56 protein-coding genes (1 of these 56 cut by a window edge) are annotated in these 56,383 nt (G+C 63.1%); 17 read left to right on the top strand and 39 right to left on the bottom strand.

The window, feature by feature from the left end; translation table 11 throughout:
- Nucleotides 1-225: the beginning of a tRNA dihydrouridine synthase DusB gene (gene dusB, locus RFM68_RS09655; protein WP_320232510.1), read on the bottom strand. It extends 804 nt beyond the left edge of the window; only the first 225 of its 1,029 coding nucleotides appear in the window; its start codon is at nt 223-225; the stop codon falls past the left edge of the window.
- A 140-nt stretch (nt 226-365) separates the two neighbouring features.
- On the opposite strand from dusB, the gene RFM68_RS09650 reads away from it, so the two are divergent.
- Together RFM68_RS09650 and RFM68_RS09645 are read left to right on the top strand one after the other, a co-directional pair.
- Nucleotides 366-1,598: a bifunctional 2-C-methyl-D-erythritol 4-phosphate cytidylyltransferase/2-C-methyl-D-erythritol 2,4-cyclodiphosphate synthase gene (locus tag RFM68_RS09650; RefSeq protein WP_320232509.1), complete on the top strand. Its 1,233-nt coding sequence runs from the start codon at nt 366-368 to the stop codon at nt 1,596-1,598.
- Nucleotides 1,595-2,083: a CinA family protein gene (locus tag RFM68_RS09645; protein WP_320232508.1), complete on the top strand. Its 489-nt coding sequence runs from the start codon at nt 1,595-1,597 to the stop codon at nt 2,081-2,083. Before RFM68_RS09650 ends, RFM68_RS09645 begins: the two co-directional genes overlap by 4 nt.
- A gap of 6 nt (nt 2,084-2,089) precedes the next feature.
- On the opposite strand, the gene RFM68_RS09640 is transcribed toward RFM68_RS09645, so the two are convergent.
- The 20 genes from RFM68_RS09640 to RFM68_RS09545 form a co-directional block, all read right to left on the bottom strand.
- Nucleotides 2,090-2,413: a hypothetical protein gene (locus RFM68_RS09640; RefSeq protein ID WP_320232507.1), complete on the bottom strand. Its 324-nt coding sequence runs from the start codon at nt 2,411-2,413 to the stop codon at nt 2,090-2,092.
- Nucleotides 2,414-2,541: 128 nt separating this feature from the next.
- Entirely contained in the window at nt 2,542-3,198 is a 657-nt protein-coding gene (locus tag RFM68_RS09635) for a GYF domain-containing protein (protein WP_320232506.1), read from the bottom strand.
- Between the two features lie 145 nt (nt 3,199-3,343).
- On the bottom strand, nt 3,344-3,796 hold the full coding sequence (locus RFM68_RS09630) for a type II toxin-antitoxin system RatA family toxin (RefSeq protein ID WP_320232505.1): 453 nt from the start codon (nt 3,794-3,796) through the stop codon (nt 3,344-3,346).
- Nucleotides 3,797-3,802: 6 nt separating this feature from the next.
- Nucleotides 3,803-4,768 carry a lipoyl synthase gene (gene lipA, locus RFM68_RS09625; RefSeq protein WP_320232504.1) on the bottom strand — a complete coding sequence of 322 codons (966 nt, stop codon included), beginning with the start codon at nt 4,766-4,768 and terminating at the stop codon, nt 3,803-3,805.
- A 125-nt stretch (nt 4,769-4,893) separates the two neighbouring features.
- The gene (locus RFM68_RS09620) at nt 4,894-5,151 is read right to left on the bottom strand and encodes a GlsB/YeaQ/YmgE family stress response membrane protein (RefSeq protein WP_027170010.1); all 258 of its coding nucleotides are present in this window, start codon (nt 5,149-5,151) and stop codon (nt 4,894-4,896) included.
- Between the two features lie 102 nt (nt 5,152-5,253).
- A complete protein-coding gene (gene lpdA, locus RFM68_RS09615) occupies nt 5,254-6,720 on the bottom strand; it encodes a dihydrolipoyl dehydrogenase (RefSeq protein WP_320232503.1) in 1,467 nt (488 codons plus the stop codon).
- Between the two features lie 27 nt (nt 6,721-6,747).
- The gene (locus tag RFM68_RS09610; RefSeq protein WP_320232502.1) at nt 6,748-7,389 is read right to left on the bottom strand and encodes an SGNH/GDSL hydrolase family protein; all 642 of its coding nucleotides are present in this window, start codon (nt 7,387-7,389) and stop codon (nt 6,748-6,750) included.
- Entirely contained in the window at nt 7,386-7,811 is a 426-nt protein-coding gene (locus RFM68_RS09605) for a hypothetical protein (RefSeq protein WP_320232501.1), read from the bottom strand. Before RFM68_RS09605 ends, RFM68_RS09610 begins: the two co-directional genes overlap by 4 nt.
- A gap of 14 nt (nt 7,812-7,825) precedes the next feature.
- Nucleotides 7,826-9,148 (bottom strand): pyruvate dehydrogenase complex dihydrolipoamide acetyltransferase, encoded by a 1,323-nt coding sequence (locus RFM68_RS09600; protein ID WP_320232500.1) that lies wholly within the window; start codon nt 9,146-9,148, stop codon nt 7,826-7,828.
- Nucleotides 9,149-9,157: 9 nt separating this feature from the next.
- Nucleotides 9,158-9,457, bottom strand: coding sequence for a DUF5076 domain-containing protein (locus RFM68_RS09595; RefSeq protein WP_320232800.1), 300 nt, complete (start codon nt 9,455-9,457; stop codon nt 9,158-9,160).
- Entirely contained in the window at nt 9,454-10,839 is a 1,386-nt protein-coding gene (locus RFM68_RS09590) for a pyruvate dehydrogenase complex E1 component subunit beta (RefSeq protein ID WP_320232499.1), read from the bottom strand. The genes RFM68_RS09595 and RFM68_RS09590 overlap by 4 nt, the downstream gene beginning before the upstream one ends.
- 15 nt (nt 10,840-10,854) lie before the next feature.
- The gene (pdhA, locus tag RFM68_RS09585) at nt 10,855-11,892 is read right to left on the bottom strand and encodes a pyruvate dehydrogenase (acetyl-transferring) E1 component subunit alpha (protein WP_320232498.1); all 1,038 of its coding nucleotides are present in this window, start codon (nt 11,890-11,892) and stop codon (nt 10,855-10,857) included.
- 175 nt (nt 11,893-12,067) lie between these two features.
- Nucleotides 12,068-12,391: an FtsB family cell division protein gene (locus RFM68_RS09580; RefSeq protein WP_320232497.1), complete on the bottom strand. Its 324-nt coding sequence runs from the start codon at nt 12,389-12,391 to the stop codon at nt 12,068-12,070.
- 156 nt (nt 12,392-12,547) lie between these two features.
- Complete coding sequence (gene eno, locus RFM68_RS09575) at nt 12,548-13,822, bottom strand: phosphopyruvate hydratase (protein WP_320232496.1); 1,275 nt, start codon at nt 13,820-13,822, stop codon at nt 12,548-12,550.
- A gap of 387 nt (nt 13,823-14,209) precedes the next feature.
- The gene (locus RFM68_RS09570; protein ID WP_320232495.1) at nt 14,210-14,575 is read right to left on the bottom strand and encodes a PRC-barrel domain-containing protein; all 366 of its coding nucleotides are present in this window, start codon (nt 14,573-14,575) and stop codon (nt 14,210-14,212) included.
- Between the two features lie 72 nt (nt 14,576-14,647).
- Nucleotides 14,648-14,854 carry a dodecin family protein gene (locus tag RFM68_RS09565; protein WP_320232494.1) on the bottom strand — a complete coding sequence of 69 codons (207 nt, stop codon included), beginning with the start codon at nt 14,852-14,854 and terminating at the stop codon, nt 14,648-14,650.
- A gap of 96 nt (nt 14,855-14,950) precedes the next feature.
- The gene (kdsA, locus tag RFM68_RS09560; protein ID WP_320232493.1) at nt 14,951-15,796 is read right to left on the bottom strand and encodes a 3-deoxy-8-phosphooctulonate synthase; all 846 of its coding nucleotides are present in this window, start codon (nt 15,794-15,796) and stop codon (nt 14,951-14,953) included.
- Nucleotides 15,793-16,665, bottom strand: a complete 873-nt coding sequence (locus RFM68_RS09555) for a VOC family protein (RefSeq protein ID WP_320232492.1) — start codon at nt 16,663-16,665, stop codon at nt 15,793-15,795. The genes kdsA and RFM68_RS09555 overlap by 4 nt, the downstream gene beginning before the upstream one ends.
- Nucleotides 16,666-16,752: 87 nt before the next feature.
- Nucleotides 16,753-17,040 carry a Dabb family protein gene (locus RFM68_RS09550; RefSeq protein ID WP_320232491.1) on the bottom strand — a complete coding sequence of 96 codons (288 nt, stop codon included), beginning with the start codon at nt 17,038-17,040 and terminating at the stop codon, nt 16,753-16,755.
- A gap of 102 nt (nt 17,041-17,142) precedes the next feature.
- A complete protein-coding gene (locus tag RFM68_RS09545) occupies nt 17,143-17,271 on the bottom strand; it encodes a hypothetical protein (RefSeq protein WP_320232490.1) in 129 nt (42 codons plus the stop codon).
- A 262-nt stretch (nt 17,272-17,533) separates the two neighbouring features.
- On the opposite strand from RFM68_RS09545, the gene RFM68_RS09540 reads away from it, so the two are divergent.
- A complete protein-coding gene (locus RFM68_RS09540; protein WP_320232489.1) occupies nt 17,534-17,863 on the top strand; it encodes a hypothetical protein in 330 nt (109 codons plus the stop codon).
- Nucleotides 17,864-17,874: 11 nt separating this feature from the next.
- Here RFM68_RS09540 and RFM68_RS09535 read toward each other — a convergent pair whose 3' ends face one another.
- Nucleotides 17,875-19,140, bottom strand: coding sequence for an NAD(P)/FAD-dependent oxidoreductase (locus tag RFM68_RS09535; protein WP_320232488.1), 1,266 nt, complete (start codon nt 19,138-19,140; stop codon nt 17,875-17,877).
- Between the two features lie 172 nt (nt 19,141-19,312).
- On the opposite strand from RFM68_RS09535, the gene RFM68_RS09530 reads away from it, so the two are divergent.
- Nucleotides 19,313-19,963: a 5-formyltetrahydrofolate cyclo-ligase gene (locus tag RFM68_RS09530; protein WP_320232487.1), complete on the top strand. Its 651-nt coding sequence runs from the start codon at nt 19,313-19,315 to the stop codon at nt 19,961-19,963.
- Nucleotides 19,964-20,153: 190 nt separating this feature from the next.
- Nucleotides 20,154-20,552 (top strand): hypothetical protein, encoded by a 399-nt coding sequence (locus tag RFM68_RS09525; RefSeq protein WP_320232486.1) that lies wholly within the window; start codon nt 20,154-20,156, stop codon nt 20,550-20,552.
- Here RFM68_RS09525 and RFM68_RS09520 read toward each other — a convergent pair.
- The gene (locus RFM68_RS09520) at nt 20,549-21,022 is read right to left on the bottom strand and encodes an Lrp/AsnC family transcriptional regulator (RefSeq protein WP_015317948.1); all 474 of its coding nucleotides are present in this window, start codon (nt 21,020-21,022) and stop codon (nt 20,549-20,551) included. The genes RFM68_RS09525 and RFM68_RS09520 overlap by 4 nt on opposite strands.
- 204 nt (nt 21,023-21,226) lie before the next feature.
- Between RFM68_RS09520 and ald the strand changes: the two genes are divergently transcribed.
- Complete coding sequence (ald, locus tag RFM68_RS09515; protein ID WP_320232485.1) at nt 21,227-22,342, top strand: alanine dehydrogenase; 1,116 nt, start codon at nt 21,227-21,229, stop codon at nt 22,340-22,342.
- Nucleotides 22,343-22,753: 411 nt separating this feature from the next.
- Here ald and RFM68_RS09510 read toward each other — a convergent pair whose 3' ends face one another.
- The 5 genes from RFM68_RS09510 to RFM68_RS09490 all read right to left on the bottom strand — a co-directional run bounded on the left by RFM68_RS09510 (nt 22,754) and on the right by RFM68_RS09490 (nt 26,670).
- Nucleotides 22,754-23,221, bottom strand: coding sequence for a DUF1203 domain-containing protein (locus RFM68_RS09510; RefSeq protein WP_320232484.1), 468 nt, complete (start codon nt 23,219-23,221; stop codon nt 22,754-22,756).
- 232 nt (nt 23,222-23,453) lie between these two features.
- Nucleotides 23,454-24,017: a GNAT family N-acetyltransferase gene (locus RFM68_RS09505; RefSeq protein ID WP_320232799.1), complete on the bottom strand. Its 564-nt coding sequence runs from the start codon at nt 24,015-24,017 to the stop codon at nt 23,454-23,456.
- Entirely contained in the window at nt 24,017-24,868 is an 852-nt protein-coding gene (sseA, locus tag RFM68_RS09500; RefSeq protein WP_320232483.1) for a 3-mercaptopyruvate sulfurtransferase, read from the bottom strand. Before sseA ends, RFM68_RS09505 begins: the two co-directional genes overlap by 1 nt.
- A gap of 24 nt (nt 24,869-24,892) precedes the next feature.
- Entirely contained in the window at nt 24,893-25,636 is a 744-nt protein-coding gene (locus RFM68_RS09495; RefSeq protein WP_320232797.1) for an alanyl-tRNA editing protein, read from the bottom strand.
- Nucleotides 25,636-26,670 carry a cysteine synthase A gene (locus tag RFM68_RS09490; RefSeq protein WP_320232482.1) on the bottom strand — a complete coding sequence of 345 codons (1,035 nt, stop codon included), beginning with the start codon at nt 26,668-26,670 and terminating at the stop codon, nt 25,636-25,638. Before RFM68_RS09490 ends, RFM68_RS09495 begins: the two co-directional genes overlap by 1 nt.
- Before the next feature lie 190 nt (nt 26,671-26,860).
- On the opposite strand from RFM68_RS09490, the gene RFM68_RS09485 reads away from it, so the two are divergent.
- Nucleotides 26,861-27,709, top strand: a complete 849-nt coding sequence (locus RFM68_RS09485) for an SDR family NAD(P)-dependent oxidoreductase (protein WP_320232481.1) — start codon at nt 26,861-26,863, stop codon at nt 27,707-27,709.
- Nucleotides 27,710-27,882: 173 nt separating this feature from the next.
- Nucleotides 27,883-28,863 carry an alpha/beta hydrolase gene (locus RFM68_RS09480; protein ID WP_320232480.1) on the top strand — a complete coding sequence of 327 codons (981 nt, stop codon included), beginning with the start codon at nt 27,883-27,885 and terminating at the stop codon, nt 28,861-28,863.
- Between the two features lie 55 nt (nt 28,864-28,918).
- Here the strand turns inward: RFM68_RS09480 and RFM68_RS09475 are convergent, their stop codons facing one another.
- Complete coding sequence (locus tag RFM68_RS09475; protein ID WP_320232479.1) at nt 28,919-30,391, bottom strand: DEAD/DEAH box helicase; 1,473 nt, start codon at nt 30,389-30,391, stop codon at nt 28,919-28,921.
- Between RFM68_RS09475 and RFM68_RS09470 the strand changes: the two genes are divergently transcribed.
- The 4 genes from RFM68_RS09470 to waaF all read left to right on the top strand — a co-directional run bounded on the left by RFM68_RS09470 (nt 30,384) and on the right by waaF (nt 34,503).
- A complete protein-coding gene (locus RFM68_RS09470) occupies nt 30,384-30,623 on the top strand; it encodes a hypothetical protein (protein WP_320232478.1) in 240 nt (79 codons plus the stop codon). The two genes, RFM68_RS09475 and RFM68_RS09470, sit on opposite strands and share 8 nt — an antisense overlap.
- Nucleotides 30,624-30,778: 155 nt before the next feature.
- Nucleotides 30,779-32,311 carry an acyl-CoA carboxylase subunit beta gene (locus RFM68_RS09465; RefSeq protein ID WP_320232477.1) on the top strand — a complete coding sequence of 511 codons (1,533 nt, stop codon included), beginning with the start codon at nt 30,779-30,781 and terminating at the stop codon, nt 32,309-32,311.
- A gap of 56 nt (nt 32,312-32,367) precedes the next feature.
- Complete coding sequence (locus RFM68_RS09460) at nt 32,368-33,309, top strand: glycosyltransferase (RefSeq protein WP_320232476.1); 942 nt, start codon at nt 32,368-32,370, stop codon at nt 33,307-33,309.
- A 174-nt stretch (nt 33,310-33,483) separates the two neighbouring features.
- The gene (waaF, locus tag RFM68_RS09455) at nt 33,484-34,503 is read left to right on the top strand and encodes a lipopolysaccharide heptosyltransferase II (RefSeq protein ID WP_320232475.1); all 1,020 of its coding nucleotides are present in this window, start codon (nt 33,484-33,486) and stop codon (nt 34,501-34,503) included.
- Between the two features lie 169 nt (nt 34,504-34,672).
- Here the strand turns inward: waaF and RFM68_RS09450 are convergent, their stop codons facing one another.
- Complete coding sequence (locus tag RFM68_RS09450) at nt 34,673-36,187, bottom strand: NAD(P)H-hydrate dehydratase (protein WP_320232795.1); 1,515 nt, start codon at nt 36,185-36,187, stop codon at nt 34,673-34,675.
- A 347-nt stretch (nt 36,188-36,534) separates the two neighbouring features.
- On the opposite strand from RFM68_RS09450, the gene RFM68_RS09445 reads away from it, so the two are divergent.
- Both RFM68_RS09445 and glnA read left to right on the top strand, forming a co-directional pair.
- Complete coding sequence (locus tag RFM68_RS09445) at nt 36,535-36,873, top strand: P-II family nitrogen regulator (protein ID WP_018428041.1); 339 nt, start codon at nt 36,535-36,537, stop codon at nt 36,871-36,873.
- 49 nt (nt 36,874-36,922) lie between these two features.
- Nucleotides 36,923-38,332, top strand: a complete 1,410-nt coding sequence (glnA, locus tag RFM68_RS09440) for a type I glutamate--ammonia ligase (RefSeq protein WP_140646263.1) — start codon at nt 36,923-36,925, stop codon at nt 38,330-38,332.
- Between the two features lie 113 nt (nt 38,333-38,445).
- Here the strand turns inward: glnA and RFM68_RS09435 are convergent, their stop codons facing one another.
- The 4 genes from RFM68_RS09435 to RFM68_RS09420 form a co-directional block, all read right to left on the bottom strand.
- Nucleotides 38,446-40,242 (bottom strand): ShlB/FhaC/HecB family hemolysin secretion/activation protein, encoded by a 1,797-nt coding sequence (locus tag RFM68_RS09435; RefSeq protein WP_320232474.1) that lies wholly within the window; start codon nt 40,240-40,242, stop codon nt 38,446-38,448.
- Nucleotides 40,243-40,331: 89 nt separating this feature from the next.
- Nucleotides 40,332-45,566, bottom strand: coding sequence for a beta strand repeat-containing protein (locus RFM68_RS09430; RefSeq protein ID WP_320232473.1), 5,235 nt, complete (start codon nt 45,564-45,566; stop codon nt 40,332-40,334).
- Nucleotides 45,567-45,941: 375 nt separating this feature from the next.
- Nucleotides 45,942-47,738, bottom strand: coding sequence for an aspartate--tRNA ligase (gene aspS / locus RFM68_RS09425; protein WP_320232472.1), 1,797 nt, complete (start codon nt 47,736-47,738; stop codon nt 45,942-45,944).
- Nucleotides 47,739-47,848: 110 nt separating this feature from the next.
- The gene (locus RFM68_RS09420) at nt 47,849-48,607 is read right to left on the bottom strand and encodes a DeoR/GlpR family DNA-binding transcription regulator (RefSeq protein WP_320232471.1); all 759 of its coding nucleotides are present in this window, start codon (nt 48,605-48,607) and stop codon (nt 47,849-47,851) included.
- 117 nt (nt 48,608-48,724) lie between these two features.
- On the opposite strand from RFM68_RS09420, the gene RFM68_RS09415 reads away from it, so the two are divergent.
- Together RFM68_RS09415 and rnd are read left to right on the top strand one after the other, a co-directional pair.
- Nucleotides 48,725-49,996, top strand: coding sequence for an MFS transporter (locus RFM68_RS09415; RefSeq protein WP_320232470.1), 1,272 nt, complete (start codon nt 48,725-48,727; stop codon nt 49,994-49,996).
- Nucleotides 49,997-50,071: 75 nt separating this feature from the next.
- Nucleotides 50,072-51,223: a ribonuclease D gene (gene rnd / locus RFM68_RS09410; RefSeq protein WP_320232469.1), complete on the top strand. Its 1,152-nt coding sequence runs from the start codon at nt 50,072-50,074 to the stop codon at nt 51,221-51,223.
- Nucleotides 51,224-51,236: 13 nt separating this feature from the next.
- Here the strand turns inward: rnd and RFM68_RS09405 are convergent, their stop codons facing one another.
- The 5 genes from RFM68_RS09405 to RFM68_RS09385 form a co-directional block, all read right to left on the bottom strand.
- On the bottom strand, nt 51,237-51,656 hold the full coding sequence (locus RFM68_RS09405) for an MAPEG family protein (RefSeq protein ID WP_320232468.1): 420 nt from the start codon (nt 51,654-51,656) through the stop codon (nt 51,237-51,239).
- Nucleotides 51,657-51,676: 20 nt separating this feature from the next.
- Nucleotides 51,677-52,225, bottom strand: a complete 549-nt coding sequence (locus tag RFM68_RS09400) for a hypothetical protein (protein WP_320232467.1) — start codon at nt 52,223-52,225, stop codon at nt 51,677-51,679.
- A 43-nt stretch (nt 52,226-52,268) separates the two neighbouring features.
- Nucleotides 52,269-53,771, bottom strand: coding sequence for an IMP dehydrogenase (gene guaB, locus RFM68_RS09395; protein ID WP_320232466.1), 1,503 nt, complete (start codon nt 53,769-53,771; stop codon nt 52,269-52,271).
- 141 nt (nt 53,772-53,912) lie between these two features.
- Entirely contained in the window at nt 53,913-54,362 is a 450-nt protein-coding gene (locus RFM68_RS09390) for a PIN domain-containing protein (RefSeq protein WP_320232465.1), read from the bottom strand.
- The gene (locus RFM68_RS09385) at nt 54,359-54,604 is read right to left on the bottom strand and encodes a type II toxin-antitoxin system Phd/YefM family antitoxin (RefSeq protein WP_320232464.1); all 246 of its coding nucleotides are present in this window, start codon (nt 54,602-54,604) and stop codon (nt 54,359-54,361) included. The genes RFM68_RS09390 and RFM68_RS09385 overlap by 4 nt, the downstream gene beginning before the upstream one ends.
- A 207-nt stretch (nt 54,605-54,811) precedes the next feature.
- On the opposite strand from RFM68_RS09385, the gene RFM68_RS09380 reads away from it, so the two are divergent.
- Nucleotides 54,812-56,233, top strand: coding sequence for an MFS transporter (locus RFM68_RS09380; RefSeq protein ID WP_320232463.1), 1,422 nt, complete (start codon nt 54,812-54,814; stop codon nt 56,231-56,233).
- Nucleotides 56,234-56,383 lie beyond the last annotated feature (150 nt).

Below are 56,383 nucleotides of genomic sequence, written 5' to 3'. Positions count from 1 at the left end.
CACAGGCAGGCCGGAATGACGAATGCGCAGGTCGCAGCCTGCCCTGCCCTTGGCCAGTTCGCCGCTCGCCACCATTTCCGACACGACCAGCCCCGCGCCATGCGCGTGGGCGCGTTGCCGGAACGGCTCGTCCGTGATGCCCGACATCGGCGCGAGGAAAACGCGGTTGCGGATTCTCACGCCGCCGACATCGAGTGGCGATGCCAATGTGGTCAGTTCAGCCATGCACAAAAACCAAGCATATTCTATCGTTGCACATTATCTAGCCAGAAGTATGGCATTGTGCAACGCGCAATGACGTCACATTAAGGCGCATTTTGGAAAATGCTGGCCTTCGGCCATCACCCCGACTAGGACCGATCGGAATGAGCGAGGCAAGCGAAAAGCAATCGTCCGGCCCGAAGGGTGGCGGGATCGGGGTGGTGATCGTCGCCGCCGGCCGTGGCGCGCGCGCCGGACAGGCCGACGGTCCGAAGCAATATCAGCGCATCGGCGGCCGCGCCGTCATCGCGCATACGCTGGATATCTTTCTCTCCCATCCGATGATCGGTCCCGTGGTCGTGGCGATCCACGCCGACGATGCCGGGCTCTTCCAACGCGCGGCCGAAGCGCATGGCGATCGTCTTGTCGCCGTTATCGGCGGCCCTTCGCGCCAGGCGTCCGTCCGGCTCGGCCTCCTGGCACTGAGGGACAAGGCACCCGAAAAAGTGCTGGTGCATGACGCCGTGCGCCCGTTCGTCGACGCCGGTCTGATCGACCGAACCATCGAGGCCATCGGCGAGCGCCAGGGCGCGCTGCCGGCGCTTCCCGTTGCCGACACGCTGAAGCGGGAATCGGCCATCGGCATGATCGATGAGACGGTATCGAGGGCCGGCCTTCATGCTGCGCAGACGCCGCAGGGTTTTCCATTCTGGCCGCTGCTCGCCGCGCATGAGAAGGCGCATCATCTGGGCAAGACGGAGTTCACCGACGACGCGGCGATCGCCGAGTGGGCACAGATACCGGTCAAGATCGTTCCCGGATCGCCGGACAACGTCAAACTCACCTGGGCGAGGGATATTACATTGGCCGACCAGCGGCTCTTGAGCTCCCAGCAGCGCTTCCCCGATATCCGGACCGGCAACGGCTATGATGTGCATGCGTTCGAGCCGGGCGACCATGTCACGCTGTGCGGCGTGGCCATTCCCCACGAGCGAAAACTCTCCGGCCATTCCGACGCCGATGTCGGACTGCACGCGCTGACCGACGCGCTGCTCGCCACCTGCGGCGCCGGCGATATCGGCACGCACTTCCCGCCCACGGACCCGCAATGGAAAGGTGCCGCCTCGAAGATCTTCGTCGAGCATGCGGCAAAGCTGGTGCGCGAGCGCGGCGGCCGCATCGCCAATGCCGACATCACGCTGATCTGCGAGGCGCCGCGCGTCGGGCCGCATCGCGCGGCGATGACGGAAGCGCTTTCGGCCATGCTTGGCATTGCGCCCGGGCGCATTTCGATCAAAGCGACGACCAACGAGAAGCTCGGCTTTGTCGGACGCGGCGAAGGCATCGCCGCGATCGCCACGGCCAGCGTCGTCTATCCGGGCGAGGTGCCGGCATGAGCAACGCTGAACTCGCAAACGCACTGCTCCAGGCATGCCAACAGCGCGGCATCATGCTGGCCACGGCCGAAAGCTGCACCGGCGGCCTGATCATCGCCGCGCTGACCGATATCGCCGGCTCTTCCGCCGTGGTCGATCGCGGCTTCATCACCTATTCCAACGAAGCCAAGATGGAGATGCTCGGCGTCTCAGCCGCCACGCTCGACGCGCATGGCGCGGTTTCGCGCGAGACGGTGCTGGAGATGGCGGCAGGCGCGCTGGCGCATTCGCAGGCAAGCCTTTCGCTTGCCGTCACCGGCATTGCCGGTCCTGGCGGCGGCTCGGCGGAAAAGCCCGTCGGCCTCGTCTGGTTCGGAATAGCGCTGGCTGGCCGGCCGATTGTCGCCGAGCATCAGCTGTTCGGCCACAAGGGCCGCGAATTCATCCGGCACGAGACGGTGCGGCACGCGCTGCAACTCGGATTGCGCGCGCTTGGACCTGCATAGCAGACGTTAGATGCGGATGGCACCCGGACTGGTGTTCGGGGACCCAACCGACCAAAGCCAATCAGCTATCGATTCGCGTATTGCTATGAAGTGGTCGCCGACCCATGACCACAGGTAGAGGCTAAGGCAAATGTTGATTGCGGCAACCGCATAAAGCCGTCGCCGCTGTTCCTGATCGGGCTTGCCAGCAAAAACGACCAGCAAGATTGCCAGCGCGGGTGGCACCACAAGAAATGGAATGACGCTCAGCATCCATGCCGATATCGAAACCGGATCGGCTCTCGTCAGGATCGGAGCGAGCCTTTTTAGCCCTGCCTGCTTAGCGTCCAAAATTGCCCACTCCAACGACAGGACAGCGCCACAGCTGGGACACGTACCAACTCCATTGAGAGTTTCACCTGAACAGGATGGGCACAGGCCTGTGGAGGGACGTTATATCTTGATGATCAGCCGCCACATCAACCTCTAGCCGAGATCGGTGCCGCTCCGGCAAGAAGCATATGGTAGCGGAGGTTCATTGCCTTTGCAGTCTTGTAGGCGTCGACCGCCGACCAAATCCAAATGATCCACCCCAGGAGCACGAACCAGAGGGCAATCATCAGGACAAACATAAGGATACCTTTGCCTATCTGCCCATTGTAAAATTGCCCAAGGCCGCAAATGAGGAGAGACAGAACAAGAGCGAGACCCGCGGATTTGTTGGCTGCCGCTCCGTCGAGAAGGACGCCTGCCACGCCATAGCCCGGTTGAGGTCCAAGATTATTTGTCACTTGGACGATTGTGGCGCCTTCGGATGCGCTGACGCGACTGTCTGAGTTGCCCCTCGCAGGCGGCGCTGCAACTTTAGCGACTTCAAAAAATCCCCGGAGAATAGGATCGTCTTTAGCTGCACTCCAAGTTGTCCCGCCAACGGGAACTATCTGTGTGTTACCGGTTATACGCCCCTCTTTCGCGAATCCTAGAAGTTCGTGCCCCGTATATGGACCGTAATTTTTTCCCTCGATATTTAGATGCCAAGACCCGTCCAAAGGATGTGGCGGAGCGTTGGAAGCTGGATTCGAAATGTTCCCCGACGCCTCTGGCAGCGTCGACTTTTCCCCGGACTGTTCCGTCATAAAATCCCCCTAAGCCCGGGATTATCTTTAACAAATGACTATTGAAAAGCAACGAATATTTCGGTGCAGTGCTATATCTTAAAATAATCTAGAGTACGTGCTGAATCGCTGTGACGCGGCAAGGGCGTGGTCGCCAGCGTTCTTTTTAGAGGATTGAACCGTAGATCACGTCTGCCCGCTTCTCGAAGGCTTCCGAGAACATGCGGAAGGCACGGTCGAACATCGTGCCCATGACCGCGCCCAGGATGCGGCTCTTGAACTCATAGTCGATGAAGAAATGCACCTCGCAGCCGCGCTCGGCGGGGTCGAAGCGCCAGATATTGCTGAGATATTTGAACGGGCCGTCGATGTATTTGACGTCGATGGCATGCTCGGCCGGATTGAGCAGCACCTGTGTGGTAAAGGTCTCGCGGATCGCCTTGTAGCCGATGCTCATGTCGGCGACCAGGATGGTGCGGCCGTCGCGCTCCTTGCGCGAGCGTATGGCGAGCGATTCACAGAGCGGCAGGAATTGCGGGTAGGTCTCGATGTCCGCCACCAGCGCGAACATCTCTTCCGGCGTATGCGCGACGCGGCGTGTCGCCTCGAATTTCGGCATTGAAGGTCAGCTGGCCTTCTTGAGCTGCGCTTCGCGTGCCGCGCTCAGCTTGGCGAAATCCTCGCCGGCATGGTGCGAGGAGCGCGTCAGCGGGCTCGACGCCACCAGCAGGAAGCCCTTGGTCCTGCCGATCGTCTCGTAGGACTTGAACTCGTCGGGCGGGATGAAGCGGATCACCGGATGGTGCTTCTTCGACGGCTGCAGGTACTGGCCGATGGTCATGAAGTCGACATTGGCCGAACGCAAATCGTCCATCAGCTGCAGCACCTCGTTCCGCTCCTCGCCAAGGCCGACCATGATGCCGGATTTGGTGAAGATCGACGGGTCGAGCTCCTTGACCCGCTGCAAAAGCCGGATCGAGTGGAAATAGCGGGCGCCGGGACGCACCGTCAGATAATTCGACGGCACGGTTTCGAGATTGTGGTTGAAGACGTCGGGCTTGGCCGCAACCACGATTTCGAGTGCGCCATCCTTGCGCAGGAAGTCGGGCGTCAGGATCTCGATGGTGGTCGAGGGCGTTGCCGCGCGGATAGCGCGGATGACATCGGCGAAATGCTGCGCGCCGCCGTCGGCGAGGTCGTCGCGGTCGACGGAGGTGATGACGACGTGGCTCAGCCCCATCTGCTTGACGGCGTGTGCCACGCGCGCCGGCTCATCCAGATCTAGCGCGGTCGGGATGCCGGTCGCGACATTGCAGAAGGCGCAGGCGCGGGTGCAGATCTCGCCCATGATCATGAAAGTGGCGTGCTTCTTGTCCCAGCATTCGCCGATGTTGGGGCAGCCGGCCTCTTCGCAGACCGTCACCAGCTTGTGCGATTTCACGATCTCGCGCGTTTCGGCATAGCCCTTGGAAACCGGCGCCTTGACGCGTATCCAGTCGGGCTTGCGCAGCACTTCCTGGTCGGGCCTGTGCGCCTTCTCGGGGTGCCGCGGGCGCGGCCGGTTGGCGATCGTGTCTACGACTGTGACCATGTCAAACCCTTCGCGGCCGCGATTTCGGCGGCCGCCTGTCTTTCGTCATCTAGGACTTTTCGAGGCAAAGAAAAAGGCCGGGGCAGCGCATGCCGTCCCGGCCATTTTCGCATAGCGGCATTCGTCTAGCGGCGAACAAGCCGCCCCACGAAGATCAGCAGGCAGGCGCCGATGAAGCCGGTTATCAGATAGGCCACCCAGCCGACGCCGAAAGACTGGATGTTGAGAGCCTGCAGGATCGCGTTCAGCACCACCGCGCCGACGATACCCATGATGATGTTCATGAAGATGCCGGTGTTGCTCTTCATGACCATCTCGGCGAGCCAGCCCGCCAGGCCTCCGACGATGATGGCTGCGATCCAGCCGACGCCATTCAAATGCATGTGCCAATTCCTCCTCGATCAGGTGAAAATGCATCCGGATACGAACTTCCTTGCCGTCAGGTTTCTCCGGCTGCCGCGTGTGAGTCTCGCGCAACCAATCTATCATGCGTTCAAAACGCGGCCATAGGCGTCGAGCACGCTCTCCTTCATCATCTCCGACAGCGTCGGGTGCGGGAACATCGTGTGCATCAGCTCTTCCTCGGTCGTCTCCAGGTTCATCGCCACGACAAAACCCTGGATGAGCTCGGTCACCTCGGCGCCCACCATATGCGCGCCGAGCAACTGCCCGGTCTTCTTGTCGAAGATAGTCTTGACGAAGCCCTGGTCCTCGCCGAGCGCGATGGCCTTGCCATTGGCGCCGAAGGGGAAGCGACCGACGCGGATATCCTTGCCTTCGGCCTTGGCCTTGGCTTCCGTCAGGCCGACGGAGGCGACCTGCGGGCTGCAATAGGTGCAGCCGGGGACCTTCAGCTTGTCGATGGCGTGCACGCCCGGGAAGTTGGCTATTTTCTCGACGCAGACGACGCCTTCATGCTCCGCCTTGTGGGCGAGCATCGGCGGCCCGGCGACGTCGCCGATGGCGTAGACGCCCGCCACATTGGTCTTGCCGTAGCCGTCGACGACCACGCAGCCGCGGTCCGTCTTCACGCCAAGCGCTTCCAGGCCGAGATTCTCGATGTTGCCCTGCACGCCGACGGCCGAGATCATGCGGTCGGCGGTGATCTTCTCGACCTTGCCGTCTTTCATCTCGACATGCGCGGTGACCGAATTGGCGCCTTTTTCGACCTTGGTCACCTTGGCTTCGAGGATGATCTTCATGCCCTGCTTCTCGAACTGCTTCTGCGCGAATTTCGAGACCTCCGCGTCTTCGACGGGCATCACGGCCGGCAGCAGCTCGACCACCGTCACGTCCGCCCCCATGGAGCGGTAGAAGGAGGCGAACTCGATGCCGATGGCGCCCGAGCCCATCACCAGCAGCGACTTTGGCATTTCCTTCGGCACCATCGCCTCGAAATAGGTCCAGATCAGCTTGCCGTCCGGCTCGATGCCGGGCAGCGCGCGCGGCCTAGCGCCGGTCGCCAGGATGATGTGCTTGGCGGTGTAGGTGCCCTCGCCCTTGACGCCTTTCGGTACCGGCGGCTGCGGCTCCATCGCCTTCTTCGCGGTCTTCGAAACGACAACTTCACCCAATTTTTCACCAGAAGGAGCCTTCGAAAGCTTTGCCTCGCCCCAGATGACGTCGACCTTGTTCTTCTTCATCAGAAAGCCGACGCCGGTGTTCAGCCGCAGCGACACTTTTCGCGAACGGTCGACCACGGCGGCCGTGTCGGGGCTGACCTTGCCGCCCTCGAGCTTGAGGCCGTAGTCCTTGAGGTGATCCGAGTAATGCATGATCTCGGCCGAGCGCAGCAGCGCCTTGGTGGGGATGCAGCCCCAGTTGAGGCAAATCCCGCCCAGATGCTCGCGCTCGACGATCGCCGTCTTGAAGCCGAGCTGGGCGGAACGCACCGCCGCGACATAGCCGCCGGGGCCTGAGCCGATGATGATGACGTCGTAGGATTCAGCCACGGGTTTTCTCCCTGATCTTTCTGAGGGTTAGAATGAGAGCATCACACGAACGAGCGGCGCCAGAGCCTGGCCGATCCGCCGCGTGTTCTCGGCATCGAGGTGGACGCCGTCGAGCGGGGTGGTGGTTGCAACGGTGCCTGCGTCGAAGAAGCCGCAGCCAGCCTCGTCGGCAAGCAGGGAATATTGCGGCGCCAGCCGCTTCGAGGCGTCGTCGCCGCCGGCGAACATTTCCTTGAATTCGGCGTTGTCGGTGCGCGTTACCACGGGCGGCGAGACGATAAGGATCTGGGGCGCCGGCCAGTCGAACGGATAGTCATGGCCGCGCACGATATCGATCAGGCGCTGCATGCCCTGCTTGGCGGCGACCGGATTGCCGTGGATCCACGGCTTCATGTCGTTAGCGCCGAGCATGAAGATGATCAGGTCGAGCGGCGCATGGCTGGTCAGGATCGTCGGCAGCAGTCTTGCACCGTTGCGGTCCGCGCCTGCCAGATGGTCGTCGAAGGCGGTGGTGCGGCCATTCAGGCCCTCGGCAATGACTTCGATATCATCGTCGTCCAGCGCTGCCTTGAGCACGCTCGACCAGCGGTCTTCCAGCGCATGCCGGCCAAGGCTCGCCGCGTCATAGCCCCATGTCAGGGAATCGCCGTAGCAGAGAATTGTCTTCACGCCCTTGCCCCACCCCTGCCGAACCCCGCCGACGAGCGCTTGAGCCGCCAGCGCACGAACAGCCATTGCACGATGATGGTCGCCAAACTCGGCAAGCCAACGCCGGCGACTATCGGCATATCTTCCTTCGCTGCTGCCGGGCTTTCTTCCCAGAAGGCGATCACCGCGACCAGCGCCACAAGGAGCACAGTGAACGCGATCAGTGTCCATTTGCCGACTTTGCTAACGGCAGTAAGCGGCTCTGTCATCAACTGCGCTACGAAGAAGAGGATTGTGACGATAACTGTCGTCAGCACCACCAACATAAATACAAGGATATATTCATCGGTCGCGCCGGTGATGACGGCCAGTTGCTGTGCAACCAAGCCGCCGGCGAATCCAGAAAGGACGAAGGCGAAAAGGCTGGTGAAGACTATCCGCACCGCCCTTTTCCTTCCTAGACCAGCATGCCCATCGGGTTTTCGATCATGCGCTTGAAGGCGCCGAGCAGTTCGGCGCCGAGCGCGCCGTCGACCGCGCGGTGATCGGTCGAGAGCGTCACCGACATGACGTTGGCGATCTTGATCTCCCCGTTCTTCACCACCGCGCGCTCTTCGCCCGCGCCGACCGCAAGGATCGTCGCATGCGGCGGGTTGATAACGGCGGCGAAGTCCTTGACGCCGAACATGCCGAGGTTGGACACCGCCGTCGTGCCGCCCTGATATTCTTCCGGCTTCAGCTTGCGGCTGCGGGCGCGGCCCGCCAGGTCCTTCATCTCGTTGGAGATGACAGACAGCGTTTTTTCGTCGGCATGGCGGATGATCGGTGTGATCAGGCCGCCAGGGATCGACACGGCAACGCCGACATCGGCGTGCTTGTGCTTGACCATGGCGCTGTCGGTCCAGGACGCGTTCGCATCCGGAACCGCCATCAGCGCCATTGCCATTGCCTTAATCACCATGTCGTTGACCGAGAGCTTGTAGACCGGCGCCTCGCCCTTCTCCGTCTTCTTCATTGGGGCTGCCGCATTGAGCTGCGTGCGCAGCGCCAGCAGCGCATCGAGCTCGCAGTCGAGCGTCAGATAGAAATGCGGGATGGTGGACTTGGCCTCGACCAGGCGACGCGCGATGGTCTTGCGCATATTGTCGTGCGGCACGAGCTCGTAGGAGCCTTCGGCGAACAGTTTCAACACCTGATCGTCCGACATCGGCTTGGGTGCTGCAGCCGGAGCGCCGGCAGGCGCCTTCGCAGCCGGTGCAGCCTTGGCGCCGCCCGAAGCAATCGCCGCCTCGACGTCGACTTTCACCACGCGGCCATGCGGACCGGAACCGCTCAGCGCCGTTACATCGACGCCGGCATCCTTGGCGATACGACGGGCGAGCGGCGAAGCGAAAACGCGATCGCCGGTTGCGTGGCCGTTGGCGGCGGGAGCGGCCTCGGCCTTCACCGGTGCGGGCGCTGCAGCGGCTGCCGCTTTCGGCGCTTCAGCCTTGGGCGCTGCGTCGCCGCCGCTTTTCGCCGCAGCGCCGGCATCCTCGCCTTCACCGGCCAGGATGGCGATCAACGCGTTGACCTTGACGCCTTCGGTGCCGGCCGGAACGACCAGCTTGGCGACCGTGCCTTCATCGACGGCTTCGACTTCCATCGTCGCCTTGTCGGTCTCGATCTCGGCAATCACGTCGCCCGGCGCAACCTTATCGCCTTCCTTGACGAGCCACTTGGAAAGATTGCCCTCTTCCATCGTGGGCGACAGCGCCGGCATGGTAATGTTAATCGGCATTTTTCCTCCTCAGTTCCGCCCGGTCAGCGAACGGTGCTGGATATTGAACTGCTCCGACATTCTGCCTCGGTAGCCATCTTCCAATGCGCGAAGCGTCTCGATTTCAGAGATGCCATCCTGTTCCAATCTCATCTTGGCAATGTGCATGGCGACATCAGCGAGCACCATGCCCCAATTGTGAGCGTTTGGTCCAAAGAGGTCTTGCATCGTGACAACCGCGTCCGAACCAAGCCAGACGCGGAGTAGTTCATCGAATTCGCTATTCTCGACTACCGCCGCGGGAACTTCGAGTTCGCGCCATCTCGTCAGCCCCGGTACGTCACGGCTTTCACCGCCTCGATCACTTCCGCGACATTGGGCAAAGCCAGCTTCTCGAGGTTCGCCGCATAAGGCATCGGCACGTCCTTGCCAGCAATGGTGATCACCGGCGCATCGAGGAAGTCGAAGGCGCGCTGCGAGACCTGGTTGGCGATATGGTCGCCGACCGAACTCTGCGGAAAGCCTTCCTCGACCACCACAAGCCGGTTGGTCTTCTTGACCGAGGCAATGATGGTGTCGAAGTCGAGCGGGCGGATGGTTCTGAGATCAATGATCTCGGCATCGATGCCCATGCCGCGCAGTTCGGCCTCGGCCTTGACCGCATAGGTCATGCCGATGCCGAAGGAGACGATGGTAACGTCCTTGCCCTGCTTGTGGATGCGCGCCTTGCCGATCGGCAACACGAAATCGTCGAGCTTCGGCACGTCGAAGGAGTGGCCGTAGAGGATTTCGTTCTCGAGGAAGATGACCGGGTTCGGATCGCGGATCGCGGCCTTGAGCAGGCCCTTGGCGTCGCCCGCCGTATAAGGCATCACCACCTTCAGACCGGGGATATGGCTGTACCAGGCGGCGTAGCACTGCGAATGCTGCGCCGCGACGCGGGCGGCGGCACCGTTCGGGCCGCGGAACACGATCGGCGCGCCCATCTGGCCGCCGGACATATAGAGCGTCTTGGCGGCCGAGTTGATGATCTGGTCGATCGCCTGCATGGCGAAGTTGAAGGTCATGAACTCGACGATCGGCTTCAGTCCGGCCATGGCGGCACCGACGCCGACGCCGGCAAAGCCGTGCTCGGTGATCGGCGTGTCGACCACGCGGCGCGGTCCAAATTCCTGCAGCAGGCCTTGCGTGATCTTGTAGGCGCCCTGGTACTCGGCGACTTCCTCGCCCATGACGAAGACGTCGCCGTCGCGGCGCATCTCTTCCGCCATGGCGTCGCGGAGCGCCTCGCGCACGGTGGTCGAGACCATCTCGGTGCCGGCCGGAATATCCGGATCGGCGGCGATTTCCGTTTTCGGCGCGGCGGCGACAGGTGCTGCCTGCGGCTTGGCGGGGGTCGCTTCTTCAGCGGGAGCCGAAGCCTCGGCTTTCGCCGGCGCAGCCGCCTTGTCGACATCGGCGGCACTTTCGCCGTCCTGCAGCAGCACCGCGATCACGGCGTTGACCTTGACGCCTTCGGTGCCGGCGGGAACCACGATCTTGCCGAGCGTGCCTTCGTCGACCGCTTCGACTTCCATCGTCGCTTTGTCGGTCTCGATCTCGGCGATGACGTCACCGGCAACGATCTTGTCGCCTTCGTTCTTCAGCCATTTGGAAAGATTGCCCTCTTCCATGGTCGGGGAAAGCGCGGGCATGAGAATTTCGATCGGCATGTCCTTGCCCTCCCCTTAGTGTACGATATCGGTCCAGAGCTCGGACGGATCCGGCTCGGCGTCGTGCTGGGCGAATTCGGCGGCGTCGGCGACGACGTCGCGAACCTCCTTGTCGATGTTCTTGAGCTCGTCCTCGCTCGCCCACTTCTTGGCCGTCAGGCGCGCCTTGACCTGTTCGATCGGGTCATGCTCGGAGCGCATCTTTTGCACTTCCTCCTTGGAGCGGTACTTGGCCGGGTCGGACATCGAATGGCCGCGATAGCGGTAGGTCTGCATTTCGAGGATCAGCGGGCCGTTGCCCGACCGGCACCATTCGGTGGCGAGATCGGCCGCCGACTTCACGGCGCGAACGTCCATGCCGTCGACCTGGATGCCGGGGATCTTGAAGGAAGCGCCGCGATGCGAGAAATCGGTCTCGGCCGACGAGCGCGACACGGACGTGCCCATGGCGTAGCGGTTGTTCTCGATGATGTAGATCACCGGCAGCTTCCACAGCGAGGCCATGTTGAAGCTTTCATAGACCTGGCCCTGGTTGGCCGCGCCGTCACCGAAATAGGTCAGCGACACGTTCTTGTTCTCGCGGTAGCGGTTGGCAAAGGCGAGGCCGGTGCCCAGCGACACCTGCGCGCCGACGATGCCGTGGCCGCCATAGAAATGCTTCTCCTTGGAGAACATGTGCATGGAGCCGCCCTTGCCCTTCGACAGGCCGCCGCGGCGGCCGGTGAGCTCGGCCATGACGCCGCGCGGCGACAGTTCCATCGCCAACATGTGTCCGTGGTCGCGATAGGCGGTGATCATCTGGTCGCCTTCGACCAGCGCCATCTTCATGCCGGTGACGACGGCCTCCTGGCCGATATAGAGGTGGCAGAAGCCGCCGATGAAGCCCATGCCGTAGAGCTGGCCGGCCTTCTCCTCGAAGCGGCGGATCAAGAGCATATGCCGGTAGGCGGAAAGCTCTTCTTCCTTGGTGAATTCGGCCGGCTTCGGCGCTGAAAGATTCTGCTGTTTGTCGGATCTGGATCTGGCGGGCGCTTTTTTGGCGGCGGTGGCCATGCGTCACTCCCTGTTGGCGTCTCTTTGCGGACATTCAGGGAGATCGATCGTCTCCCCACCGATTTGCGCGAAGCTAACACGCAAGGGTGCATTGCGCCATGCTGAAAAATGCATGGCTGGCATGCATCTAAGCGATTAGAATCGTTGCGAATAACAACGATTAACCGAAATACAGTTATTTCGTCGGGGCGGGCAACATGATGGTGATTTCGTCAGGCTGGGACAGATTGAGCGCCTTTCGGGCCTGCTCGTCAAGCATGTCCTTCTCCAGGGTGCCTTCGTGCATCAGCTGAACGCGGCGCTCGAAGTCGATGCGGCGCGCCTTGACGGCGTCGAGCTGTGCGTGCAATTCGACCTTGCGGGCTTCAAGCCGGTACTTGGAGTAGATACCGAATTCGCCGTGATAGGCATGGAAGCCGAAATAGGCCAGGAACAACACGCAGAGCGACGGGATGATCAGCCTGCCGGTGTTTCTCTGCTTGTGCTGACGTGTCCACATGACCCGAACCCTCGCGGCCGCGAACGCAAGCGGCCATGAATCGTATTTCGCCCGATTGTGCTTAATGGACGGTTACGGGCGGCTTGATCCGGGATAGCCGGAAACGAAAAAGAGCGGGAATGCCCCGCCCTTTTCGAACCGTTCGACTAGGCTGGATCAGCCCTTGACCACCGACTTGCCGGCATAGCGCGCCTGCTTGCCGAGCTCTTCCTCGATGCGGATGAGCTGGTTGTATTTGGCCATGCGGTCCGAACGCGACAGCGAGCCGGTCTTGATCTGTCCGCAATTGGTGGCGACGGCGAGATCGGCGATGGTCGAATCCTCGGTCTCGCCCGAGCGGTGCGACATGACGGCGGTGTAGCCGGCCTTGTGCGCGGTCTCGACCGCGTCCAGCGTCTCGGTCAGCGAGCCGATCTGGTTGACCTTGACCAGGATCGAATTGGCGACGCCCATGCGGATGCCTTCGCGCAGCCGCGCCGTGTTGGTGACGAAAAGGTCGTCGCCGACAAGCTGCGTCTTCTTGCCGATCAGATCGGTCAGGATCTTCCAACCTTCCCAGTCATCCTCTGCAAGCCCGTCCTCGATGGTGACGATCGGATAGTCGGAGGCGAGCTTGGCGAGATACTTGGCCTGCGCCTTCGGGTCGCGCGTCTTCTTCTCGCCCTCATAGACGTAATTGCCGTCCTTAAAGAATTCCGTCGCGGCGCAGTCCAGGCCGAGCGCGACCTCCTCGCCCGGCTTGAAGCCGGCTTTCTCGATCGATTCCATGATGAAATCGAGGGCCGACGGGGCGCTCTTCAGGTTGGGGGCGAAGCCGCCCTCGTCGCCGACATTGGTGTTGTGGCCGGCATCCTTGAGCTTCTTGCGCAGCGTGTGGAAAATCTCCGATCCCCAGCGCACGCCATCGCGCAGCGTCGGCGCGCCGATCGGCAGGATCATGAATTCCTGGAAGTCGATCGGGTTGTCGGCATGCGCACCGCCATTGATGATGTTCATCATCGGCACCGGCAGGATATGCGCCTTGGTGCCGCCGACATAGCGATAGAGCGGCAGGCCGGCGGCTTCCGCCGCGGCCTTGGCCACAGCCAGCGACACGCCGAGGATGGCATTGGCGCCGAGGCGGCTTTTGTTCGGCGTTCCGTCCAGCTCGATCATCGTCTGGTCGATATGGATCTGGTTCTCGGCTTCCATGCCGCCGATCGCCTCGAACAACTCGCCGTTCACGGCCTCGACCGCGCGCTGGACACCCTTGCCGAGATAGCGCGGCCCGCCGTCACGAAGCTCGACCGCCTCATGCGCGCCGGTCGATGCGCCAGACGGCACCGCGGCGCGGCCCATCGAGCCGTCCTCCAGCACCACGTCGACCTCGACGGTCGGATTGCCACGGCTGTCCAGGATTTCACGCCCGACTATGTCGACGATGGCGGTCATTGCGATGTCCCCGATTGATCGATTGAAGCGTCGCGCTCCTCTTAGCCAAAGCGCGGCAAAAGGCAATCGGCGGGGCCGCAATTATTGCCGCGAGCACGATTCACGAAGCGCAAATTTCTGTCATCATAAGTCATGCGCGTTGTGCGGCCTTCTCATCTATGGTCGCGTTCGCGCGGGGCGAAACAGGAGGAGTTTCGCCATGTCCCAGTTGAGCGGTATCGTGAGTTTGTTCCTGATCGCGGCGGCGTTCCTGACGTCATGTGACGATCAGAAACCCCAGCAGAGCTCAACGGAGCTCTCTACTACCAACGCGGCGGAGTAGTTCAAAACGCCCAAGGCCCCCGGCTTGGCCCGGGGGCCTTTCGCTTCAGAGTGCCGATCAGGCGGTCAATGCCAATAAGGCTTCACATGGTAGTACTGGAATGAAGCATCGCGGGCAGCTTCACCATCGGCGCCGGTCAGTTCCTTGATCGAGTATGCCGGTGCCGCCTTGAGCTGGTCCTTGGTGAAGGGCACAACGTAGCCGCCCCTGTCCTCGTCATAGTCGAGGGTCGCCCACGGAACCGCGTGGTACTTCTCGCCCATGCCGAGGAAACCGCCGAAACCGATCACGGCGAACATGATGCCGTTCGACATCTTGTCGAGCATGACGTCCTCGATACTGCCGATGCTGTTGCCCTCGGTGTTGTAGACCGACGTTCCGATGACGCGTGAGGCGGCAATGGCTGCGGTGTGCCCGGATGGGGTGGTCATGGTGGTGCTCCTCTCGGTTGAATGCCTGCATTGACAATGAGAGGAGCGGATGAAGGTTCCCGACTACTTTGCTTAGCCGTCGGTGAGGATGAAGGTGACCTTCATGTTGACCCGATAAGCCGCGATCTTGCCGTTCTCGACGACGATCTTCTGGTCCTGGATCCAGGCGCCTTCGACATTCTTCAAGGTTTTCGCGGCGCGCGCGATGCCCTTCTCGATGGCGTCCTGAAAGCTCTTCTTGGACGATGACGTGATTTCGGTGACGCGGGCGACAGACATGGCTTCCTCCTGCCAAGACGCTCAGTTGCGGAAACGAGCGTATCGCCGGCTCAGTACAACCACAAGCCGGCGCAGAAACTGGACGGCTCCGCGGGATCAGTGCCCCTTGGCGATACGGTCGAAGGCCATCAGCCTTTCCAGCAGCGCCGGCATGTCCTTCAGCGGCACCATGTTGGGACCATCGGAAGACGTCGAGTTGTCCGGATCCTGATGGCTTTCGATGAAGACACCGGCGACGCCGACGGCAACGGCCGCGCGCGCGAGCGTCTCGACAAAGCGCCGTTCGCCGCCCGAGGAGCCGCCCTGCCCGCCCGGCTGCTGCACGGAATGGGTGGCATCGAAAATCACCGGGGCGCCGATCTCGGCCATGATCGGCAGCGCGCGCATGTCGGAAACCAGCGTGTTGTAGCCGAAGGAGGCGCCCCGCTCGGTGGCCAGCACGTTCGGGTTGCCGGAACCGGTGATCTTGGCGACCACGTTCTTCATATCCCAGGGCGCAAGGAACTGGCCTTTCTTGACGTTGATAACCTTGCCGGTCTTGGCGGCAGCCACCAGCATGTCGGTCTGGCGCGACAGGAAAGCGGGGATCTGCAGGACATCGACATGCGGGGCGACGATCGCGCATTGCTCCTCGGTGTGGACGTCGGTCAGCACCGGAAGGCCGAACTCTTTGCGCAAATCGTCGAAGATCGGCATGGCCGCCTCGAGCCCGGCACCGCGCGTCGCCGACAGCGAGGTGCGGTTGGCCTTGTCGTAGCTGGTCTTGTAGACGAGGCCGATGCCCAGCCGTTCCGTCAGTTCCTTCAGCGCGCCGGCCATGTCGAATGCGTGCTGGCGCGATTCAAGCTGGCACGGGCCGGCGATCAGCGACAGCGGCGCATCGTTGGCGAAGACGACCTTGCCGACGGTTACCGATGAATTGGGCGCCAGGGGCTTGTTCATGGGATCTCCCGGAAGATGAAGGCGGCACCCTGCCCGGGCGCCGGCGCAACGACGATATCATTGCCGCTCATGTCGTGATCGATCGCCGCGGCCGCAAGCGCGCGTGCGGCTGAAGCTTTGTCGCGGATCGAGAAAACGATCGCCTGAAACCGCAAATGTCGCGATGGCAGGGCGGTCAGACCAAAGTGCTGCGCGTAGCTTTCCGGCGTAACGATGCTCAGGACTGCATTCGGCAACTGCACCGCGTCGTCATCCGTATCCGAGTTGGCGGCAATCGAGATCAGTCCGGCCTGTGCGGAAGGTGCATTGCTGACCGCGATCACTTCGACGATGCCGGTTACGCCATTGGCATGCGCCTGCAGCGCCGTGCGATCGATCTTCGGCGCATTGATGCGCTCGGTGGCAAAGAGGAAGGCATCCATAGTCTCTTTGCCGGATGCGAAGGCGAGCTTGAACGACGCCGTGTCGCTCTTACCGTTTGGATCGGTGAAGGCGCGAGAGAAGCTCAGCATATTGCCGGCCGAAAGGCCGGCTTCAAGATAGCGGGCGTGGTCGGCGTCGGCATTGCCCGTGCCGAGGGCAACGGCCGAAAAACCGTCGTCACCCAGCCTGTCGCGATAGAGGCGATCGCGTGCGACGAAGACATTGCCGGCCGCGATCGCTTGTTTCGTCGCCTGTTCGTTTCCCACAGCGAGCGGCTCCAGATAGGTGCCGTCGGCGAAAAAGACGCAGGCATTCTCCGTGCCGAATGGGTGGATGCCCGTCGGCGCGACGACAAAGCCGAGCGAGGCCAGACGCACGCGCGCTACATCGAGGCTCCTGGCCGGCAGCACGATATGGTCGAGCGGATGGGCGGATTTTTTGATCATGCCGGCGCGGTGTGCCCCATTCCGGCCGGCGGTTCAAGGTCCGAACTTCAGGGCATTAGGTAAAGCGGAGCGGATTGGCGAACGCTCTCAGGCGGCCACGACATCCGCCGAATAGCGCAGCTCGCGCAGCGGCTTCACCTTGCTGGTCGTGTCGGCATAAATCGGATGCGCCTTGTAAGCGGCAAGGGCTGCTTCGTCCTCGAACTCGGCATAGACGACCACATCGATCGCGTTGGAAAACAGATCGACCTTGGTGTTGAGCGTCACTTCGAAATGGCTTGAGTGCGGAATCTTGCCGAGCGCCAGCAAGCCCGAGCGCACGGCCTCGACATCCTCCTTGCGCCGCACGCTGAAGAAAACGATGTGCCGGATCAATCCAGCCTCCCTGATCGTCGGTTCAGCGGTGTTTCTGTGGGAGCAATGCCCAGGCGTCAACCGGCAACGATGTCGCGCCCGCGATACGAAATCAGCGAGACGTTACCCGGTGACGTAGCGCACGATGCGCGACATCTCCTTCACGGTCACATCAAGGTAATGGCCATGATTGTAGAGGCCGTCCCAGAACAGGAAGAAGGTGACGGCGGCGATGACGATCACATAACGCATGGCTAAAACTACCGCATGTGGATGGCCGGAACCAGAGCGGGAGCGGCGGCGATTGTTCGAGTTCACCGCTTTTTGCCTGGGACCGCTTTCCGTCAGCGTCAGCGGTGGCGGTGGAAGACGACGCCCGGCCGTGGGTCAGTTTGAAATTGTTGCCGGATCGAGTCAAAAGAAGTCGACAAGCCGCTTGTGCGCGGTCCCTATAAAAGGCGTCATAGAGAATAGGCATTAGACATATTTGCGCGCGTCATGCTAATTCATCTAGATGGCTTTTCTGATCTTCTCCTTCGTGGCAGTCGCCATTCCGTATGGTCTTGAACGATTCTATTTTGCCAGAAAGTTTGGGTTCTTTGCCGCTATTTTCTGGCTGTTTGCGTTTCAAGTCAGCGTGTTAGTCGGCGGTGAAATCATGCTCGAAAACCAATTAGGCCATTCAATGCCCAATTGGGTTACATCGCTTGGCTATGCGATTGGGTCATTCGCCTACCTGACGATTGGCATGACGCCAATCGCCGCCATCGTGGCGGCATTAGGATTCGGGGCCGTGATCGCAGCGAACCGGTTCTTGAGAAAGCTAGCGGAAAATTCAAACTGACCCACTACCGATCAGCCTTTGTCTTCGTCGCCCTGCGTGATCAGACGCGCGCTGCGCTGGCCCGTAAAGTATATCCATAGCCAGCTAAGCGAGACCGCAAGGCGGTTGCGAAAGTCGATCAGGAAATAGATGTGCGCCACGCCCCAGAGCCACCAGGCGAGCCAGCCGGTGAGCTTGATCCAGCCGAAATCGATCGCGGCGGCGCGCTTGCCGATTGTCGCCAGATCGCCGGCATGCCGGTATTGGAAAGGACGTGTTGCGTTGTCGCCGGCAAGTCGCGCTTTGATGGTATTCGCGACGTGGCGCCCCTCCTGCTTGGCGGACGGCGCCACACCCGGCACCGGCTTTCCATCTGGGCGCAATACAAGTGCGGTGTCGCCGATGACGAAAATGTCGGGACTGCCCGGCACCGTGAGGTCGGGCTCGACCAGCACCCTGCCCGCCCGATCGGCCGAGGTCCCCAGCCATTCGGCCGCCGGCGAAGCGGCAACGCCGGCCGCCCAGATGATCGTCCTTGCCGGCAGATGCTTGTCGCCGAACACGACGCCTTCGGCATCCAGTTGAGTGACGGGGCGCCCGAGTTCGACGGTGACGCCGAGCCGTTCGAGCGCCTTTTGCGCATAGGCCGACAGCTTCGGGGCGAAGTTGGCCAGGATCCGGTCGCCGGCCTCGATCAGCACGACGCGCGCCTGCCGCGTGTCGATGTTGCGGAATTCGCCGCGCAACGTGTCATGCGCGAGCTCGACAATGGTGCCGGCGAGTTCGACGCCGGTAGGCCCGCCGCCGACGATAACCAGCGTCAGCAGCGCCTGGCGTCTGGCCGGATCGGTTTCGCGCTCCGCCTGCTCGAAGGCGAGCAGGATGCGGCGGCGAATAGTGGTGGCATCCTCAAGCGTCTTCAGCCCCGGCGCGAAAGGCTCCCATTCGTCATGGCCGAAGTATGCGTGGCGCGCCCCGGTGGCGAGCACCAGCGTATCGTAGGGGATCGAACTGCCGTCTTCGAGCAGCACGCGTTTGCCGGCATGGTCGACGCCGGTGACATTGCCAAGAAGGGTCGTCACATCCTTGCGCCTGCGCAGCAAATGACGGATCGGCCAGGCAACCTCAGAGGTTGCAAGCGACGTCGTTGCCACCTGGTAAAGCAGCGGCTGGAAAAGATGGTGGTTGCGCTTGTCGATCATGGTGATGCGCACCGCGGCGCCCGCCAACGCGCGGGTGAGTTCGAGGCCGCCGAACCCGGCGCCGACGACAACGACGTGATGCTCGGTTCCGCTCATTTCATTCCACCTCGCCAAGGGCAATTACCTCCCATGATGTAAGCATTTTTGTGCGCTGCAACAATATTCGCCCGGCAATGGTCATACCCGGGAGTCGTCGCGCGGCGTCGTGAATGCACATGCGACCGCACAGGCGCGAGTATAGCGTGAAACAAAACGACAGGAGCCAAGCATGGCTGACAACCGCGACGACGAAGGACCGGCCCAATACGCCTCACCGCCCTGCTTCATGCATGAGCTGGACCCGGATTACCGGCAGCCGCTTTCCGACTGGACGGATGTCAGGCGATGGCGCAAGGCCGAGCGCGAGCGGCTCATCAACGCCCGCCTTGCCGTTTCAGCCGATGCGCGCAGCGCCATGTCGGCGCGCATTGCGGACGGGCTCGATGCGCTGATCGGAGACATAGCCGGCCGGATGGTCAGCCTCTACTGGCCTTTTCGAGGCGAGCCGGATTTGCGTGGCTGGATGGCTTCGATCAACGAGCGCGGCGGCCGCACCGCGCTGCCTGTCGTCATCGAGAAGCGACAGCCGCTGGTGTTTCGCGCCTACAAACAGGGCGACCGGCTGGAAAAGGGCGTCTGGAACATTCCGATCCCGGCCGAGGGCGATCCGGTACTGCCGGATATCGTCATCTCGCCGATCGTGGGCATCGATCCCGGTAACTACCGGCTGGGCTATGGCGGCGGCTTCTATGATCGCACGCTTGCCGCGATGTCGTTCAGGCCGCTCGTCATCGGCGTCGGCTACGAATTGCAGCGCATCGCCACCATCTATCCGCAGCCGCACGACATTCCGATGGATCGGATCGTCACCGAGGCCTAAAAGCCTGTTTGGAAAATGAGACCGATCGGATTTCTGTTTCGCTGCGAATATGATTCACCTTTGAAATAAGGGCACGACAGCAGCGAGGCCAGTTGGCCGCGGACAGGCGCTCTGGGCGGATCAAACAGTGTTCGGTCGCTCTTAGATCGGCCGCTTCACAACGGGTGATAAGATGATCGGACGAACTATAGTGGCTGCCCTTGCAATTGCCTTTTCCTTTTCGCCTGCGCATGCAAAGCCACAGCATCGTTTACCGAGCGGTTATAAATGGGGCCGCTGCCTGCTTGTTGTTCACGGTCAGACCCGCATATCCGGAAGATGCTCCTATCAAATCGAGAAGGGCGGCGATTTTAATATCCAGGGGCCTCGGCAGGTTTTTGCGGGTATCGACTATCCCGATACGGATAGTGGGGCTGGTGAAATGTCCGAAGATTACTGGGCAGTTGTATATAAGGACGGTGATTTTTGGGAAGGCTATGGGAACTCGGACATTCGCGCAACTCACGGCGAACCAGGAGATTGGGGAGAACTTCGCCGCGAAGGCGCATGCTATGTCGGGAAGGACGTCCGGGTGTGCCTTTGGCGTTAAGCCATCTCCGGCTTGAGGCCCATTGCCGTCCGGTCGACGATTTCGCGCAAGGCGAATGACGAGTTGATCTTCGTCACATGCGGCATCGCCGACAGCCACTCCTTGTGGATGCGCTCGTAGTCGACCAGGTCCTTGGCCGCGATCCTCAGGATATAGTCATACTCGCCCGACATCAGGTGGCACGATAGCACGTTGGGGCAACGCTTGATCGCCGCCTCGAAATCCGACAGCGTCTTCTCGAACTGGCCGGACAGGGATATGTGGACGATCGCCGTCATCTGGTGGCCAAGGGCTGCGTTGGAAAGCCGGGCATGATAACCGCGGATGGTTCCGGACTTCTCCAGATTGTCGAGCCGGCGCGAGCAAGCCGACTGCGACAGGCCGACCTTTTCGGCAAGAGCCGCGTTCGGCATCCGGCCATCCTTCTGCAAAGTCTCCAGAATGGCGATATCAATCCTGTCGAGCGGCATTTTCCGTTGTTCCTGCGAATTTCCAGCCATTTCGCGCAACGATTATCGAAGAGTGCCCCCTGCCGCAAGTGCATTCGCAAACACATACGGAACGATTCGTGGTTGACTGCCATTACTGCGTGTCACCTCCGCATCTGGAGCTGGTGACATGCACGAGTGACAGGGAGAGAGCGCCCCTTGAAGGGCGCGCACAGGAGAAGAAGAATGCGTGTCGGCTGCCCCAAGGAAATCAAGAACCATGAATATCGCGTCGGCCTGACGCCCGGCTCGGTCCGCGAATATGTCGCGCATGGCCACGAAGTGCTGGTCGAGACCGGCGCGGGTGCCGGCATCGGCGCCGACGACAATGCCTATCGCGCCGCCGGCGCCACCATCGCCAAGACGGCCGCCGACGTGTTCGCCAAGTCGGACATGATCGTCAAGGTCAAGGAGCCCCAGCCCAATGAATGGGTGCAGCTGCGCGACGGCCAGATCCTCTACACCTATCTCCATTTGGCTCCGGATCCGGAGCAGACCAGGGGTCTTCTCGGTTCAGGCGTCACTGCGGTTGCTTATGAGACAGTGACCGACGATCGCGGCGGCCTGCCGCTGCTCGCGCCAATGTCGGAAGTCGCCGGCCGCCTGTCGATCCAGGCCGGCGCCACGGCGCTGCAGAAAGCCAATGGCGGTCGTGGCGTGCTGCTTGGCGGCGTGCCCGGCGTGCTGCCCGGCAAGGTGACCGTGCTTGGCGGCGGCGTCGTCGGCCTGCATGCGGCCAAGATGGCGGTTGGTCTCGGTGCCGACGTCACCATCATCGACCGTTCGATCCCGCGCCTGCGCCAGCTCGACGACATTTTCGGCGGCCGAGTCCATACGCGCTATTCGACCGTCGAGGCGCTGGAAGACGAATGCTTCTCTGCCGACATCGTCGTCGGCGCGGTGCTGATCCCGGGCGCGGCGGCGCCCAAGCTGGTCAGCCGCGAAATGCTTTCCGGCATGAAGAAGGGCTCGGTGCTGGTCGACGTCGCCATCGACCAGGGCGGCTGCTTCGAGACCTCGCATGCCACGACCCATGCGGAGCCGACCTATGAGGTCGATGGCGTAATCCACTACTGCGTCGCCAACATGCCCGGCGCCGTGCCGGTCACTTCGGCGCACGCGCTCAACAACGCGACGCTGCATTACGGCCTGCAGCTTGCCGACAAGGGCCTCAAGGCGCTGGTCGACGATCATCACCTGCGCAACGGCCTCAATGTCCATAAGGGCAAGATCACCAACCGCGCCGTCGCCGAGGCGCTCGGGTACGAAATGGTCGAGCCGAAGGCGGTACTTGCCGCCTGACGTCCGATAAGAACGTCCTCCTGTCGCGCCCGCCGGGTCACTCCGGCGGGCTTTTTCTTTGCCGGAGAAATAAAACAAAAAAGCGGAGCAAAAGCCCCGCTTCCTCGGTGTTGCGATCCGCCGCCGGTCCATCCGCGGTCGACAAATCATCAACCATTACCTTTTAGCGCGGCAGTACGACGGGAATACGACAGTCTTGAAATGCGCCCGGTTTTCATCTTCCCGGCCCCAATGCGTGCTTGTGTGAAATGCTTCACATTCGCTCCGCGGGAAAGCTGCCTAGACACGTATTACTGGCGGCCTGAGCTGCTTGCCGGGTCGGACAAGTCCGGCCGGACAGCACTTGCCGACAGCTTCTGTCACAGACCCTCCAACGGCCCGCCTGACCATCGGCGGGCTTTTTTTTCGGGGTCATGCCCGCTCGATGCGGCATTGATAGCAATTGTTCCGCGCCGAGCGGACGTGGATGTAGGCGATGTCGTCGCGCCCAAACAGCGTCTGCGCGTGGGTGGCGATATCGCCGGTCGGCGTGACGGCGCCGCTGCCATAGACGATGCGATCGTCCTTGCCATAGCCCCTGACGATATAGTCGCTGCTTTCGAGCATCTCCGGCAGCGCATCCGCTTCCGAGGCACGCTCGCATTCCTCGGCATGCAGGAAGATCGGGCCGGTTTCGGCATAAGGCTGCAATTGCGGGAACGGCCGGTAAGCCACGATCAGGTAGCCTTCGCCGGCGGCAACGTTCTTCATGCAGTGCCTACAGGGCACGCCGTCGCCGTCGGAAATCCGGTGTTCTGGGGCGTGGCCATAGGCATCGGGCCCTCCCCGCTGCAAGGCGCGCACGGCTTCGGTCGGCAAGGCTTTGAATTGGATGCTCATGGCAAAATCTCCGGTGTCGATATCCGGAAATTATGCCTCCTCGACGACGGCTCCCACCCGATTCCTGACTGGGGCACGCGCATATATGAAAGAGCCCGGCTGCTTTGAAACGACCGGGCTGAAGCGGCGATGAACGGGATATTCAGGCACAGAGCAATTCCAGGAAAAGTGCGAAGCGGTTGGGCTCGGCGCCTTCGCCGTAGCCTTCCGTCCGGAATCGCGCAGACGGCTCCTAGGCCCGCATGACGCTGGCCGCGCGCTCGGCGAAGGTCAGCGGATGCACCACTTCCCTCTTCTGCGCCACCGGTGTGAAGCCGAGCTTCTGGTAAAGCGGGAGAGCCGCGGGATGGTCGAGCGTGCAGGTCTGCACGGTGACGCGCCTTGGCCCATGTGCCCAGGCCGCCGAGATCGCGGCGCCGAGGAACCAGCGGCCGATGCCCTGGCCGTGCGCATGCTCCATCATGCCGAAATAGGCGAGTTCCACTTCGTCCGGCAGATGCGGCTTGAGGTCGAAGAAGCCGGCGGGAGCGCCGTCGAGATAGAGCACCCTGATGTCGCGGTCCTCGCGGTGCAAGCCGGCGGCAAGCTCCTCGTCGCTCAGCCTCAGCACATTGACCCAGTGCCACTTGCGCCCGACGCGATCCATCAAATAGCGGTAGAAATGGAGCGGGATATCTTTCGTCTTCAACAGCGCGATCTGACGGTTGTAGGGGATTGGCGGCGAAACCGCCGGCGCGGCGTGCATCTCCAGGAACGTGACCGTGACGTCGATATCTTGCAGCGCGCCGTTTTCCATCATTCTTTCCCCGTCACCACGGGCGTGTCGGCAAGACCGCCCCATTCTGTCCAGGAACCGTCGTAAAGCCGGTTGTCGCTATGACCGAGCGTCTCCAGCGCCAGCGTGATCGCCGCCGCCGTGATGCCCGAGCCGCAAGAAGTGACGACAGGCTTCGAAAGGTCGATGCCGGCACCTTCGATCAGTTGGCGCAAACGGTCCTTGGGCAGCAACTCGCCATTCTCGGCAAGCACCGCGATCGGGATATTGTGCGCACCCGGCATGTGACCTGAACGGACGCCGAGGCGAGGCTCCGGATCGGTTCCGGCAAAGCGGCCGGCCGAGCGCGCGTCGGCGATCTGGCTCTTGCGGCCGTCGACGATCCCGCGCATCTCGTCGAGGCCGACGACGCGGCCTGCGTCGAAATCGGCGTAGAAGACACTCGGCGCGATCTTTGTCGGTTCAGCCGTCATCGGTCGTCCCTCGGCCTTCCAGCGGTCGAAGCCGCCGTTCAAGATATAGACCTGGAAGACGCCCATGACCCGGAACATCCACCAGGCGCGCGGCGCCGAGAACAGGCCCGGCCCATCATAGACGACGATGGTGTCGTCGGCTGAAACGCCCATCGCGCCGACATATTGGGCGAAGTGCTGCGGCGATGCCAGCGTGTGCGGCAGTTTCGAATCCGGATCTGAAACCGCATCCTGGTCAAGGAAGCGCGCGCCTGGGATATGAGCGGCATCGTATTCGGCCCGGGCGTCGCGCTTCTGCGCCGGCAGATACCAGGAGGCGTCGATGATGGTGAGGCCGGGCTCGCCCAGCCGCTTCTCCAACCAGTCGGTATCGACGATGAAAGGACTGTCCTGCGCCATTCTTCTTCTCCCTGCCCGCGCCATTCAGTTCGCCGGCATCGGCCCGAAGCGGATGCGGAAGCGCCGGTTTTCGCGGCCTTTCTTCTCGATCTTGCCGATATGGATCTCGCCAACCTCGCCGGTCGACTTCACATGCGTGCCGCCACAGGGCTGGCTGTCGATCGAGCCATTCTCGCCGATGCAGACCAGGCGGATCTTGCCGGTGCCGACCGGAGGGCGGACGTTCTTCGATTTCACCAGGCCGGGATTGGCGGCGAGCTCCTCGTCGGTTATCAGCCGGGTGAAGATCGGATGGTCGGCGCGCACCAGATCCATCAGCCTCGCCGTTACGTCCTCCTTGGCGAAGCCGGCGTCGGGAATATCGAAGTCGACACGGCTGTCGTCCGCCGCGACCGCCGCCCCGGTGATCGGAAACGGACAGACCACGGTCAGCAAGTGGCAGGCGGAGTGCATGCGCATCAGAAGGTGCCGCCGCTGCCAGTCGATCAGAAGCTTCAGCTTTTCGCCGACCGCGGGCAGCGCCTGCTCCGCCGCCGGCACGTGGATGACCTCGTCCTTGGTTTCGCCGGTGATGGTGGCGGCGATCGCGATGCGGCCGCCGTCGGCCCGCTCGAAAATCCCGGTATCGCCCGGCTGCCCACCCGAGGTTGCATAGAAGATCGTTCTGTCGAGAAGTATGCCGCCACGGTCGTTGATCGCGACGACCTCGGCCTCCGCCGTCTTCTGATAAGGGTCGTCACGAAACAGCGCTTCGGTTTTCTGGACCATCATGCCACCTTTTCGAACGGCACCGAAATGTCGGCCTTCTCTTCCATCCAGCCCGGCACCGGCAGGTTCTTGCCGCGCAGGAACTGAGGATTGAACAGCTTCGACTGGTAGCGTGTTCCGTAATCCGCGAGGATCGTCACGATGGTATGGCCGGGACCTAGTTCGCGCGCCAGCCGGATGGCGCCGGCGATGTTGATGCCGGTCGAGCCGCCGACGCAGAGCCCCTCTTCCTGGATCAGGTCGAAGATGATCGGCAACGCTTCCTCATCCGGGATCTGGTAGGAGAAGTCCGGCGTGAACCCCTCGAGATTGGCGGTGATGCGGCCCTGGCCGATACCTTCGGTGATCGAGCTGCCGTCGGATTTCAGTTCACCGCTGGTGTAGAAACTGTAGAGCGCGGCGCCCAGCGGATCGGCGAGCGCGATCTTTACGTCCTTGCTCTTGCCCTTGAGCCCGACCGCAACGCCGGCGAGCGTGCCGCCCGAGCCGACGGACGAGACGAAGCCATCGATCTTGCCGCCAGTCTGAGCCCAGATCTCCTGCGCGGTCGTGCGGATATGGCCGTCGCGGTTGGCGACATTGTCGAACTGGTTGGCCCAGATCGCGCCATTCGGCTCCGAGCGCGCCAGTTGCCCGGCAAGCCGGCCCGACAGCTTCACGTAGTTGTTGGGGTTCTTGTAGGGCACGGCGGGCACCTCGATCAGCTCGGCGCCAAGCAGCTTGATCGTGTCCTTCTTTTCCTGGCTCTGCGTATCGGGGATGACGATGACGGTGCGGTAGCCGAGCGCCTTGGCGACCAGCGTCAAGCCTATACCGGTGTTGCCGGCGGTGCCTTCGACGATCACGCCGCCGGGTTTCAGAAGCCCGCGCTCTTCGGCATCGCGTATGATGAACAGGCCGGCCCGATCCTTGACCGACTGCCCCGGGTTCATGAATTCGGCCTTGCCGAGGATCTCGCAGCCGGTCGCTTCCGAAGCCTTGTTGAGCCGGATCAGGGGCGTGTTGCCGATCGCTTCGATCACAGAACGGGGCATTCAGGATTCCTCTGTATGTGTGGCGAGACCCTAGAAACCGGAGGCTGCGGTTTCAAGGCAAGATTTGCCTGGTCCAGTCGCATTCCAGGCACTGCAATGCTCGCAATCATTTCGACGGAACACGCAAAAGCGCTCTTTTCATTCGATTTCTTCACCGCTAGAGCAGGCCCTGACATTCATTGGGCAGCGCATGACACTCTACCGGGCCAATCCGAAGGACGGCGTTGCCTGGATCACGGGCGGCAGCAGCGGCCTTGGCCGCGCGCTGGCCAAGGATCTCGCCAATCAAGGCTATGCCGTCGCCGTGACCTCGCTGCCGGAAGATCCGGCCGACACCCTGATCGTCGAGACGGCGCAAATGTCGGGGCATGTGAAGTCCTTTCCGTGCGACGTCACCGACGAGCACGGCATGGCGCGCACGGCCGCCGCGATCGAGGAGCAGATGGGGCCTATCGTGCTTGCCGTCTTCAATGCCGGCAACTACATCGCCACTCCCGGCGAGAACCTGGTTGTGCGCGATTTTCATCGTTCCTTCGCCGTGAACTATTTCGGCATCGTCAATGGCGTGGTGCCTGTCGTCGACCACATGCGCGTGCGCGGACGCGGCCATGTCGTTCTGGTCGGATCGGTCACCGCCTATTCCGGCTGGCCGACCACGGCAGCCTATGGCGGCACCAAGGCCGCGATCAACATCCTGGCGGAGTCGCTGAAATACGACTTCGACAAGATGAACATCCGGGTCCAGGTCATCAATCCGGGGTTCGTCGACACGCCGCTGACGGAAAAGAACAAGCTGCCGATGCCGGGCCTCATGCCCGTGCATCGCGCGTCGCGCCGCATGGCGCGCGGCATCAGAAAGGGTGGCTTCGAAGTCACCTTCCCACGCCACATAAGCTGGCCGCTGAAGTTACTTGGCCTGCTGCCGCGACCGATCTGCCGCTTTATCATCGGCCTGACCACCAGCTGGTGGGGACGGCCATTGCATTTCGATCGCAAGCTGCCTGGCGAAACAGATCCGTCCCGCGACAAGGCAGCATAAGCCGGCGAAACAGCGATTGCCTGCCGTCGGGGACGGCAATAAAGCGCGTCGCGATGAAACGGATTCAGGCGACGCGCTTTAAGCCTTTGTTTTGATGCATGTCGTTATCCCAAAACCGCTGCGCACTTTTGGGCGACATGCATTAGGTTGAGAATCATTGCCTGGAGACTGCGATGGGGCGACGGATCGTGCTTGCGGCGCTTGGCCTTGCCGTCATCCTGGTAGCTGGCTTCTTCCTCGGCCCGCGCGTGCGGGTCGACACGACAATCCGTTTCGATCCGTCGGTGATCGGCGACGATTCGCAGGCCTATCTGGCACGTGAAGAAGCTGCCGTGCCCAACATCCGCGATGGGCTCGACAAGGAAATCATCTGGGCGAACCCGATGGTCCATGCCAAGACGCCGTTGGCCATCGTCTACATCCACGGCTTTTCAGCCTCGAAGGGCGAGGTTCGCCCCTTGCCCGACGATGTCGCGGATGAACTGGACGCCAACCTCTTCTACACGCGCCTGACCGGCCACGGCCAGGACGGCGCGGCTATGGCGCAAGGCAGCGTCAACGCCTGGATCAACGACTATGAAGAGGCTTTAGCCATTGGCCGGGCGATAGGCGACAAGGTGATCGTCATTGGCACCTCGACCGGCGGCTCGCTGGCGGCATGGGCCGCAACGGAGCCAGGCGCGTCCGATGACGTCGCCGCCATCGCGTTCATATCCCCGAATTTCGGCGTAAAGGCCTCCGGCGCCGAGTTGCTGACCATGCCCTGGGGCAGGCAGATCGCCGAGCTTGTCGGCGGCAAGGAGCGCAGTTTCCCGCCGCGCAACGCGCTTCACGAAAAATTCTGGACCACCAAATATCCCATGAAAGCGGTGCTGCCGATGGCCGCGCTCACCGAACTCGCTTACGTCGCTCCGGTCGAGAAGGCGACGATCCCAGCCCTGTTCATCTTTTCGGATGCCGACAAGGTGGTGCGGCCAGATCGTACGCGACAGGTTGCCGGGCGCTGGGGCGGCCCGCACGAATTGGTGCCGGTCGACGACACCGGCGATCCGGACAACCACGTGATCGCGGGCGATGTGCTGTCGCCGCAGACTACGGCCTTTCTCACCCAGCGCATCGTGGTGTGGGTGAAGGCGCTGACGCAGCAGCAATAACGAAAAACGGCCGGAGCGAAGCTCCGGCCGTTTCTATTTGATCGAGCGAGGAAACTCAGGCCGCCCGATTGGCCGGACGCTTGCCGCCGAAGCGGCGCTTGTTGTTGCCCTTGAAGCGCTTGAAGCCACCATCGGGCTTGCGCTCGCCATTCGGCTGCGCGCCTGCCGGACGCTCGCCCTGCGGCTTTGGCGCGAATTGGCGCTCGCCGCCGGGCTTGCCGCCAAACCGCTGCTTGCCGGATCCGTTGTTGCCAGGACGCCGCCCGTCGCGACGGCCGCCATGATGCTCGCGGTCGTTGGCCGGTTCGAAATGGCGCTCGGCCTTTTCCTTGGGGTCGCGCTGCGGATCCGGGCTGCCGAGATGGTCGGCGACGACGGGCAGCTTGGCGCGAATGATACGCTCGACCTGCCGCAGCTTGGCGTTTTCGGAAGGATCGCAAAGCGTGATCGCGATGCCGTCCCTGCCGTTGCGGCCGGTGCGGCCGATGCGGTGGACATAGCTTTCAGCCTCGTCGGGCAGGTCGAAGTTCACGACATGGCTGATGCCGGGCACGTCGATGCCGCGCGCCGCGATGTCGGTCGCCACCAGGATGCGCACCGAACCGTCGCGGAAATCGTTGAGCGCCTTCTGGCGGGCGTTCTGCGACTTGTTGCCGTGGATGACGGCGGCGTTGAAGCCGTCGCGGGCAAGGTCCTTGGTGACGCGGTCGGCGCCGTGCTTGGTGCGCGAGAACACGATCACCGAGCGCATCGTCTCGTCGGCCAGCATCTTGGACAGCACCAGGCGCTTCTGCTTGGTGCGGGCAAGCACGACGCTCTGGACGATCTCGGCAGCAGCCGTGCTCTGCGGCGCGACCTCGATGCGGACCGGGTTCTTCAGCAGGCCCTTGGCCAGTTCGGCGATCTCGTCCGGCATGGTGGCCGAAAACAGCGCCGTCTGGCGGTCCGGCGCGGTCGCCTTGGCGATGCGCTTGACGTCGTTGATGAAACCCATGTCGAGCATGCGGTCGCCTTCGTCGAGCACCAGCCATTTGGTGTCGGCAAGAATGAGATCGCCCTCGCGCACCAGATCGGTCAGCCGCCCAGGCGTGGCGATCAGGATGTCGACGCCCGGCGCGATCTTCTTCACCTGGCTGAAGCGCGAAACGCCGCCCAGCACGAGCGCTGTCGAGACATGCGCGCCCTTGGCCAGGATCTTGATGGTCTCTTCGATCTGCACGGCCAATTCACGCGTCGGCGCCAGAATCAGCGCCCGCGCCGTCTTGGCGCGCCGCTTGGTGCCGAGGCCGATGATCTTCGACAGGATCGGCAGCGCGAAGGCCGCGGTCTTGCCCGAACCGGTCTGGGCGATGCCGAAAATGTCGCGGCCTTCCAGCTGCGGCGGGATCGCCTGCGTCTGGATCGGCTTCGGATCGGCGAAGCCGGCGGCATGGGTCGCCTTGAGCAGCGCGCCCGAAATTCCCAAAGCGGCAAAGCCCGAGAGCTGTGTGGCGGAACCGTTCAGTTCCGCTGTGTTTTCATTGGTCAAAATAATCTTCTTTCACGCGGCTTTCTGGCCGCAAACATCAATGGCGGCAGGGCGCAACCTGCCGTCGGATAAACTGTCATGGAACGACAAGGCGGCGGACGGGTTTCGTCCGCTCGGCTGCGCTGTCGTGCCCGCAAGCATCATGCCTCGGGGCTTTTTCGCCACCTTTGCCGATCATCCGGAAAGAGGGAAAACAGACGCAACCAGTCTCATTCGTCGAGAAGGCCGGTGAGTCCGGCCCAAGCGCCTATGAAGCTGCATATGGCTGAGTTCGCCTTGAAATGCAAGGGCTTCATGTTGCAGCGCAGCAAAACGCTTCCAAAAGGCGGCGCTTGCGCTCGCCTGCTGGCATCATTACCACAAGTGCAGCCTGTGCGGAGATCGACCATGAAGGACGTGCTGAAGGAGCTCGAGCGCCGCCGCGAAATCGCCCGCATGGGCGGCGGCAAGGAGCGCATCGAAGCCCAGCACAAGAAGGGCAAGCTGACCGCCCGCGAGCGGATCGAGATCTTGCTCGATGAGGGCTCGTTCGAGGAGTTCGACATGTATGTCGAGCACCGCTCGACCGATTTCGGCATGGAGAAGACCAAGATCGCCGGCGACGGCGTCGTCACCGGCTGGGGCACCGTCAACGGGCGCCCGGTCTATATCTTCGCCAAGGATTTCACCGTGTTCGGCGGCTCGCTGTCGGAAGCGCATGCCGAAAAGGTCATCAAGGTGCAGGAGATGGCGCTGCGCAACCGCGCGCCGATCATCGGCCTCTACGACGCCGGCGGCGCGCGCATCCAGGAAGGCGTGGCGGCGCTCGGCGGCTATGCCGAGATTTTTCAGCGCAACGTGCTTGCCTCGGGCGTCATCCCGCAGATTTCGCTGATCATGGGTCCCTGCGCCGGCGGCGACGTCTACTCGCCCGCCATGACCGATTTCATCTTCATGGTTCGCGACACTTCCTACATGTTCGTCACCGGGCCGGACGTGGTGAAGACGGTGACCAATGAGACGGTGACGGCCGAGAGCCTCGGCGGGGCCAGCGTGCATACCACCAAATCTTCCATCGCCGACGGCGCCTATGACAACGATGTCGAGGCGCTTCTGCAGATGCGCCGGCTGATCGACCTGCTGCCGGCATCCAACACGGCCGAGATCCCGGAGATCGAGTGCTATCAGTCGGTGACGGACCATGACCTGTCGCTCGACCGGCTGATCCCCGACAATGCCAACAAGCCCTATGACATCAAGGAACTGATCCTGAAGGTCGCCGATGAAGGCGATTTCTTCGAGATCCAGCAGAGCTTTGCCAAGAACATCGTCACCGGCTTCGGTCGCGTCGATGGGCGCACGGTAGGCTTCGTCGCCAACCAGCCGATGGTGCTGGCGGGCGTGCTCGATTCCGATGCCAGCCGCAAGGCGGCGCGCTTCGTGCGCTTCTGCGACTGTTTTTCCATCCCTATCGTCACCTTCGTTGATGTGCCGGGCTTCCTGCCGGGCACCGCGCAGGAATATGGCGGGCTGATCAAGCACGGCGCCAAGCTGCTCTTTGCCTATGCCGAGGCGACCGTGCCCAAGATCACCGTCATCACCCGCAAGGCCTATGGCGGCGCCTATGACGTGATGGCCTCGAAGCACCTGCGCGGCGACATGAACTACGCCTGGCCGACGGCGCAGATCGCCGTGATGGGCGCAAGGGGCGCGGTCGAGATCATCTACCGCAAGGACATTGGCGATCCGCAGAAAATTTCTGCACATACAAAGGCTTACGAGGATCGCTTCCTGTCGCCCTTCGTTGCCGCCGAACGCGGCTATGTCGACGAGGTGATCATGCCTCACTCGACCCGCCGCCGTGTCGCGCGGGCGCTGCGCATGCTGCGCAACAAGGACATGCAGAACCCGTGGAAGAAGCACGACAACATTCCGTTGTGAAAAGACCTCCATCAGTCGAAAGGACGGAAAACCGCTAACATGAGCGCGGAGACGAAATGCGAATAACACTTGCGGCCCAGGGCCTTATTCCGTGCAAAGGCTATGGCGGCATCCAACGGCAGGTCGAATGGCTGACCACGGAAATGGTCAAGATGGGGCATAAGGTGACATTGATCGCCGGCCCGGGGTCGTCGCATCCGATGTGCGAGGTCCGCCACGCGGTCACCAATGACGAGTGCCGAGCGGCTGTTCCCAAGGACACTGATATCGTCCATCTCCATGCCTGGAAGGTCGAAGTTCCCTTTCCGACTCTCAATACCGAGCGCGGCCATCTGCCGGATTACCCGAGGCCGCAGCCGAACTGGAGCTTCATCAGCGCCCGCCATGCCGAGCTGCATGGCCGCAAGACCTTCGTCTACAATGGCTTTCCGGTGGACGCTTATCGGCTGGCGGCTTCGAAGAACGACCATCTGTTTTTCATGGCGGCCATCGCGCGGGCCGGAAAGGGCCTCAACCGGGCGGTTGACCTTGCGAAGAAGTATGATTTCAAGCTCGATATCGCCGGCGGTTCGCGCTGGAAGCTGCTTGGCCGCAGCAAGACGCGCCGCGAGGGGGTCTTTTTCAAGAGCTTGTCGTCTCGCTTCCGCTACCACGGCATGGTCGACGGCGACCCGAAGGTGCGCCTGTTGGGCGAAACCAGGGCCTTTCTGAACCCGATTTCCTGGGAAGAGCCTTTCGGCAATGCGCCGGTCGAATCCATGCTGTGCGGTACGCCAGTTTTGACGACGGCGCATGGCGCGCTGCCCGAAACCGTCGATGCCGATACCGGCCGCTTCTTCGACACGGATGAGGAGTTCGCACGCGGTTTCGGCGAAATCGGCGATTTGCCGGCGCAAAGATGCCGCGAATCCGCGGCAGACCGGTTTCCGATCCAGAAGGCTGCAAACGCTTATCTGGAGCTCTACCGCCGCATCCTTGATGGCGAAGCGCTTCCGTGAGAAATCACGCAAGAGCCGGATGATTTCAGGTCGAATCGACCTGAAATCTGAATCCGTCTCTTAATCAAAGAGATAGAGCATGATGTCGCCCGAAAACCGCTTCACACTTTTCGGCATCATGCTCTAGCGTCTATCCTCAGCGGCGGCCGTTCCGGATCGAAAAGGTATCGCGCATTGCGCCCCATCCTGGTTTTCTGCCTGCCGGCGATCGGTGACTTTATCCGCTGCCACGCGGCCATCCAAATCATCGCCGGGAGATTTCCCGGCCAGCCGATCGATATCGTCACCTCGAGGATCGCCGCGCCGCTGGCGCGGTTGATGCCGCATGTTCGCAAGGTCTGGATAGCGGAGAAGCACTGGAAGCCCGGGCTGAAAGAGCGGCTGCGCCTGGCGCGAAAACTGCGCGGAGAAAATTATCAGGCGTCCTATATGCTCACCAGCAGCACCAAGGCCTCCCTGGTGCCGTGGCTTGCCGGAATACCGGAACGCATCGGTTATCCGCGCGAATTCCAGTTCGGCATCGTCAACCGCCTGCCTGCCGGTTGGCTGAAATCGATGATCGCCTTCGGCCCGCGCAAGACGAGGCTTGCCGAACAGGTTTGCGCAGTCGCATGTCGCGGCAAAAAGCCAGCCGAAGACAGACCGTTGCCGGCTCCACGGCTTGTTGTTTCCGCTGAGGAGCTTGCCGGTTGGCGCCAGCGCAACGGCATCGACCCGGCCAGGCCGGTGATTGCCTTCTACACGTCCGATTTTGCCAACAAGCGCTCGTGGCCGATGGAGCGTTTTGTCTCGATCGCGCGCGACCATGTTGCTCGCGGCTGGTCGGTTTGGCTTGTCGGCGGGCCGCGGGAGCGTCAGGCCGCGGCCGAAATAAGGGCTCATTTGCCCGAGGCGATCGATTTTACCTCGACGCCTGATATTGCCGAATCCATGTGCCAGATCGCGGCCTCGACCGTCTTCCTCGGTGTCGACGGCGGCATCTCTCACGCCGCCGGGGCGCTTGGCGGTCCATGCGTGCTCATATACGGTTCGAACCGAGCTTATGTGCACGGTCCGGTGAACGAACAGGTGCTTTTTGTCGAGCCGCCGATTTCGACACCGGGTTGGGTGGAGAACACGCGCGCCGTCAGCGAAGATAGAGTTCGCGAGGCGCTGACGGCAGCGATCCAAAAGAACACGCCGCAATTCACCTGATTTTATCCTTCCGCAACCGCGCCAAAGCCGGCGCCATGTCGCGCGAGCCGTGGCCGCCATGGCGTCGCATGGTTGTTGTCGATGCGCATCTGGAAAAGGAAAATAGGTCGGCGAGCAGAAACCTATGCTCTCGCCAGGACAAAGACCGCGATAAGGAGCCTCAGCCGTCTCATCGGACGGTGCTTTCCATCAATTCGTGGAGAACCGGCACCATAGCCAGAGGCAGATCCTCGGCTATCAAACCCGGCCCAAAACGACTGCCGGCTTCGGCATGAATCCAGACCCCTGCGCAAGCCGCTTCGAATGCCGGCATGCCTTGCGCCAGAAGCCCGGCGATAACACCCGCCAGCACGTCGCCCGAACCGGCGGTGGCGAGCCAGGGCGCGCCGTTGCTGTTGATCGCTGCGCGGCCATCCGGCGATGCGATCACGCTGTCGGCGCCCTTGTAGACGATCACGGCATTGGCGCGCTGTGCGGCGGCGCGCGCCTTGGCCAGTTTCGACAGAGCCTTGTCGCCGGCGATGTCCGCAAACAGCCTGCCGAACTCGCCCTCATGCGGTGTCATGATCAGCGCGGGCGCGTCCGGCTTGCCGGCCGCCTCGAACAGCGTCGAGGCCGCATTGCGAAAAGACGTGATGCCGTCGGCGTCGAGCACAAGGCCCTCGACACCGCCGTCCTTGCGTTTCCTGGCGAGCACGGCAAGGGTGAAATCGCGCGCCTTGTCGCCGATGCCGAAGCCGGGGCCGAGTATAAAGGTCGACGGCCGGCGATCACCGATAAGGTCATGCACGTCCTCTATCGCATCGACCTTGCGCAGCATAATCGAGGTGAGATGCGCAGCGTTGACCTGCATGGCGTTCGCGGGAGAGAGCACGGTGACGGCGCCTGCCCCGCTTCTCGCGGCCGCAAGCGCTGAAAGGCGCGCCGCGCCCGTCGCGGATGGCCCGCCCGAAAAGACGCCGGTATGGCCGCGCTTGTATTTATGCGCGTCGACAGCCGGCACGGGAAAGTTCGCGATCCAGAGTCCGGGTTGGTTCTCGAAGGCTCGCGGCGCGACCTCATCGATAATCTCGTCACGAATGCCGATGTCGGCCAACACGATCTCGCCGCATAGCTCGCGGCCAGGCAAAAGCAGGTGTCCGGGCTTCTTTCGTGCGAAGGTCACTGTGAGGATGGCGCGAAATGCCGAGCCGAGAACCTCGCCGCTGTCGCCGGAAACGCCCGAAGGCAGGTCGATGGCCACCACCGGCAGGTCCAGTTCCGTCACTGCCTGGATTGCTTTGGCGGCATCGCCCGAGATCGGCTTTGACAGGCCGGCTCCATAGAGCGCATCGACCACCAGCGAGCCAGCTTCCGCCTGAAAAACCGACAACGGCCGCCGCTCGATCCGACATTCGGCGGCCGCGAGCGCGGCGTCGCTGCTTGCCCGCTCGCCCGATGTCCACAGCGCCACGTTGACGCCGGCCTCGGCCAGCAGCCGCGCCACGACATAGCCGTCGCCGCCATTGTTGCCGGGCCCACACAGCACGTGCACCCTCGTGGCGGTCGGGTAGCGCGCCAGCACGACGGCTGCGACCGCCTCGCCGGCGCGCTGCATCAATCCGTAGCCATCGAGCGGCCCGGCTGCGATCGCGAGCCTATCGGCTTCGGCCATTTCGGCCGGCGACAGAAGTTCATTGCGCATGGGATTGCCGATCTTCATGCGATCAAGCATTGTCCAGTTTTCGGTTCGAAGCAAACCATCGCGACCACGCATCGTCCTGCAAATGCGGTCGCATCCGAGAGGGGTTCTGCCTGCAAATTGCGCTGCCTGCCCATTTTTTGCGCAGACGTGAGGAGGAGCGATGTATAGGTTTGGGCGTCGATGACGCATCCGATGCAGCGGATGACGCGAATTTGCATCCGAATGCGGCACGGGGTCGAAAACGCCCCTCACCGCCTGCACTCCTCAGGATTGGCACGGTTCGTGCTTGATGGAGGCGCAAGCGGGGCACACAACCCGTCTTCTTGGCAGTGGAGGCCACTTTTTACATGAAAAAGATCGAAGCGATCATCAAGCCATTCAAGCTGGACGAAGTGAAGGAAGCGCTTCAGGAGGCCGGACTGCAAGGCATCACCGTCACCGAGGCCAAGGGCTTCGGCCGCCAGAAGGGCCACACCGAGCTTTACCGCGGTGCCGAATATGTCGTCGACTTCCTGCCCAAGGTGAAGATCGAAGTGGTGCTCGGTGACGAGGCCGTCGAAGGCGCCATCGAGGCTATCCGCAAGGCGGCGCAAACAGGCCGCATCGGCGATGGAAAAATCTTCGTCTCCAACATAGAGGAAGTCGTGCGCATCCGCACCGGCGAGACCGGCATCGACGCCATCTGACCCGAAACTTCAATCCATTCCGGACGTCATCACACAGGGAAGAAATGACATGACGACAGCCAAAGACATCATGAAGCAGATCAAGGACAACGACGTGAAATTCGTCGACCTGCGCTTCACCGATCCGCGGGGCAAGCTGCAGCATGTGACGATGGATGTCGTCGAGGTCGAGGAAGACATGTTCGCCGACGGCGTCATGTTCGACGGTTCCTCGATCGCCGGCTGGAAGGCGATCAACGAGTCCGACATGGTGCTGATGCCGGATACGGATACCGTCCACATGGATCCGTTCTTCGCCCAGTCGACCATGGTCATCCTGTGCGACATCCTCGATCCCGTCTCCGGCGAGGCCTACAACCGCGATCCGCGCGGCACCGCCAAGAAGGCCGAGGCCTATATGAAGTCGGAAGGCATCGGCGACACCATCTATGTCGGCCCGGAAGCCGAATTCTTCGTGTTCGATGACGTCAAGTACAAGGCCGATCCTTACAACACCGGCTTTCGGCTGGATTCGACCGAGCTGCCGTCCAACGACGACACCGATTACGAGACCGGCAACCTCGGCCACCGTCCGCGCATCAAGGGCGGTTATTTCCCGGTGCCGCCGATCGATTCCTGCCAGGACATGCGCTCGGAAATGCTGACCGTGCTCGCCGAGATGGGCGTGCGCGTCGAAAAGCATCACCATGAGGTCGCCGCCGCCCAGCACGAGCTCGGCATCAAGTTCGACACGCTGGTGCGCAACGCCGACAAGATGCTGATCTACAAGTATGTCGTGCACCAGGTCGCCAACGCCTATGGCAAGACGGCCACCTTCATGCCGAAGCCGGTGTTCGGCGACAACGGCTCGGGCATGCATGTCCACCAGTCGATCTGGAAGGGCGGCAAGCCGACCTTCGCCGGCAACGAATATGCCGGCCTGTCGGAGAGCTGCCTGTTCTACATCGGCGGCATCATCAAGCACGCCAAGGCGATCAACGCCTTCACCAACCCGCTTACCAACTCCTACAAGCGGTTGGTGCCGGGCTATGAGGCGCCGGTGCTGCTCGCCTATTCAGCGCGCAACCGCTCGGCCTCCTGCCGCATTCCGTTCGGCAACTCGCCGAAGTCGAAGCGCGTCGAGGTCCGCTTCCCCGATCCGGGCGCGAATCCCTATCTCGGCTTCGCAGCCATGCTGATGGCCGGCCTCGACGGCATCAAGAACAAGATCCATCCTGGACAGCCGATGGACAAGGATCTCTACGACCTGCCGCCGAAGGAATTGAAGAAGATACCGACGGTCTGCGGCTCGCTGCGCGAGGCGCTGCAGAGCCTCGACAAGGACCGCGGCTTCCTGAAGGCCGGCGGCGTCTTCGACGACGACCAGATCGACTCTTACATCGAGCTGAAAATGGCCGAGGTCATGCGCTTCGAAATGACCCCGCACCCGGTCGAGTACGACATGTACTATTCGGTCTAAGGTTCTGATCAAATAGAAAATTCAGCCCTTGGAAGGGAACCCTTCCAAGGGCTTTCATGTGCGCCGCAGCCGGGCTCGACCGCCATTGTCCGGCCTGGCGCAGGCGCCGGGCTTCAATAGGAAATACGCACGTTCGCCGTCAGCGTGGTGTCGCCCGAACGGGTGTCGCCGGCGTCCGCCAGCGCAACGGCGCCAGTCAGGCTGGCGGCGAGATTGGCGCCGATATTGTAGTCGAAACCGACGCCGGTCGCGGCCAGCGTGGTATGGTCCTTGACGGCGAAATCGTAGCCGTGACCAAGATCGACGAACAGGAATGGCGACAGGCCGTCCCTGACCCCCATTCCCGCCCGTGTCAGCGGCGCATAGGTCGGCAGGCGTAGTTCGTTGCGCCAGACCAGGCCGGCATCAGCCGCACCGTCCTCGCTGCCATAGCCGCGCACGGCGTAGAAGCCGCCGAGCGAGAGCCGTTCGGAATCCGGCAGCGCCTGGCCGGCGATCAGCGCGGAAAGCTGGCTCGCCCAGCCAAAACCATGCGTTAGGTCGGTCATGCGGCTGATGTCGACGCCGGCTGTCACATAAGTGTCGTCGTCGACGCGGCCGCCAGTGAAGCTTGTCCAGTCGGCGGCGGTGTTCTTTGAAACCACCCCGCCGGGATTCGCCTTGACTCGGGCGTCGATCGACGTCCTGCCATAAGGATCGCTGAAATCGTCCGACCAGCCGAACACGAGATTGAACAGATTGGCCTCGCCCTTGGCGACGTCGACGCCGGCAAAAGCGGTGGTGCGCTTCAGCCATTTCGGCTCGACGCCGAAATAGATGTCGCCCCAGTAATGGCCGGGCAGGATGTTGGAAATGGCGCTGCGGTAGAGGATCGGCAATTCGAACGTCGTGTTGTCGAAGGAGAACGGCGTGCCGGAGACGAGCTCGTTGGTCTCGACGAAATTGGGCGCGATCGACAGCGCTTGGCGGTCGAAGGTCGGCAGCTCGATGCGCGCCGAATGGCTGAGATAGCCCGGCCTGCCGGTGTCGAGCTTGAACACCTCGCCGTCGTCCCAGAATTCGCCTGACCGGGTGAAGCGATATGACAGCGTCATGTCGTTCAGCATTGGCAGCCACAGTCCGCCGCCTGCCGACCAGCGATCCATGCCCGTCGCCTTGCTACCGGTGTTGGCGTGGGAGCCGAACACCGAGAAGGGCTTGTCCTCGGTGACCTTCAGCGTGATGTCGCTGGCGCCCTTCTCGTCGCCGGGCGCAAACACGCCCTCGACATGACGGAACGGGTTGCGGTTGATCCAGTCGAGGTCCTCCTCAATCGCGCCGGCATCGATGCGCTGGCCAGGTTCCAGCCGCATGCGGCCGGCAAGGTTGCGCTCCAGCGCCGAGCCACCCTCGACATGCACTTGCCCGGCATGGAATTCGACGACGCGCAGGCTGAGCACACCGGAGGTAATCTCCTGCGGCGGCACCGTCACCGAGACAAAGGGAAACCCCGCCCTGCGCCATACGCCGGCCAGTTCGCTCTGCATGCGGGCAATCTGGCCGCGCGTCAGCGGCTTGCCGACATAGGGCGACAGCGCCGCGGTCACCGCTTGCGGAGCGATGCCTGATACTTCGCTGATCGAGACGCCGCGCGGCGCGGTTGCTGGGACCGTCTCGTCCGGCCCGATCAGGCGGACGCCGGCCAGGTTGACGCCGAGCGGCGTGTCGTCGCCCTTGCCGTAATCGGCCGTGCCGATCGTCAACGCAGCAGGTCGTGGCGCCACCGGAGGTGGCAAATTGCGCTCCAGCGCCGACTGTGCCAGCGCCGGCCCCGCCGGCAGCAGCAAGGCCAGCAGCAGCGCGGCTCGTGTGCGGGCGAGAGGGGGTGCGGCGTTCCGCACTGCCGGCTCTGAGACTCGATGCCTCGCCATGGATGCCGCCGCTTGTCCAGCCAGGCTGGCGCCACCCCGCTCCAGTCCCTTGCTTGCCGATCGCACCAACCGACTTCCACTCTTTGGGATCATGGCCTGAAGTCCACGAAGGGGCCGAGACCACGATTGTCCGTATGAACGTAAGGCGTGCAGCCGCCGCCGAGCACGCCGCTTTTGCAAGAGGCGGGAATGGCGTCGCCGGCGTCGTCCAGCACCAGTTGCAACGTCTTGTCGTCCGCCGGCGGTTCGAAGGGGCGGCTGTCGGTAATCTGGACCGGCGTGATCGATAGCACCCCGCCGACGAAGCTCATCGCATAATTGGCGTTAGCTGTGAGCGTGCCCTGGCCGATGGCGTAGTCGCCCACCGCCTCGCCGGGCGCCCGGATGAGCGCGCCGGCAAACACGTTCCCGTCGCTGTCGAACGAAGCGAGGCTGCCGCCAGTCAGCGACCAGGTCAGAGCCGGATCGGGCGCACTTTGCGGCCGCGACTGGCTGTCTGCGGTCACCGTGATAGCGCGCTGGTTCACCGTCAGCATGCCCGGCGTGAACGTCACGGCATAGTTGGCGTTGGCCCCCGTCAGCGCGATGGCGTAGCTGCCGACATCCGAGATCGTCGTGGCAGTGGTGGTCAGCCCGAAACCGGCATGCGCTGGGCTGGCGTCGAAAGAGGCCAGCCCGTCGCCGCCCACCGCGCCGAAGGTCAGCAACGGGTCGGCGTCGCCATAGATGCGGGCGAGATCGTTGGCCGACAGCGCGATCGAACGCTGGTTCACCGTCAGGTCGGCACCTTGGTAGGTCACGGCGTAGTTCGCCGAGGCCGCCAGATCGCCTTGGCCGATGCCATAGGTGCCGACACTGGCGGTCGTCGTCGCCGACGTGACCAATGTCCCGCTCAGCGCATCGCCATTAACCAGGCCCAGGCCGCCGACTGTGTAGGTCAGCGCCGGATTGGTGTCGCCATAGAGCCGCGATTTGGCGTCCGCCGTCACCGTAATACTGCGCTGGCCGATGGTCAGGTCGGCGCCAGCGTAGGTGATCGCATAGTTCGCGTTGTCGAGCGTGCCCTGGTCGATCGCATACGTGCCGACGCTCGAAGCCGCCGTAGCGGTTGTGTCGAGTGAGCCTGACAGCGCGTCGCCGTTGACCAAGCCGAGGTCGCCGACTGTGTAGGTCAGCGCCGGATTGGTGTCGCCATAGAGCCGCGATTTGGCGTCCGCCGTCACCGTAATACTGCGCTGGCCGATGGTCAGGTCGGCGCCAGCGTAGGTGATCGCATAGTTCGCGTTGTCGAGCGTGCCCTGGTCGATCGCATACGTGCCGACGCTCGAAGCCGCTGTAGCGGTTGTGTCGAGTGCGCCTGACAGCGTGTCGCCGTTGACCAAGCCGAGGCCGCCGACTGTGTAGGTTAGCGGCGGATTGGTTTCGCCATAGATCTTCGACTTGACGTCCGCCGTCACAGTGATGGCGCGCGGTGTCACGGTCAGATTGCCCGTATAGACAATGCGGTAGGCGGCGGCGTTCGCGCCGCCGACCGCGGCACCGCTGGCGATGATCGCATAGCTGCCGACGCCGGAAGCCTGTGTCGCCGCCGTGCCGAGTATCCCCGGCGCAGCGACGTAGGCACCGGCCTGCATGCCGTAATATTGCGCACTGAAGGCGGGATCGGCGTCGCCGTAAATGCGCGTCGCGTCGGCCGCCTGGACGCTCATGACGTTGGAAAGTGCGTAGAGCTCGGGATAGTAGGCGGTGGCCGAGCCATTATTCTGACCGACCTGGTTCGGCGGTGCCCAGACATTGGTGAAGTCCCAGCCGGCATAAGTGGTATGGAAGCTCGACAGGTCCTGCATTTGCGCCGTCGTCAGCCCGGTGCCACCGCCGCTGGTCGCCTGGCCCGACGTGTCCATGTCCCAATAGGACGCGTTCACCGTGCCGCCGCCGTCGTAGCCGACAAGGCCGCCAACATCGGTGGCGCCGCTGACCGCGCCGGCGGCATAGGTCTGCGTGATCGTGCCATTGTTGAAGCCTGCAAGACCGCCGACAAATTGCAGGCCAGTGACGCTGCCGGTGGCATAGGACCGCGTGATCGTGCCGGTGCCATTGTTACTGCCGACGAGGCCGCCAACATAAGAGCCACCGGGGCTGCTTACGCCGCCGGTCGAGTAGGTCTGCGTGATTATGCCGGCATTGTAGCCGACGAGGCTGCCGACCCAGCCGGAGCCAGTGACACTGCCGCCAACGATGCCGACATTGGCGATGGCGCCGCCGGTGCTGCCGAACAGCCCGACATAGATGGCCGATGGCCGGTTGATGGCCAGGCCGGCGATGGTGTGGCCCAGGCCGTCGAAGCTGCCGGTGAAGCCGCTGCCGCCGTTGAGGACGAAGCCGGCGCCGTCGGTGCCGATCGGCACGAAGCCGCCGGCGCCCCAGATGCCGGACGTCCTCTGGGTGGCGCTGGCGTCGATGTCTCCGGCCAGCACGTAGCTGCCGGCGAGATTGATGTTCACAAGTTGCAACTCATGCAGATTGGAGATGGTGATCACGCCGCCGACCGGCGTTGCCGCCTCCCAGCGGCCGATGGGGCGCATGCCGCCGGCCTGGTACCAGTCGCTGGCGAAATCGAAACCGACATAGCTCGCGGCGTTGCGCGCCTGCGCCGTCGTCAAGCCGGTGCCACCGACGCTGGTCGCCTGGCCCGACGTGTCCATGTCCCAATAGGACGCGCTCACGGTGCCGCTGCTGAGAGGGGAACCGACGAGGCCGCCAAGGTTGCTGGAGCCGCTGACCGCGCCACTGGCCCAGGTCTGTGAGATCGTACCGCCATTATTGTTCCAGCCGACGAGGCCGCCGACATCGCTGGTGCCGCTGACGGCGCCGGTGGCATAGGACTGGCTGATGGTGCCTTCATTTTCGCCTACAAGGCCGCCGACATAGGTGCCGCCGCTGATGGCGCCGTTGGCATAGGACCGGCTGATCGCGCCTTGGTTGATGCCGACGAGACCGCCGACCCACGAGCCTGAACTGCTGACGCTGGCGGTGGACCAGCTCTGCGTGATCGTGCCTTGATTCCAGCCGACGAGGCTGCCTGCGGGGCTGTTGCCAGTGATGCTGCCGCCGAGGAGGCCGACATTGCTGACCGATCCGGTCAACCCGAGATTGCCGAACAGCCCGGCACGGCCGGCCGTTGGCCGGTTGATGGTGAGGCCGGAGATGGTGTGGCCGGCACCGTCGAAATTGCCGACGAAGCCGCCGCCGAAGCCACCGATCACGTTACCCGTCACGTCGGTGCCGATCGGTCTGAAGCCGGCGCCGGCGTTCCAGTTGGCGGTGCCGCTGGCGTCGATGTCGCTGGCAAGCTTGTAGCTGACGGAGAGCGTGGCGACGGATGAACCGATGCCTTGCAGGCCGTAGACATCGACCAGCGTGTAGGGATTGCCGCCCGAGCCGGTGCCGCCGGTGGCGCGCAGGAACGTGCCGCCGGCGATGCGGAAGTCGGCGGCTTCGAAGCCGGGCAGGCTGGCATTGTTCTGCACCCAGTTGCCGGCGGCCAGCGTGAAACGGCCAAGCGACAGCGCGCCGGTCGCGCCGATCGAACTGCCGGCGTTGAGCGTCAGCCCGCCTAGGCTGGCGGTGATGTCGGCATTGAGCGCGATCGACCCCGCCGCCTGCAGGGTAAGCGTCGCACTGCTCGCCCAGCTCAGCGCTGCTGCAACGGTGATATTGCCGGCCTGCGTACCGCTTGCACCGGTCGAGACTGTGACGTTGGCCAGCGCCAGGGCATTTTGCAACGTGCCGATGTTAATGAAGCTGTCGTCGCCGGTGGCGGTGAAGCCGGATTGGTTAAAGTCGCCTGCCGCGGAAATGGTGATGTTGTAGGGATCGAGCAGCAGCGTGCCGAATAGGCCGCTGTCGGCTCTGAGATCCGCCGTGCCGGTGTAAGCGAGCAATGCCTTGCCGGAGACCTCGGCATCGCCGCCCTGGCTGACGCCGGTGGCCGAGATGGTGCCGGCAAAGGATGCCTCATCGTCGGCCCAGACGACGACCTTGCCGCCGGCGCCGGTCGTGCCATTGGCCCTGATCGTAGCTTCTGCCGCGACATCGGTCTGCGCCGTCGTGCCGACAGGCGCGGTCCAATAATTGGTCGCGGCGTCCTTGCCGCCCTGATAGTCGCCGCCGAGCAGGATGAGGCCGCCATCCGTGCCGCTGGCGTCGAGGCTGGCGGTGGCGGTGACATCGAGCTTGTCCTTGGCCACGGCGATGATAGCGCCGCCGGCAGCGCCGCCGCCCGCCGCATCGATGGCGCCACCGAGGCTGACGCTACCGCCGGTAATGTGAACTTCGCCGCCGCTGAAATCCGGCCTTGCCTCGGGCAACGGCACGCTGTCCGGCAGGGCCGCCACTGCGGCTCTGGTCTGCTGCGTCGCTGCACGCCGCGCCACGACGCGCTGCGTGACTGTGACCGAGCCGCCCTCGCCAGCGGTGAGGAAAATGCGGCCGCCGCTCTTCTTGACGCCCGTCGCCTTGATGATGCCCTTGGTGTTGCCGGCCAGCGCCTGCACCGAGCCGCCATTGGCGCGCAATTCGACTTCCGCAGCGCGGATGATGCCGGAGTTGACGACCTCGGTGTCGGCGCCGCCGACCTTGACGGCGAACTTGCCGTCGGCAAGCGAAGTGTCGCGCAAAAGCACTTCGTAGCCGCCGAGCAGGCCGACACTACCGCTAGGCGTATCGATGGTACCGGAATTCTCGACCCGCCGCGCCGTCAGCACCACGTCGCCGGTCTGCGCGGCGATGCTGCCCTGGTTGACCACGGACGCCTTGCTGTCGCCCTTCAGCGTCAGGTCGCCGCCGTCGAGGAAATCGCTGTCGCTGACATCATGGGTGGAGGCGACGAACGAGCCGCCGGTGCGCACCATGCCGCTGGTGCCGATTGCGACGCCGGCAGGATTGATCAGATAGACCGAGCCGGTCGCGGTTAGCGAGCCATCGATCGACGACGGCAGATTGCCGGTAACGCGGTTGAGCGTGGCGCCGGAGCCGTTCTCGAAATGCGCGGTGGCGCCGCCACCGATGGAAAAGCTCTGCCATGAGATGATGGCATTCTGGGAGCTTTGGTTGATGAGCACGCCGGAGGGCGAGGTGGCTATACTGGCTTGGCCCGAAGTGACGGCGCCGCCGGCAGGAACCGATTGCGCCAGGGCGGGGGGAGATAGCGCGGCACTCGCGCCGATCACCAGCGCCAGCAGCGAGGTGTCGGCCAGGAGCGAGCGGCGCACTGAGGCAGGGATGCGAGGCTGTGCGGCCCCGGTGCCATCGATCTTTCTCACGAACGCACCGCCCCCAAGGCCTGCAACCCAAGGTTCAAATAGATATGGCTTTGCGCGACCTGTCAATCTGAGCGGCGAGCCGATTTACCGAGCTTGCTGCGGAGCCAGCGCTTGCGTAACTCTCGTCCCCGCTCAAGTAGCGCTCAACAATCGAGCGCTTCTCAATCTCGCTGAATCTGGACATGCAAAACCCCCGAAGGTTGTGTCCAACTTTCGGGGGGTCAGTTCATGCCGGGGTTCTTGCCAGAGCAGGTCTTCGGAGGGACTTGGCTATCCGGCAAGCTCGTGGGGCCCTGCCCTGCCGCACGCCAAGGTGGTCGCGGCGCTCAAATCGCGCGGCGTCATCGGGAGGAAAGTGAGGCTCGGCTCTGAGGCCTAGCCTTCCTTCTTCGCCACCGCGACGCGCAGCGACAGCTCGCGCAGCTGCTGCGGGGTCGCTTCGGAAGGCGCGCTCATCAGCAGGTCGTAAGCCTGCTGGTTCATCGGGAACATGGTGACCTCGCGCAGGTTCTTGGCGCCGACGAGCAGCATGATGATACGATCGATGCCGGCCGCCATGCCGCCATGCGGCGGGGCGCCATACTGGAAGGCGCGGTAGAGACCGCCAAAGCGGTCTTCCACCGTCGCGCGGTCCAGGCCGACCATCTCGAAAGCCTTGACCATGGTTTCCGGCAGGTGGTTGCGGATGCCGCCGGACGCGATCTCGAAGCCGTTGCAGACCGTGTCGTACTGGAATGCCTTGATGCCGAGCGGCTCCTGGCCGTTGAGCGCGTCGATGCCGCCCTGCGGCATGGAGAACGGATTATGGGCGAAGTCGATCTTCTTCTCGTCCTCGTTCCATTCGAAGAACGGGAAGTCGACGATCCAGCAGAGCTCGAACCGCTCGCGATCGACGAGGTTCAGCTCCTCGCCGGCACGCGTGCGCGCGGCGCCCGCGAAGATGACGAACTTCTTGGGGTCGCCAGCGACGAAGAACGCGGCATCGCCGTCTGCCAGGCCGAGCTGCTGGCGGACCGCTTCCGTGCGTTCCTCGCCGATGTTCTTGGCGAGCGGACCGGCGCCTTCGAGCTTGTCGCCCTCCTTGCGCCAGAAGATATAGCCCAGTCCCGGCTGGCCCTCGCCCTGCGCCCAGGAATTCATGCGATCGCAGAAGGCGCGGCTGCCACCGGTCTTGGCCGGAATGGCCCAGACCTCGGCCTTCGCATCGTTGGCCAGAATGTTGGCAAACACCTTGAAGCCGGAATCGCGGAAATGATCCGAGACCGCCTGCATCTCGATCGGGTTGCGCAGGTCCGGCTTGTCGGTGCCGTAGGTGCGCATCGCCTCGTCATAGGGAATGCGGCGGAATTTCTGGGTCACCGGCTTGCCGGCGGCGAAAGTCTCGAAGACGCCGCGAAGCACCGGCTCCATCGTGGAGAGCACGTCGTCCTGCTCGACAAAGCTCATTTCGAGGTCGAGCTGGTAGAATTCGCCCGGCAGGCGGTCGGCGCGCGGATCCTCGTCGCGGAAGCAGGGCGCGATCTGGAAATAGCGGTCGAAGCCGGAGACCATGATCAGCTGCTTGTACTGCTGCGGCGCCTGCGGCAGCGCATAGAAGGTGCCGGGATGTATGCGCGACGGTACCAGGAAGTCGCGCGCGCCTTCCGGCGACGAGGCGGTCAGGATCGGCGTCGAGAACTCCGTGAACCCGACCTCGCCCATGCGCTTGCGCATCTCGGCGATGATCTTGGTGCGCGCCATGATATTCCGGTGCAGCGTGTCGCGGCGCAGGTCGAGGAAGCGGTATTTCAGACGGATGTCTTCCGGATAATCCGGCTCGCCGAACACCGGCAAAGGCAGCTCCTTGGCGGCCGACAGCACTTCGATCTCGCGCGCGAAAATCTCGATCTCGCCGGTCGGCAGGTTGGCGTTTGTGGTCTCCGGCAGACGCGCCTTGACCTCGCCGTCGACGCGGATCACCCACTCGCCGCGCAACGTCTCGGCAACCTTGAAGGCCGGCGAATCCGGATCGGCGACGATCTGGGTCAGGCCGTAGTGGTCGCGCAGGTCGATGAAGAGCAGTCCGCCATGGTCGCGCACGCGATGCACCCAGCCCGACAGGCGGACGGAATTGCCGACGTCGCTCTTTCTCAACTGGGCACAGGTGTGGCTGCGGTAACGATGCGTGGTCATGGGTAAAGTCCGGAAATTGCGGGCATCGGCCCGGCTTGAAAATTGGCGCGAAAAGCGCATGAGAGGCACGCTTTGTCAAGGCAAGCGGTCACACTCGGCCATGCCGGATATCAGGCCAGGTGGATTTGCGCGCCGAAGTGTTCGAAATCGGCGAGGACGGCTGGAGGCGCTGTCTTTTCCACCACGAGATGGCGGATCGCGCCCGCTCCCGCGACACGATAGGGTGCCGCGGTGGCGAGCTTGTCGTTGGTTACGGCAATCACGATGCCGGCGCTGTTCCGGGCCATGGCGCGCTTCACCTCGGCCTCGGCCGAATCGAAGGCGGTGATGCCGCGCGCAACATCCAGACCGCAGGATCCGAGAAAGAACAGATCGGCGCCGAGCTGCGCCACGGCGGCGAGCGTATCGGCGCCGACGCAGGTGCCAAGATCGGGCACATAGCGGCCGCCGAGCACGATCAGTTCGACAAGCGGAAGGTCCGCAAGCGCCGAGGCGACGCCCAGCGAATTGGTGGCGACGGTCAGTTCGATGTCGCGCGGGATCGCCCTGGCGATCGCCTCGTTGGTCGTGCCGCCGTCGATGAACAGCGACTGCCCCGCGGCGAGCAGACCAACCGCCGCCTTGGCCAGGCGCGTCTTCTCCTCCACCGCATGACGGCTGCGCTGGCTGAGCGCCGCGGCGGCAAAGGGCGCCGCGGCGACGGCGCCGCCGTAGACGCGGCGCAACTGCCCGGCCTTGGCGAGTTCCCTGAGATCGCGGCGCACCGTGTCTTCCGAGACGCGGAAACGGCTGGCGAGCTCGCCTGCCAGCACTTTTCCGTCCGCCGCAAGCCGGTCGCGAATGAGTTGGTGCCGTTCCTCGGTGAGCATGCACGATCCTATTTCTTTGTGCACGTTATTGCATGTTTTGCCTGTTCGTGCAAGAAACAGGACCGCCGACGGACATGAGGGGCCGTCCGCCAAAATCTCCTTATTTGGATTGCCGTGATGACCCTTGGCCTGAAACTCGCCCCCCAGCACCGCGTCTATGCCGGCTTCGCGATCTATTCGTTTGCCATGGGCAATATCTTTCCGCGCCTGCCCGACATCAAGCATGCCATGGGAATCGAGGACGGCACGCTCGGACTCGCCCTGATCGGGACGCCGATCGGCACCCTGATTGCGCTGACGCTGGCGACACCGATCCTGGAGCGTGTCGGCTTTCGCCGCGCGCTGCTCTTGCTGGTGCCGCTGCTCGCGATTGCCTATGCCGTCGCGGTGCATGCGCCCGGCCCGGCCGCCCTGTTTGTGATGCTGCTTCCGGTCGGACTGGTGATTGGCAGCGTCGAGATCATCTTGAACGTCGAGGCCGACAGGACCGAGTTCCTGCTCCAGCGCCGCATCATGAACCGGGCGCATTCGTTCTGGAGCATCGGCTTCTTCGGCGCCGGGCTGTTCGGCGGCGCGCTAGCGCATCTCGGCCTGTCGGCTCAATTGCATCTGGCGCTGGTCGTGCCGATGGTGGCGGTTGCGACGGCGCTGTTCCTCGCAGGCTTCGAACCGGCGCCTGCCCGTTTCGCCGCGACCAGCGACAAGCCGCCTATGTTTGCCCGGCCGACCCTGCCGATCCTCATCCTCGTCGCGGTAACGCTGTCGGCAATGCTGATGGAAGGCGCCAGCATGGACTGGTCGGCGATCTATATGCGCACCGTGTTCGAAGCGGGCCCGTTCGTTGCCGGGATCACAGTGGCGCTGTTCGCCTTCTCGCAGGCGACGACTCGCTTCTTCGCCGATAGCTTCGTCGACCGCCATTCGCCGAGCGGCGTGGCGCGTGTGCTGTTGGCGACAATGGCGGCCGGCGTGTTCATCGTCTTCTTCTCGCCCCTGCCCTTCATCTCGATGCTGGGCTTTGCGCTGATGGGCATCGGTTGCAGTGCCATCTTTCCGCTGGCGATTTCGGCGGCAGCGCAGATGACGGATCGCTCCGCCGCGATCAACGTCGCCGCATTGTCGCAGATATCCTTCGTCGCCTTCCTGCTCGGCCCGCCGCTGCTCGGCTTCGTCTCCGACCACTGGGGTATTCGCTCGGCCTATGGCGTCGGCATACCGTTCATCGTGCTCAGCCTGGCGGCCGCTAGCGCGCTCGGCCGACGGTCACCGGGTCGAGCGTCGGGTGCGCCGGAGCTGCCGGACGGCGAATGGAAACCCCGGCCGGCCAGGCCTGAACAGCCGCGTCCGGGCCTGCCGGAATTGCCAAGACGCGAACGTAGCGGTGCGTGACCACGTCGCGACGCTTGACGAAAGCACGCGCGGCTGAAATTGAAAGGGACCTAATACTCTGCCAAAAGCGATTTGATGCACGTCATCACCACTCAAGAAGAACTCGAGAGCGTCGTCGCGGCGTTCGAAAAGTCGGAATTCGTTACCGTCGATACCGAATTCATCCGCGAGACGACCTTCTGGCCGATCCTTTGCCTGATCCAGATCGCCGCGCCTGGGATTGAGGCGCTTATCGATCCGTTGTCGCCCGGTATCGACCTGAAGCCGTTTTTCCGGCTGATGGCCAACGAAGCGGTGCTGAAGGTCTTCCACGCGGCACGCCAGGACATCGAAATCATCGTCCATCTCGGCGACCTGGTGCCGCATCCGGTGTTCGACACACAGGTGGCGGCTATGGTCTGCGGCTTCGGCGACAGCGTTTCCTATGACCAGCTCGTCCAGAAGGTCACCGGAGCCCGGCTGGACAAATCCTCGCGCTTCACCGACTGGCGGCACCGGCCGCTCTCCGATAAGCAGCTCGAATACGCACTCGCCGACGTCACCCATCTGATCGAGGTCTACCAGCATCTCAGCGCCGAGCTGAAGCGCGAGGACCGCGCCCACTGGCTGAACGAGGAGATGGATGTTCTCACCTCGCGCGAGACCTACGATCCGCATCCCGAGGATGCCTGGAAGCGGCTGAAGATGCGGCTGCGCAAGCCGCAGGAGCTGGCGATCGTGCAGGCCGTTGCCGCCTGGCGCGAGCGCGAGGCGCGCGAGCGCGACGTGCCGCGCGGCCGGGTGCTCAAGGACGATGCGATCTACGAGATCGCGCAGCAGGCGCCGCGCGATATGGCGGCACTCGGCAAGCTGCGCACGACGCCGAAAGGCTGGGAACGCTCCGCGACCGCAACCGCGCTGCTTGGCGCGGTCAACACGGCGCTGGCACTGCCCAAGGACGCGATGCCGAAACTGCCGAAAAGCGTGCAGCCGCCCGAGGGATCGAGCGCGGCGGCGGAACTGCTCAAAGTGCTGCTCAGGATCGTCGCCGAGAAGGAAGGCGTCGCCACCAAGGTGCTTGCCTCCAGCGACGATATCGACCGTATAGCCGCCGAGGGCGATGAAGCCGACGTGCAGGCGCTGCAAGGCTGGCGGCGTGCCGTTTTCGGCGAGCAGGCGCTAAGGCTGGTGCGCGGCGAGATCGGCATCAAGTTCGACAAGCGCAGGATCGCGGTGTTCGATCTGTAGACGCCGCCCCGCTTCACACCGCCCCGAGCAGGTGGAATGCGAACCAGATCCAGGCGACGAGAAGTATGCCGCCGCCAAGGAAGAAGGTGCGGCTGCGGTGCAGCACATAGTTTCTGTTGAGATGCACCCAGGCGTGAATATAGCGCGTGACTATGAACAGCCACATCAGCGCCAGCGTGAGATAGTTCACGCCGTTAGTGACGAACAGCGCCAGGCACAGCACATGGAAGAGAGCCGGCAGCTCGAACTGGTTTATCAAATTGTTGGCAACGGTGACGCTCGAGGCCGGTTCGGTCGAGCGGACCTTATACTGGCTGATCCTGGCCTCGCCTGACTTCACGGCTTCATAGCGCCGCTTCAGCATCACCAGATAGACGATGTAGACCAGGAGCACATGCGCCAGCATCGGCCAGAAGATGGCGGTCTGGTGCATTTGTCCGTCCCCTCCTTCTGTCAGCGCCGCCGCTGTCCGGCCAGCGCGAACACCGCGATGACGAAGAATGGGATCGCCAGCAACGCGAATTTGGTGACGGTCAGAAAAGAGGCGAACGCCAGAGAATCGGGATTGGCCGACTGAAAATCGGACAACAGCCGCGCGACGGCGAGGTTCTGGGCATAGTCGGCGATCGTGTAGGGCAGCACCAGCACAAGCGAGAACAAAGCCTGCACCTGCACCGGCATGGCGCGGAAAGTGCTGAGCCGCCGGCCGAAGGCAAGAATGAGGCTGACCAGCGTGAGCGACAGCAGCGCCGGGAACAAAAGGTCGAAGGTCAGGTAGTGCCAGACGATGATGATCTCGCCGCCGCGCCGGCCAAGCGCGGTCAGCCACGCCATGCCGTCATCGGGCGTGAAGCCGGCGACACGTATGTCGAGCGAGGCCAGGCCGCCGCTCAAGCGCTGGAAATAGAAAAACTCCAGCGTCGTCATGACAAGGAAAAGCGCAATCGAGGCGATGGAGAGCGCTGCCGCGTGACGCGACAGCCGCAGCACCGCCACACTCAAGCCACGCCACAGCCCCTGGCGGTCGGACTGATCGGCCTCCCGATCAAAGTCCGCCCGGGTAATTGGGGCTTTCGCGGGTGATCGTGACGTCATGGGCGTGGCTTTCACGAAGTCCGGCGTTGGATATGCGCACAAAAGTGGCGCGCTCGCGGAAATCTGCAAGGTCACGTCCACCCACATAACCCATAGCGGCTTTCAGGCCGCCCGCAAGCTGGTGCAGCACGCCAGCCACAGGTCCTTTGTAGGGAACCTGCCCTTCAATGCCTTCCGGAACCAGTTTCAGCGTGTCGCGGACCTCGGCCTGGAAGTAGCGATCCGCCGAGCCGCGCGCCATGGCACCGACCGAGCCCATGCCGCGGTAAGCCTTGAAGGAGCGGCCCTGGTGCAGATAGACCTCGCCCGGGCTCTCGTCGGTGCCGGCAAGCAGCGAGCCGATCATGGCGGCACTTGCGCCCGCGGCGAGCGCCTTGGCGAGATCGCCCGAATATTTGATGCCGCCATCGGCAATGACGCTCACGCCGGCCTTGCTGGCCGTCTCGACCGCCGACATGATCGCCGACAATTGCGGGACGCCGACGCCGGCGACGATTCTGGTGGTGCAGATCGAACCCGGGCCGATGCCGACCTTGACGGCGTCGGCGCCGGCGTCGATCAGCGCCCGAGTGCCGTCGGCGGTGGCGACGTTGCCGGCAAGGATGCGCACGGAGTTGGACAGCTTCTTTGCCCGCGCCACCGCGTCCAGCACGCGCTGCGAATGGCCGTGCGCGGTGTCGATGACCAAAAGATCGACGCCGGCGTCGATCAGGCGCTCGGCGCGCTCGAAGCCGTCATCGCCGACGCTGGTAGCCGCGGCGGCGCGCAGGCGGCCTTGGGCGTCCTTGGTGGCATGAGGGTTGAGCTGCGACTTCTCGATGTCCTTGACGGTGATCAGGCCAACGCAATTGCCCTTCCTGTCGACCACCACCAGCTTCTCGATGCGGTGCTTGTGGAGCAGGCGCTTGGCCTCGTCCTGGTCGACGTTCTCCTTGACCGTGATCAGGTTCTCACGGGTCATCAGCTCGTAGACCTTCTGCGCCGGATCGGAGGCAAAGCGCACGTCGCGGTTGGTGAGGATGCCGACCAGCCGGCCGACCGTGTGGCCGCCGGTGCCGCCATTCTCGACCACCGGAATGCCGGAAATGGCATTGCCGCGCATCAGCGTCAACGCGTCGGCGAGCGTGGCGTCCGGGCCGATGGTGACCGGGTTCACGACCATGCCGGATTCGAATTTCTTCACCTGCCGGACCTGCTCGGCCTGCTCGGCCGGCGTAAGGTTGCGGTGGATGACACCGATGCCGCCGGCCTGCGCCATGGCGATCGCCAGCCGCGCCTCGGTGACGGTGTCCATGGCGGCCGACAGGATCGGCACGTTGAGGTCGATGTCGCCGGCAATGCGCGTGCGGATGTCGGTCTCGCCCGGCATGAACTCGGAATGGCCGGGCTGCAGGAGCACGTCGTCGAAGGTCAGCGCCAGCGCGCCGGTGGACGTTTCGATGATTTTTGCCATGGCCAGTCCTTTTGAATGCGGAAAAGGCGCTGGGCCAAGATGGCCAGCGCCGACTCTGATCTTCCCTTTCAGGATTGGCGCTGGCTGGTAACACGTCCCGGATTGGAAGAAAAGCGGATCGTTGCGCGACGCGCCGGGTTCCTATTCGACGTCAAGCAGAGCATCGAACAAAGCATGTCGCGGCGACGCAAATGGGTTGACGACGGTTACGCCGCCCCAAGTGAAGCCATCTTGAAGGTCCTCGGACAAAAGGAGCCGGCAACCCGTTTGCGAGGCGGCGCAAAGAATGACTGCATCCCAGATGCCAAAATGGTGATCGGCGGCCAGGTCGGCTGCCATCATCATCATTTCGGGCGTCGTTGCGGTAACCGGAAACGCATCCCGCCAACTCAAGAGCGCGTCCCGAGCTATTTCCCGCGATCGCCCGGCCTTGCGGACAAGCACATTGTACAGTTCACCCAGCACCTGAATCGGAACGATGGCAATCTCTTGTGGAACGCTGCGCAACAGTTCGAGAACGATATCGCGTTTTTCAGCGCTGTTGACCCCTTCCGCGTAGGCGAGGATGTTGGTGTCGAGTGCGACCTTCACCGGTCGTCCTCGTAAAGCTCGTCGCGTGTCCAGTGTCCGGCAACCGCGATCGGCTGCCGTTCCAACCGCGATAACAATGCCGCGCGCGAGCGGGCGGCCACGCCCTCGTGCTTCTCGGCAGGCACTATCCGAGCCACCGGCCGCCCATGGCTGGTCACGACGTAGCTCTGGCCCTCACGCACCTCGCGCAGGATATGAGAGAATCTGCGATTAGCATCGGCAGCCGATACGGCTTCATCCACGATTGCACCTATTTGTAGTTATTTTCACTACAATAGCGATAGAGCTTCTATTCATCAAGCACCGCGGGCAGCCACCAGGGGTTGCGGTCGCACAAAAGTAACAGCAATTTAATACGACATCCGGGCCAATGCGTGATAACCGCCCCAGCGTGCCGGCTCGCCCCCAAGCCAGGCTCAAGATTCGCGAAGACAAGTCAGGGCGCTCCCTTGAACCGCATCATTCCGCTCATCCTGGCGGTCGCACTTTTCATGGAGAACATGGATTCGACCGTGATCGCGACGTCGCTGCCGGCGATCGCCATCGACATCCACACCAGCCCGATCGCGTTGAAGCTGGCGCTGACGTCCTATCTGGTGTCGCTGGCGATCTTCATTCCGATCAGCGGCTGGATGGCCGACCGGTTCGGAGCCAAGAACGTGTTTCGCGCCGCGATCGGCGTCTTCATTGCCGGCTCGGTCGCCTGCGCCTTCGCCAATTCGCTGCCGGCCTTCGTGGTGTCGCGCTTCCTGCAAGGCATCGGCGGCGCGATGATGACGCCGGTCGGGCGCCTGGTGCTGGTGCGCGCCACGCCGAAGAGCGAGCTGGTCGCCGCAATGTCCTGGCTGACGGTGCCGGCACTGGTCGGGCCGCTGGTCGGGCCGCCGATCGGCGGCTTCATCACCACCTATTTCACCTGGCACTGGATTTTCCTGATCAACGTGCCGATCGGGCTCATCGGCATGTGGCTAGCCACGCGCTTTTTGCCGCAAACCGAGCCGGCCGAGACGCCGCCGCTCGATTTCCCCGGCTTCGTGCTCTCGGGGCTCGCCGCTTCCGGCGTCGTCTTCGGCCTTTCCGTCGTCAGCCTGCCGGCGCTGCCGCCAATGGCCGGCTTCATCACGGTGGCTGTCGGCGTGGTCTCGGGCGTGCTCTATCTTATCCATGCGCGCCGTGCCAGGAATCCGCTGCTGGCGCTGGAACTGTTCCGCAACCAGGTGTTCCGGTCCTCGGTGCTCGGCGGCTCGCTGTTTCGCATCGGTATCGGCGCGGTGCCGTTCCTTTTGCCGCTGATGTTCCAGATCGGTTTTGGACTGACGCCGTTCCAGTCCGGCATGATCACCTTCGTTTCGGCGATCGGCGCCATCGGCATGAAGTTCGTTACCGCGCTGCTCTTCCGCCTCGCCGGCTTCCGCCGGGTGCTGATCTGGGGCTCGCTGATCGCGGCCGGCTCGATTGCCATCTACGGCCTCTTCACGCCGCAGACGCCTTATGCGCTGATGCTTGCGATACTGCTGGTCGGCGGCTTCATCCGCTCGATGTTCTTCACCGGCGTCAATGCGCTCTCCTATGCCGAGATCACGCCCGCCGACACCAGCAAGGCGACGCCGATCACCGCGGTCTTTCAGCAATTGTCGATCGCGCTCGGCGTGGCGCTGGCCGGCGGCATCCTCGAAGTGTCGACCTCTATCCATGGCGGGCCGCTGACCTTGAGCGACTTCCACATCGCCTTCTTCATCGTGGCGGCGGTCTCGGCTGCAGCGTCGATCACCTTCATGCGGCTGGCGCCGGAAGCGGGCAATGCCGTCTCGGGCCATGGCCGGCTGACGACGCCAAAGACGCTGGAGACGGTGGGGACTGCGGGGAAATGAGCGCCTTTCCCTTCTCCCCTTGTGGGCTAGCGTGCGCACACATTTGCTTCGTGTTTGATGTCAAGGGGATGTCGCGTTGGCTGTGTTGGGGGTTGAAGGGCTGGAATCGTATGTGATTCTGTAGTTGCCATTGTTGATTCGGGAGGTTTC

Source organism: Mesorhizobium montanum (genome assembly GCF_033977145.1).
In the GTDB taxonomy this organism is placed as follows: Bacteria; Pseudomonadota; Alphaproteobacteria; order Rhizobiales; family Rhizobiaceae; genus Mesorhizobium; species Mesorhizobium montanum.
Note: the sequence above shows the minus strand (reverse complement) of the source record. Positions and strands in the feature narration are given on the sequence as shown.

Excerpts from the sequence above, each read along its gene's own strand:
- RFM68_RS09490 (WP_320232482.1), bottom strand. The coding sequence starts at position 26,670 with ATGCCCCGTTCTGTGATCGAAGCGATCGGCAACACGCCCCTGATCCGG.
- guaB (WP_320232466.1), bottom strand. The coding sequence starts at position 53,771 with ATGGCAAAAATCATCGAAACGTCCACCGGCGCGCTGGCGCTGACCTTC.
- RFM68_RS09460 (WP_320232476.1), top strand. The coding sequence starts at position 32,368 with ATGCGAATAACACTTGCGGCCCAGGGCCTTATTCCGTGCAAAGGCTAT.
- RFM68_RS09545 (WP_320232490.1), bottom strand. The coding sequence starts at position 17,271 with ATGCGTTATGTGATCGTCATCGCCGCCGTCACCTTCTTCCTGTTCTGG.
- aspS (WP_320232472.1), bottom strand. The coding sequence starts at position 47,738 with ATGACCACGCATCGTTACCGCAGCCACACCTGTGCCCAGTTGAGAAAG.
- RFM68_RS09565 (WP_320232494.1), bottom strand. The coding sequence starts at position 14,854 with ATGTCTGTCGCCCGCGTCACCGAAATCACGTCATCGTCCAAGAAGAGC.
- ald (WP_320232485.1), top strand. The coding sequence starts at position 21,227 with ATGCGTGTCGGCTGCCCCAAGGAAATCAAGAACCATGAATATCGCGTC.
- RFM68_RS09535 (WP_320232488.1), bottom strand. The coding sequence starts at position 19,140 with ATGAGCGGAACCGAGCATCACGTCGTTGTCGTCGGCGCCGGGTTCGGC.
- RFM68_RS09600 (WP_320232500.1), bottom strand. The coding sequence starts at position 9,148 with ATGCCGATTAACATTACCATGCCGGCGCTGTCGCCCACGATGGAAGAG.
- RFM68_RS09530 (WP_320232487.1), top strand. The coding sequence starts at position 19,313 with ATGGCTGACAACCGCGACGACGAAGGACCGGCCCAATACGCCTCACCG.
- RFM68_RS09480 (WP_320232480.1), top strand. The coding sequence starts at position 27,883 with ATGGGGCGACGGATCGTGCTTGCGGCGCTTGGCCTTGCCGTCATCCTG.
- RFM68_RS09635 (WP_320232506.1), bottom strand. The coding sequence starts at position 3,198 with ATGACGGAACAGTCCGGGGAAAAGTCGACGCTGCCAGAGGCGTCGGGG.
- RFM68_RS09540 (WP_320232489.1), top strand. The coding sequence starts at position 17,534 with ATGGCTTTTCTGATCTTCTCCTTCGTGGCAGTCGCCATTCCGTATGGT.
- RFM68_RS09580 (WP_320232497.1), bottom strand. The coding sequence starts at position 12,391 with ATGTGGACACGTCAGCACAAGCAGAGAAACACCGGCAGGCTGATCATC.
- kdsA (WP_320232493.1), bottom strand. The coding sequence starts at position 15,796 with ATGAACAAGCCCCTGGCGCCCAATTCATCGGTAACCGTCGGCAAGGTC.
- RFM68_RS09650 (WP_320232509.1), top strand. The coding sequence starts at position 366 with ATGAGCGAGGCAAGCGAAAAGCAATCGTCCGGCCCGAAGGGTGGCGGG.
- RFM68_RS09465 (WP_320232477.1), top strand. The coding sequence starts at position 30,779 with ATGAAGGACGTGCTGAAGGAGCTCGAGCGCCGCCGCGAAATCGCCCGC.
- rnd (WP_320232469.1), top strand. The coding sequence starts at position 50,072 with ATGCACGTCATCACCACTCAAGAAGAACTCGAGAGCGTCGTCGCGGCG.
- RFM68_RS09630 (WP_320232505.1), bottom strand. The coding sequence starts at position 3,796 with ATGCCGAAATTCGAGGCGACACGCCGCGTCGCGCATACGCCGGAAGAG.
- RFM68_RS09590 (WP_320232499.1), bottom strand. The coding sequence starts at position 10,839 with ATGCCGATCGAAATTCTCATGCCCGCGCTTTCCCCGACCATGGAAGAG.
- glnA (WP_140646263.1), top strand. The coding sequence starts at position 36,923 with ATGACGACAGCCAAAGACATCATGAAGCAGATCAAGGACAACGACGTG.
- RFM68_RS09645 (WP_320232508.1), top strand. The coding sequence starts at position 1,595 with ATGAGCAACGCTGAACTCGCAAACGCACTGCTCCAGGCATGCCAACAG.
- eno (WP_320232496.1), bottom strand. The coding sequence starts at position 13,822 with ATGACCGCCATCGTCGACATAGTCGGGCGTGAAATCCTGGACAGCCGT.
- RFM68_RS09555 (WP_320232492.1), bottom strand. The coding sequence starts at position 16,665 with ATGATCAAAAAATCCGCCCATCCGCTCGACCATATCGTGCTGCCGGCC.
- pdhA (WP_320232498.1), bottom strand. The coding sequence starts at position 11,892 with ATGGCCACCGCCGCCAAAAAAGCGCCCGCCAGATCCAGATCCGACAAA.
- RFM68_RS09495 (WP_320232797.1), bottom strand. The coding sequence starts at position 25,636 with ATGGTCCAGAAAACCGAAGCGCTGTTTCGTGACGACCCTTATCAGAAG.
- RFM68_RS09435 (WP_320232474.1), bottom strand. The coding sequence starts at position 40,242 with ATGGCGAGGCATCGAGTCTCAGAGCCGGCAGTGCGGAACGCCGCACCC.
- RFM68_RS09415 (WP_320232470.1), top strand. The coding sequence starts at position 48,725 with ATGACCCTTGGCCTGAAACTCGCCCCCCAGCACCGCGTCTATGCCGGC.
- RFM68_RS09510 (WP_320232484.1), bottom strand. The coding sequence starts at position 23,221 with ATGAGCATCCAATTCAAAGCCTTGCCGACCGAAGCCGTGCGCGCCTTG.
- RFM68_RS09450 (WP_320232795.1), bottom strand. The coding sequence starts at position 36,187 with ATGCGCAATGAACTTCTGTCGCCGGCCGAAATGGCCGAAGCCGATAGG.
- lipA (WP_320232504.1), bottom strand. The coding sequence starts at position 4,768 with ATGGTCACAGTCGTAGACACGATCGCCAACCGGCCGCGCCCGCGGCAC.
- RFM68_RS09405 (WP_320232468.1), bottom strand. The coding sequence starts at position 51,656 with ATGCACCAGACCGCCATCTTCTGGCCGATGCTGGCGCATGTGCTCCTG.
- RFM68_RS09570 (WP_320232495.1), bottom strand. The coding sequence starts at position 14,575 with ATGACCACCCCATCCGGGCACACCGCAGCCATTGCCGCCTCACGCGTC.
- RFM68_RS09505 (WP_320232799.1), bottom strand. The coding sequence starts at position 24,017 with ATGGAAAACGGCGCGCTGCAAGATATCGACGTCACGGTCACGTTCCTG.
- RFM68_RS09620 (WP_027170010.1), bottom strand. The coding sequence starts at position 5,151 with ATGCATTTGAATGGCGTCGGCTGGATCGCAGCCATCATCGTCGGAGGC.
- RFM68_RS09485 (WP_320232481.1), top strand. The coding sequence starts at position 26,861 with ATGACACTCTACCGGGCCAATCCGAAGGACGGCGTTGCCTGGATCACG.
- sseA (WP_320232483.1), bottom strand. The coding sequence starts at position 24,868 with ATGGCGCAGGACAGTCCTTTCATCGTCGATACCGACTGGTTGGAGAAG.
- RFM68_RS09520 (WP_015317948.1), bottom strand. The coding sequence starts at position 21,022 with ATGCCGCTCGACAGGATTGATATCGCCATTCTGGAGACTTTGCAGAAG.
- RFM68_RS09420 (WP_320232471.1), bottom strand. The coding sequence starts at position 48,607 with ATGCTCACCGAGGAACGGCACCAACTCATTCGCGACCGGCTTGCGGCG.
- RFM68_RS09445 (WP_018428041.1), top strand. The coding sequence starts at position 36,535 with ATGAAAAAGATCGAAGCGATCATCAAGCCATTCAAGCTGGACGAAGTG.